Below are 57,671 nucleotides of genomic sequence, written 5' to 3'. Positions count from 1 at the left end.
ATGGTGACTGCGATCGAAAGCACCCGTTTTGCAAATATTTTCTGTGTGGTAAACAATTGGCCAACTACACCACGCCTTTCTTTCTCCCCGCCAAACGGTCAATGGCAATCGCAATGGCTTCCTGCTCTGATTTTCCCTCTCGTTTTAATTCGTCAAACGCTTCCAACAAATGACTTTTCATTTCATCCTTTAATTCTTGTATTTCCTGTTCATTCCTCCCTACATGTTGATACACCGAATCGACAAATGCTTCAATTTGCTTCATGTGGTTTCTCCCCCTCCCAAAAACGAATCCATCATGGTTTTCACAAACTGCCACTCCGCACGTTTTTCTTCGAACGCCTCTTTCCCAAGCGACGTAAGGGTATAATATTTTCGTCTTCCGCCTGGACCTTGCTCGTCTCCCCAGTACGATTCAATCCATTTATGTTTTTCCAGCCGCTTCAACGACAGATACAGTGTTCCCTCCTTTATCTCGAATTGTCCGCCGCTTTTTTTCCGAACGCATTTCGCCTGTTCGGGAATCGTGACGGCTCCGGCACTCCGATTTGTCGAATGAATCGGAATGTTTTACAATCTGGTTAGCCGACACCATGAAAGGAACCCGACCGTCACATTGGCCAACCGGCACCTTCAGGGAGGATGCGCGATGACTTCACCTTTTCTTTCCTACACCATTACCGGGGAACCGTTCCGCCTGTTTTCCGTTCCCCATCTGGCCGCACTGGGACTCTTGTGCTGTGCCGCGCTGATCCTGTACCTTTTCCGAGCCAAATGGAGGAAACGCGTGGCGAACCGCGTTCTCCGTTTGTCGCTCGCGGCCCTTCTCCTGGCGACGGAACTTTCCTTTCAGTGGTGGCACGTGCTGACCGGGAGCTGGTCGGCTGCCTATACCCTGCCGCTGCAGTTGTGCAGCGTGTCGCTCTTGCTGTCGGTGCTGATGCTCGTGAGAAAGAGTTACCGGCTGTACGAAGTCACCTATTTCACGGGGCTGGGCGGAGCCGGGCAGGCGCTTCTTACTCCCGACCTGTTTTATCCCTTTCCCCATTTTCGCTTTTTCCACTTTTTTATCGCCCATGCGGCCATCATCCTGGCGTGTCTTCACATGACCTGGGTGGAACAGTATCGGCCCACCCACCGCTCCCTGTGGAAAGCGATGGGCTTTCTCAACCTGCTCCTGCCCGTCGTTGTGGTGGTCAACCATGTGACGGGAGGCAACTACATGTTTCTCTCCCAAAAACCGGCCAACCCCAGCCTGCTTGACTATTTGGGACCGTATCCGTGGTACATCCTCTCGCTTGAAGCGGTGGCTCTCGTGTTGTTTTACCTTTTTTACCTCCCGTTCCCCCTGGGCAGACGGGTAAAACCATCCGCCGCTGCCGGGCTGACCGACTGAACAAAAGCGCCGCGTACCGCCCCGACGTGATACCCCCATCGGCTCCACACGTATCACCAGGTTCAGCCTTTCAAATGGAAGGAGGAGCGGCTGTGAATGGCTGCTCCGGCAGGACCGGGTGGCCCAAAAGAAAAACCGCCGCGATGTGCAGCGGTCAGGGCTTCTCGGCCAGCAGTTTGCGTACTTCCTGCTCCAGAACGGACGCGTCGATCATGCCGATGATGGTTTTTCGGACGATTCCCTGCCGATCGATCAGATACGTGGTGGGAAACGCCTGAATCCGGTAACGGTTGGCGACTTCGCCGGTCATGTCCATCGGCACGGGAAACGGCAGCTCGTACGTCTGCACAAAGGTTTTCGCGCCGTCCGCGCTGTCGTCACTGGTCACGTTGATGGCGTACAGATCCACCTGCTGTCCGAATTTCTGGTAGAACTTGCGCAGTTCCGGGGCTTCCATCCGGCACGGACCGCACCAGGAGGCCCAGAAATTCAGGATGAGCGGCTTGCTGCGCTTGCCGTTGAGCTGGTACGTCTGCTTGTCCATCCCGGTCAGGGTGAAATGGGGGGCTTCGTAACCCTCTACCGGCTTTTGTTCCGCTTTCGGTTCCGCCATGACCGTCGGGCTTTGTCCCGTTTGCGGCCAGACGACCAGTCCGACAGAGAGGGCTACAAACATTGCGAGCAGCAGTCTTTTCATCTCTTCACCTCGTTTAGAATCCGGTAAAGCCTCCGTACAGTTGAATCAGGACGCGGGTGATTTCCGTCAGCTTATCGGTATACAACAAGATGCCGAACAGGACCATGACTGCACCGCCCAGTTTCATCAGCCGGTCCGAGTACTTGACAATCGCTCCGACCTTGCTGATGAAAAACGTCATGAGGAAGAACGGGATGGCAAACCCCAGGGTGTAGGCCAGCGTGTAGGTCAGCGCACGGGTCGGATCGGTCACGCCCAGCACGATGATGCCGGAGAGGATCGGACCTACACACGGCGTCCACCCCGCCGCATAGGTGATGCCGACCAGTATGGACCCAGTATACCCCAACGGGCGGGATTTTAAATCAACCTTCCACGTCCGCATCATCCAGTCCATTTGGAACACACCGAGCAGGATCAGGCCGATCACCGCCAGGAGAATGCCGCCCAGTTGGCGGATCAGGTCTTTTTTCTCGGCGAACAGACTGCCCAGCCAGGACGTGGACAGTCCCAGCGCGACAAAGACGATGGAAAAACCGAGAATGAAAAACAAGGTATGCAGCAAAGCCTGCCGTTGAAAGACCGCCCTCCCCTTCTTCACCTCGTCCATGGTGATGCCGGTCACATAGGACAAAAACGAAGGGTAGAGCGGCAGACAGCACGGGGAAATGAAGGAAAGAAAACCCGCGCCAAAGGCCAGCAGTACGGAAAGATTTCCACTCATAAATACCTCCGAGGGCAGCGTTTTGTACTATTGTAACGGAAGCGGTCCTTGTCCCAAAAGTGGCTCGGACACTTTGCCTCAAAAACGTTGGAATTTTATTTACATAACATACATTATGGTAACTTTTCTCGACCGATCGTTCCCATGCAAAAGAGACGAATGAAGCAGTCATCCGTCTTTTTCTCGTTGATATGTATCCGTCCCACCGCGGGTCAGTCAGGACGAGGTCTGTGCCTGCTTTCTCTGCCGCCCGTTTTACCGCACGGAAATCGGCAGCCGAACCTCAAACCGCGCCCCGCCCAACTGCGGCGAATTGTCCGCGAAGATCTCGCCGCCGTGATCGACGATGATCCGCTGCGTCGTGGACAGCCCCAGCCCCGTTCCATCCGGTTTGGTCGTGTAAAACGGCACGAACAGATTTTGCTTGACGCTGTCGGACAAGCCCATGCCGTCATCCTCCACGGTGATGACGACCTGATTGATCGACGCGTACGCCGACACCTGAACGACCGACCCTTTGGCAGCCAGTGCCTCCAGTGCATTTTTCAGGATATTCAAAATCGCCTGTTTAATTCGCGCGCGGTAGCCGTAGACATGCCACTGTTCGCCGGACCAGTTCAGTTCCAGCCGGATGCCCCGTCTGTTTGACTCCGGCTCCAGCAGGCGAATCACGCCCAGCACTTCCTCCATCACCAAAAACCGTTCGGCCACGATCTTGTCGTCCCGGTAGCGGGCCAGGACGAGCACGTCGTTCAGCAGCCCGTCGATCCGCTCGATCTCGGTCAGGATGACGGAAAAATACGATCGGTTTCCCTCCGTCTCCATCTGTTCCCGCAGCAGTTGAATAAAGCCTTTGATCGAGGTCAGCGGGTTGCGGATTTCATGAGCCATGCCGGCCGCCAGTTGACCCACGGCGGCGAGCGCTTCCCGCTTGGTCAGCTCCTCATCGTACCGCTTGCTCTCGGTAATGTTGCGCAGCACGGCGATGGCTCCCCACAGCTCCCCCTTGTGATAGATCGGGCTGGTGCTGACCGTTGTCCACTTGCCATTATACTCCGCCACATAGTGGCCGGACTGGCCGCGCTCCACCACCCACTGCAGAAAGCGCTCGCATTCCCGCGGGCGAAACGTCTCGTCGATCTGCTTGCCGATGATTTGCTCCCGCTCCACCTGGAGCAGGTCGGCCAGGGCGTAGTTGGCCTCCACGATCCGCAAGTCCTTGTCGATCATCAGCACGGCGATGTCCGTCGACTTCAAGACGAGCTGGACGAGTTCCTGTTCCGCCACTTCCGTAAACGGTTCACCGGCGGAGAGAGCGTTCTCGGGCCGGTGCTTGTCCTCGCGCTCATTCATTTGACAGGTTTGTACCACTGCGTCCATCAGCTTGTCCACAAAACGAAACACGTCCGTCTGCATGGAAGAAAATGTGGGCCATTCCGCGGGCGTTTGAATCAACTGCTCCGCATCCGCCTGCAACTGCTCCACGATCACGTCACGTCCCAGCCGGATCATTTCCAGGACACTGGCGAGAGGCATGCCCTGCTTGACCCGATTCAACGCGAACTCCCGCATCTGCTGTTCCAGCATGAAACCGTTCCCCGTTTCCAGGAAATCCGCCACTCCCTTGATCAACTGTTCCAGAAGAGACAGGGTGTGCGGGTCGTCTGCCGTGAGCAGATCGGGGATTCGATTGTGGTTCGACAAAAACGAATACGCTTTGGCCGCCAGATCAGGGGCCAGACTGGTTACGCGCATACAGACACGTTTTTTCACTTCCCACTGGCTCCTTCATGCTTGTTTCCATTTTGGATTTCGTCCTTCATTTCCTATTATCGCCAAAAGGTTGTCGCCATGTAAAGCGGCGTGATGATCGGCTCGGACGTTTCACGCCGCTTTTATCGCCGGAGAATCACTTTCCGATCAACAACAGTCCGTTATCGATCAACTGTGCCTGTTCCCCGTCTTTCTCACGCAGCGCTTCCAACGCGCGGCGAAGATGTGCCTGTTTGTCCGGGAGCAGGCAGCGTTCGTGGAGAATTTCCAGGATTTCCAGACGAATCAGCCAGTCGTCCGGAAACGCCTCGTCTGCTTCCCGCACCACCTCCGCCAGTACGCGCTGCGCCGTCTCAGCCGCGGGGGCCTGTTCGCGAATGTCGCGTACCCGTTGATACAACCGGTGCAGCCGTTTTTGCTCCGCACTGTACACGGGGCGTCTGGCGTTGACGGCTGAGGGCTTGTGCGTGCCGGTGGCAAACGCTTCGCGGTCTGCCGCTCCCGCAAAGACGGAGACGATTTTTTCGCCGACCGCCATGTCGTACGTCCCCCACTCGGCCCGGAACAGCGTTTTTCCCCGGTAGGTGACGGTGCAGTTGTCAAATCCGATCAATACGATCTTTCCGTTTTCCCGTCGAATGTACGCCACCCTGCCGACCACCTGTACACCGGAGGCAAAGGTCAGTGTGGCTGTCCGGTCCGCAACGATCCCGTACACGTCAAGCTGCCCGTCGGTAAACGCCTCCAGCGGGGTGGGTTCTCCGGCAAGCAGGCCGATCGGAGAGCCGAAACCTTCCGCGTGACAGGTCTTGCCGTGACCGGGAAGTTCCTTGCCGCCCACGGCCAGCGCAGTCGGTCCCGCCGTCTTCAGGTAGACCGCTTCGCCCCTGTCGTCAAATTCCAGCTCGCTCAGCACACCGCTCACCTGCAGACCGGAACTGTACACCGACGTGGACGTCTGCGGCATTTTGCTCGCCTTGATCAGGCTCTGTGTGCCGCCGACGGACATGGCCATGGTTTTGGCAAATTCCTGCACGGCTTCGATCAGCTCGTCAAAATCCCTGCAGACGAACAACTGCGGCTGCGGTTTGGTGATGTCGTAATCCGTTTCGATGCACGCCTGGAGGGAAAAGGGAATTTTCCGCACGTCGTCTTTCAGGCAGCTCATGCTCTCCCCCACCGATGACAGCAGGCCGGCGCCGTAAATCTGCGGATTCTCCAGGTCGCCGATCAGCCCGTATTCCACCGTCCACCAGTAGAGGCGGGCAAGCTGGTTGGCCTCGGATACTTCCTGTACCGCCTGCGCTTTTTGCTCCAGTTCCAACTCCGCCGCCCGGATCTCCGCTTCGGTGGAATGGGGATCTTCCTTGACGATTGACAGCAGCCGGATCGCCTCGTACAATTCGTAATCCTCGCGGGAGGAAAGCGCGCGGGAGCCGATTTCACCGAAGCATTTGAGGTAAGAACGATACTTTTCGTCTTTGATGATCGGCGCGTGTCCCGCCGCCTCGTGGATGATGTCGGGCGCCGGCGTGTACGCGATGTGCTCGTACTGGCGGATGTCGCAGGCGATGGGCAGGATGCCGTGCGCCTGGAAGTCAAAAAACGCCACGGCCGGAATAAAGCCGTTGATGGTGACGGCCCCCCAGCCGATTTGGGCCAGGCTTTCGTTCATCTCCCGGATGTTGGGGATGCGCTCCACGCTGATACCGGACGTACGCAGCCCGTCCACGTAAGCGGCGTGGGCCGTCTTGCTGAGAAAGCTGAGATTTTGCCGCATCACGTAACGCCAGACGGCATGGTCGACGGGCGTGTACCGCTCGTAATCCTGTTCCACAACAAACTCTCTGAGATGAACGGGCACCTGCACCAGAGAAAAATCGGATTCCACACGATTCATTCTCACTGCCTCCTCAACAGGGTATACATGAAAACGCTTTCTCCTCTCGCTCTATCATATCACGATCCGGACGAAAATTGTGCAAAAAATGTTTATTGTTCAACTTATCTGGATATACACCTGTTGAAAGGAGGAACCCACGCAAGGCACCCGCCTGCTGTTTTGGCTGACGAATGCCTTGTCCGCTGTTATGCTATTGCTGTCATGCTTTTGCCGCGCTACGAATGGGCTTTTACTTGATAGGTGCGCAGGTCGGAGCGCACCGGGCTGTTCGGGTTGCTGTTCGCATGCGCCCGCTTGAAGGCCTCGCTCTGGGTCCAGTTGAGGAAGTCCTGCTCGCTTGTCCATTTGGTAAAGACGATATACTCGTCTCCCTCTGTCGGCGCCAGGAAGAGAAACTCCAGGAAGCCGGGCACGTTTTTCATGCGTTCGCCGCTCTCGCTGAACGCCTTTTCCAAATGGGCCCGGTAATCGTCCGGGACTTTCAGTCGGTTCATCGATACGTACACGATCGTCACGTCCTTTGCCTGTTGTTTTCTTCCATTATACAGCAAAAGCGGGAAACGAAAAAACCGCAGACACGCTCAATCGCGTCTGCGGTTGATCTGCTGTTCCAGCATGATGTCCATCAGCAGCAAATCCTGCAGCGGGTCCTTGGGATCGGTCGTCAACAGCGCCGAGACTGCCGCCATGGCGCAGCGGACGGCATGATACGAGTAAAAGGCGTCCCGCTCCGCGTCGTTGGACAGCGACAGGTCGGACAAATCCTGAACCGGATAGGGAAAGTCGCTCTCCAGTCCGGCCCTGTCCAGCACGATCAAGGCCTGTTTGATGGCGATCAGCGCAGCGCTGACGCTGATCCCGTATTCCTGGCGCAGTTCGTCCCACACCTGAAACGCTGAGCGCTCCACCCGTTCCTGATTGGGCCGGATGATGATCCCCGTCTTTCGCCCTTCTTTCAGGAGCCAGTCGACAAAGATGTCATGGCGGGGCGGAAACGCATACACCTGCAGTTTCAGCTCCAGCTCCGTGGGAAAGTCTTTGGCGAACCGGGCGTGCGCCAGCGACATTTCGTAACGGCGGGACGGGTGGCCGGGAACCGTGACAAACACCGTCTCCTGACGGATGGCCGCGATCTGCAGTTTGGTCCGCGCCGGAATGCGCGCCTGAGGAGCCTTTTCCCGGCGGATGTTGCCCGGAATCAGTTCGGTGCCGAACTGATGGTACTCCAGCGGCGAATCAATCCAGGGGATCGGCTCGCGGGACTGGATTTCGTAGAGTCCGTTGAAGGTGATCCATTCCCCCGGACGGCGCTGGCTGCGGATCAGCACGGCGTGCCGCTCATCCTCCGGGGCCGTCTCCCCCGTCAGGCCGTCAGCCGCGGGGGACAGCTTCCTGTGTTCGATCAACACGCAATCGGTCAACTGCAGCCTTTCCAAAAGCTCCCGCTTGCTGACCCATTCGTACCCGATGCGGTATATGCGATGTTTCATCTTCTCCACCTCCCTCGCCACTTCGGAGGGCACTGTTTTGTTCGTTACCGTACGTTATGCGGTCAGCTTGGCTGCCCGTTCGCCAAATCTTCCGCGATGCGCTTCAGTTCTCTGGCCGCTTCCGCGGGCGATGGGGCCCGGGTGATCGCGCTGATGACGGCGACGCCATCCGCTCCCGCCGCCAGCACGTCCCGCGCATTGTCCAGCGTGATGCCGCCGATGCCGACGATCGGCAGTCCGCTTCCGACCGCCTCCCGGATGGCCCGCAGTCCCGCGGGTCCAATCGGCTCCCCGGCGTCCGGTTTGGATGCGGTCGCGTACATCGCTCCGACCCCCAGGCAGTCGGCTCCGCCTGCCTGGGCAGCCAATGCTTCCTCCACCGTCCCGGCAGATACGCCTATGTACATGTGCTCGCCGACCAGCTCCCGCACCTGGGCGAGCGGCATGTCGTCCTGCCCGACGTGGACGCCGTCCGCTTCCAGCCTCAAGGCCAATTCCACGTCGTCATTGACGACAAACAGCGCCCCGTACTGCCGGCACAGGGCCTTCATCTCCTGGCCCAGACGGAACCGCTCTTCGTCCGTCAGGCGGCTCCCCTTTTCCCGCAGCTGCAGCGTTCCGACGCCCCCGGCCAGCGCCTCCCGGACAATGGCCAGCGTGCGCTCGGCCGAATAGCCGCAATCCTGCGTGCCCACCACAAAATAGACCTGCATGCTTTTCCGCAAGTGTTCACGGTCTCTCATACCTGACTCTCCTTCCATCGATCCAGCGCCTCCCGGTACGCGCGCGCCGCCGCCGCCGGGTCGCTCGCCGCCGTAATGCCGGACAGCACGGCGACCCCCGCGCAGCCCGCCGCCAGCACCTGACCGGCGTTTTCCGGCGTGACCCCGCCGATGCCGATGACGGGAATCCTCACCTGTGCAGCGATCTCCCGCAGTTCGTCCGTTCCGCGCGGCGCCAGGCCGGGTTTGGACGTACTGGGAAAAACGTGACCGTACAAGAGGTAATCCGCTCCCTCCGCAGCCGCCTGCCGCGCTTCGTCCAGCGAATGAACCGACCTGCCGATCCGCTGCCCCGGCTTCAACACCCGGCGGGCTTCCGACGGAGTCAAGCTGTGGTACGCGAGATGGGCCCCCCTGCACCCGGCCGCCGCCGCCACGTCCACCCGGTCGTTGACCAGAATCCGCTCTCGGGGCATGACCCGGGCCAGCGCTTCCACCCACTCCATGCACTCCCGGGCGGTCCGCTGCTTTTCGCGGATGTGCAGGCAGTCCATCCCGCCCACAAAGGCGGCCTCCGCCACCCTCAGCACCTCATCGAGGGACTGCCTGCCGCTGGTGATGACGTGCAGTTCAGGATGCCGGGGTTCCATATGCCCCTGCCCCTTCTGTCAGCGCCGACAAGCACTCCCGCAGCCAGCCCGCCGTTTTGTCCTCCTGGCCCTCCGGCACGCGGGCCAGCATCTCTCCAACCAGCCGACGGAGCAAAAACGATTGCGGCAGCGTCAGCGGAAACGTGACCGTTTTCGGCTTCGTCTCTCGCCCCTCCAGCTTCTGCACCCCGGCCAACAGGATATCGGCAATGGATTCCACCAGATTTCGCATCGGTTCCTGCTGTTTCATATCGTCGTAGCAGCCGTCGAACAGCCGGCACAAAATCAAAAACGCCTGTGTCGACAGCGTCACCGGCTGTACGTCCTGCATCGGTTCGGTCACGGTCGCTCCCTCCACTTGTTGAGAAACTCCCATTATTATATCACTAGCCGATGCGGCTCCGCCAAGCCCGCAAAATCGCATTCGACACCCGGCTGCGGGTCGTACAGGAGTGAAGTGGGAAAGAGTAAAGACATCCGCGCAAGGAAAAACCGCCGGATTCACCGGCGGTTTCGTGTTTCTCCTACTTGTTTCGATCGTTGTGTTGGGACTGCCGCAGGTTGGTGTTCTGATCGTGCTCATCCAGCGTCTTCCCGCGATTCTTCCCGAGATCCTTGCTGTTGTTGTTCTTGCCCATGCGCCCACCTCCCCTGGATTGTCGTCACTGGTTAGCGTCTCCAGAGGTCCGGGCTTTTATCAGCGCGGCGCGGTCCGGCGGCGAATCAGCGCGTGAACGATCCCAAAGGGGATGCGCCAGCCGAGGAGGAAAACGAGCATGATCCCATACGCGACCGCCGCGAACATCAGGGTGATGGGCGTGCCCAGCCACAGCGAGCGGATGATGAGGCCGATCGGCGCTGCCACCGTCCACGCCGCCACTGTGATCAGGATCAGTCTTCCCGGCCGCTCGTACGCGTTGGGGCGGTAGAGCCTCAGCAGCAGCGCGGCGGCCAGCCAGCCGAGCAAAAACGGAGCAGCCGTTTCCAGAATGCCCGGGGCGTCGGCTGGCAGCCCGTGGGCCCGTTTGCCGTAGTAGGTAAAGAGCAGAAAGGCGGCCAGATCGCCGGCAAACAGCGCGTATCCGGCCGAAGCGTGTATCCGTTTCATGTGAACCCTCATTCCCGTTGCAGTGTCGCACACGCTTATTGTACACACCTTTACGGGACGGCCACAATCGGGATGGCCCGTTATTCACCAAACAGCAACATTTGCAGGTTCTTCTTCACCGCCGGCCACTCCCTGTCGAGGATGCTGAAGTAGACGGAATCGCGGATGTACCCGTCTCGGACAATCATGTGATTGCGCAGCACGCCTTCGCGGACGCCGCCGATGCGCTGGATCGCCCGCTGCGAGTTGAGGTTGCGGGCGTCCGTCTTCAACTGGACGCGGATGCAGCCCAAGGTTTCAAAGCAGTGGCGCAGGAGCAGCCACTTGCACTCCGTATTGACCGGCGTCTTCCACACGGACGGCGTCAGCCAGGTAAAGCCGATCTCCAGCCCCCGGTCCTTGCGGGAGATGTTGAGAAAGCGGGTACTTCCGATCACGTTTTCATCCCGGCGATCCACGATCGCAAACGGCAGCTCGGTTCCCGCCTCCTGCGCCAGCAGCGCCTGGTTCACAAATTGTTCCGCGTCGGCCGGCTGCCGGAACACAACCGACATGTACGTCCAAATCTGCTCGTATCGTCCCGCTTCCCACAAGCCGTCCACATGATGGCGGCCGAGCGGTTCCAGCCGCACCCGCTCCCCTTCCAGCGTGACAGGATCAATCTCCAGCATGACTGCAGCACTCCTCCTTCAACTGTTCTGCTCGCTGAAGCAAACAGAACAGATCTGCGGAATTTTTCCAAGGATAGAGTGCCGGGGGCCGCCTGTCAAGCTGTTTTTTCCAACAGGGGGAAACGGCGCGGGTTACGCTTCTTCGTTGACGACTACCTGACGGCCGCGCAGCTTCAGCAGCATCGGCACGACCAGCCACAACAGCGCGCAGGCGAGAAAGACGGCTGACAGCGGCTTTTGCAGGAAAATCAGATAGTCGCCGTTGGATGTCGTGAGGGCGCGCCGCATGTTGTTTTCGATCATCGGCCCCAATACCAGGCCCAGCACCAATGGCGCAAGCGGGAAATCGTTTTTCGCCAGCAGGTACCCCGCCACCCCGCAGGCGATCAGCAGCATCAGGTCAAACGTGCTGATCTGCACCGCGTAGACGCCGAACACGGAAATCGCGATGATCAGCGGGATCAGGTACTGCGGGGGCGTCTCGATGATTTTGGCAAAGACTTTGACCAGCGGCAGGTTGAGCACCAGCAGCATCACGTTGCCGATGAACATGCTGGCGATCAGCCCCCAGGCCACCTGCGGGTGATCGGAAAAGAGCAGCGGACCGGGCTGAACGTTGTACATCAGAAGCGCTCCCATGAGGATCGCCGTCGTCCCGGAGCCGGGAATCCCGAGTGTGAGCAGCGGAATCATCGCTCCGCCGGACGCCGCGTTGTTGGCCGACTCCGGAGCGGCCACGCCTTCGATCGCCCCTTTGCCGAACCGTTCCGGCTGTCTGCTCACCTTTTTCTCCACGATGTAGGAAAAGAACGACGCCAGCGTCGCGCCCGCGCCCGGCAGGACGCCGATGAAAAAGCCCAGCAGGGACCCCCGCGCGATCGGGGCGGCACTCTGCTTCAAATCGGCTTTGGTCGGCAGGATGCGGTCCACCTTGATCATCTCGGCTTCCGTTCCGTCCGACTCGAGAATGGTCTTGAACACTTCGCCGAGCGCGAACAGCCCGACGGCAATCGTCAGGAATTCCAACCCCTGGTACAGGTCGGGGATGTCGTAGGTAAACCGCGCCACGCCGGACACGTTGTCGATTCCGATCGTCGCCAGCAACAGGCCGAAGACGGTCATGATCATCGCCTTGGTCATCGACTTCCCGCCCAGGCCGCTGACGGCGCACAGCCCCAGAATCATCAGCGAAAAGTATTCGGCCGGGCCGAACGTGAGGGCCACTTCGGACAGCGGCTGCGCCAAAAACACCAGTGCCACCAGCGCCACCAGACCGGCGACGAACGAGCCGATCGCCGCAATCGCCAGGGCCGCTCCCGCGCGTCCCTGCCTCGCCATCTGATAGCCGTCCAGCGTCGTGACGACGGAGGACGATTCACCGGGCGTATTGAGCAGGATCGACGTGGTGGATCCGCCGTACATCGCGCCGTAGTAGACTCCCGCCAGGAGGATCAGCGCACTCGCCGCGGCCTGTTCGGGAGTGAGCCCGTTGGTCAGCGACGCGGTGACCGGCAGCAGCAGCGCCACCCCGCTCATCGGGCCGATGCCGGGCAGCACGCCGACCGCCGTCCCGATCAGCACACCGACAAAGGCGTAGACGAGATTGTGCCACTGCAGGGCGATGGTGAAGCCGTCCGCCAGATACTGCAAAGCCTCCATGCGTTCTCCCTCCCTACAAGCCAAGCCAGGACGGAAATCCTGGCAGTGTTCCTTTCAAGATGTGCACGTAGACAGCATAGACCCCGACAGAAAAGGCGAGCGCGACGGCGGCCGACTTCCACCAACTGGCGCTGCCCATCAGACGGAACCCGGCCAGCAAAAAGAAAAACGTGCTGATGACGTATCCGATCTCTTCGAGGAACCAGGCGTACAAAACGGTGGCCAAAAGCATCAGCAAAAAGCGCTTGTGCCGGAGCGGAACGGCGGACGGGACTGCCCCCCGGTAGCGGAACGTCTCCCAAAACAGGCGAAGACTGAGCAGGATCAGGAGGATGCCCAGCCCCATCGGAAACAGGTTGGGGCCCACTTCGCTGCCGTAAGCGCTGGCAGAAATGTTGCGGCTTTCCGCTACAAACAGCGCCCCGATCAAGGCAAAGAGGATGCTGCTTGCGCGGTCAAATGTCTTGTTCATGGTTACCTCCTCGCGATGAATGACAAACGGAAGACCACAGGAAGGAAAGGGGGCCCCTCTCCCTTACTTCGACATGCCCAGAGAGGTCAGCAGTTCCTTGACCAATTTGTCCTGCGCTTCGAGGAAAGCGGTAAAGCTGGCGGAATCCCGGTATTCGCTCTCCCAGCCGTTGGCGGCCAGCTCTTTTTTCCACGCTTCGCTCTCGGACAGCTCCTTCAATTTGGCATCCCAATAGGCCTTGGCGTCAGCCGGCATCTGGGCCGGGCCAAAGACGCCGCGCCAGATGTTAAATTCCGCGTCAATCCCCTGCTCTTTCAACGTCGGCACGTCCTTCAGATCACCGCCCAGCCGTTCCGGGGACGTGACGCCCAGCACGCGGATTTTGCCCGCTTTCAGGTACTCGCCCACGCTGGATGCGTCTGTCGCGATCATGTCCGCGTTGCCGCCGAGCAGCGCCGCCATCGCTTCGCCGCCGCCGTCGTAGGAGACGTATTTGACCGCTTTCGGATCGATGCCGTATTTGGCTGCCGGCAAAACGGCGATCAGGTGGTCCATCGAGCCGGGTGCCGAGCCGCCCGCCACCGTGACGGCGGACGGGTTTTCCTTGATGGCCGCAAGCAAGCTCTTTACGTCCTGATACGGCGAGTCCGCCTTGACCACGAGAGCTCCGTAGTCCTTGGTCAGCTGCGCCAGCGGCGTGACGTCGCGGAAGCCGAACGGACTGTTGCCCTCCTTTTTGTTGTGGTTGATCAAGATCGGCGGCGAGCTGACAAACAGCCGGTATGCGTTCCCTTTTTCCTTGCTGACGTATTCGGCGAGGAACACCACACCGCCGCCGCCCGGCTTGTTTTCCACCGTGATCGCCTGGCTGACCAGCCTGCTCTCGCCCAGCACCTTGGCGACGGAGCGGGCGGTCTTGTCCCAGCCCCCTCCCGCGCCGGACGGAGCGACGACGATGATCGGCTTGTCCGGATAGCCGGAACCGGCCGAGCCCCCCTGCCCGGAGGCGGAGCTTCCTGTGCCGTTCCCCCCGCCGCACGCGGCGAGCGCCAGGCTCATCACCACGGACAGCGCGATCAGACCCATTCGTTTTTTCATACCGCAGCCCCCTTGTCTAACGTTTTTTGTAAGCGCATTCAACCTGAGATAAACGTAGCACGCCGGGGGGAGGCTGAACAGTTTTTGTTCATAAGAAAGATTTTGGATATTGCGTCCATATTGTTCATAATGTGCACCGCTTGTTTCCCGCATCCGGGAAGACTTCTCACAGCAGCCTGTATTTTCGCTCCGGCCGTCCCACTGTACCGTACACCAGATCGGCCTGCGCCTTCCCTTCCGCCACCAGGTATTCCAGGTAGCGCCGCGCCGTGGTGCGGCTTGTGCCGATCTCCCTGCCCACCTCTTCGGCGGAGAGGCCCGACCTGTCCGCCCGTTTGATGGCGCTGACGACCTTGTCCAGCGTGAGCGCGTCGATTCCCTTGGGGATGAGCGAATCGCGCGGCTTTGCTGTCGCAAGCTGCCGGGTCAGCATCCGGTCGATCTCCTCCTGGTCCACCTCGCCCGCTTCCCGGGTGCGCCAGAAGTGCTCCCGGTAGCTCTCCAGCCGCTCGCGGAAGCGCTCAAACACCAGCGGTTTGACGATGTAGTCGTACACCCCGCCGCGCAGGGCGTGCTGCACCATCTCGATTTCCTTGGCGGCGGTGATCATGATGATGTCCACGTCGCGGTGCTGCTGCCGCATCTGCCAGACCAGTTCGGTCCCCAGCGTGTCCGGCAGATAGACGTCCAAGAGGACCAGGTGCGGCTTGGCACTAGCGATCAGCTCCCTGGCTTCCTCCCCGCTGGTCGCGGTGGCGATGACGTGAAATCCCGCGATCTTTTCCACAAACCGCCGATTAATGTCGATGATGCGAATGTCATCTTCCACGATCAATACCTCAACCGGCTTCATGTGTTCCCCTCCGTTCTTTTGCCAGCGACACCGTAAACAGCGCGCCGCCCCACTCGCTTTTTCCGACCAGGATATAGCCGCCCATCTCTTCGACGATGCCTTTCACCTTGGCCAGCCCGATGCCGCGCCGCTCGCCCGGTTTGGTCGAAAAGCCGTGTTCAAAAATCTTCTCGCGAATCGAGTCGTCCACGCCCGGTCCGGAGTCTTCCACTTCAAACAAAATCTCGCTGCCGGCGTCCGACAGATAGCATTCCACCACGTTGGGGCCGGATCTGCTCTCCCCGACCGCTTCCAAGGCGTTTTGAATCAGGTTGCCCAGCATCACGACCACCTGCTGCCGATTGACGTCGGCCGGCAGTTCCTTCAACCGGCTGTCGCGATTGACGGAAAACTGAATCTTCAGTTCCTTGGCCCGATTGTGCATGCCCAAAAGCAGCGCCCCGATCAGCGGGTCGGGCACCTGCTTGGCGAGGAACAGGACCAGTTCCTGCTCCGCCGAAGTCTCACTCGTGATCAGCTCGATCGCCTCCTGAATCGATCCCAACTGCAGCAGGCCGGAGATTGTATACAGAAGATTGTGAAATTCGTGTGTCTGCGCCCGCAGCACGTCCGCATACCGCCGCGCCTGGGACAGCTCGGACGCCAACTGGTCAATCTCGGATTTGGGGCGGAAGCTGCTGACGACGCCGACCACCCTGCCCATCCACTTGATCGGTACGCGGTTGACGAGGATCTCTTTTCCGGCAATCGTGCTCTCCCGGTCCAATTGATGCTCCCCGGACTCCAACACCTCCGGCATCCGGCTGTCCGGCAGCAGCTCCAGGATCGGCCTGTCCCGCAGCTCCTCGTCCGGGAGGCCCAGGATCTGGATCGCCGCCTTGTTGGCCATCGTCACCCTGCCGTGGCGGTTGATGGCGATGATCCCCTCGCGGACCGATTCCAGCACGGCATTTCGCTCCATGTACAACGAGGCGATCTCCTCCGGCTCCAGGCCGAGGATGGCCCGCTTGAAGTACCGGCTCAGCCAGATCGCACCGGCCGTGCCGAAGAGAACACCGAGGGCGAGGATCAGCAGCACCTTCCGCTGATAGCTGTCGATCGCCGCTTCGATATCCTCCAGCAGAAAACCGACCGAGACGATCCCGATCACGTCTCCCGCGTCGTTATGGATCGGCACTTTTCCCCGCAGGGACGGTCCCAAGCTGCCCACGGCTTTGGAAACGTAAGACTGGCCGTGCAGCAGCGCGGGTTCGTTGTCGCCGCCCACCATTTCCCTGCCGATGCGGTCCGGCAGCGGATGGGCGACGCGTATTCCTTTCCGGTCGCCCACCACGACGAACTCGGCGTCCGTCTGAATGCGCACATTCTCGGCGATCGGCTGGATGATCTGCGTGGGATGGCCGGTGGCAAATGCGCCGCGTACCTGCGGCAGATGGGCCATGATCTTGGCCACGCTCAGAGCGCGTTTTCCCACCTGGTCTTCGATCGATGCGGCAATCATCGAAGAAAACACCGCGCCCATCGCCCCGATAATGACGATGATGACAAGCGTCATCAGCAAAATCATCCGCGTTTGCAGCGTCAGGCGAAATCGTGCCGACATCATGGTTGGTTCACCTCCCGTTCATCTTACCATCTCCCGCAGGAAAAAAGGTAGATTCGCCAGCGCCGTTCGTGTACAGTAGAGAGGGAATTGAAGGGGATGTGGAGGTTACGACAGATGCACGCAAACCTGCGTTCGTTTATGGAACAACTGCGGCGCTCCGGCCAGTTGGTGGAAATCGACGCGCCGGTTGACCCGTATTTGGAATTGGCGGAAATTCACCGCCGCGTAATCGAAGACGGAGGACCTGCTCTTCTGTTTACCAATGTAAAAGGCAAGTCGTTTCCCGTCGTCACCAACCTGTTCGGGACCGTGGAGCGGGTCGACATGGCGTTTGGCCCCAAACCGGAGTCGATCATCCGGGAGCTGGTGCACGGCCTGGACAAGCTCCTGCCGCCCAGGCTGTCGGGATTGTGGGAGCTGCGTTCGCCGCTCATGGGGATCATGCGCACCGGGACCAGGACGGTGCCGCAATCGAAGGCACCGGTCATGGAGCTGTCCACGACCGACGTGGACATGACCCAACTGCCGGCGCTCACGAGCTGGCATCTGGACGGCGGTCCGTTCGTCACCCTGCCGCTCGTCTACACGGAGCATCCCGAGACGAAAGAACACAACCTGGGCATGTACCGCATCCAAATCTACGACAAAAACACGACCGGCATGCACTGGCAGATTCACAAAGGCGGCGGTTTCCACTACCACGAGGCGGAAAAACGGAACCAGCCGCTCCCCGTGACGCTCACGATCGGCGGACCGCCGGCGCTGATCATCTCGGCCATCGCGCCGCTGCCGGAGATGGTGCCGGAACTGGTATTCGCTTCCCTGCTGATGGGTGACAAGCTGAAGCTGGCCGAGGTGCCCAACCATCCGCACCGGATCGTGGCGGAAGCGGAATTCGTTTTCGCCGGGGAAGTCCCGCCGCACGTGCGCCGGCCGGAAGGACCGTTCGGCGACCATTTTGGCTACTATTCCTGGACGCACGACTTTCCCGTCTTCCACGTGAAGCAGATGTGGCGGCGCAAAGACGCGATCTACCCGGCCACGGTCGTCGGCAAGCCGCGGCAGGAGGACTTTTTCATCGGCGAGTACCTGCAGCGGCTGCTGTCCCCGCTCTTCCCGATCGTCATGCCCGGCGTCAAGGCGCTGTGGACATACGGCGAGACCGGTTTCCACGCGTTGGCCGGCGCGATCGTCAGGGAGAGCTACTACAAGGAAGCGATGGCCCACGCCTTCCGCATCCTGGGCGAAGGACAGTTGACCCTGACCAAGTTTTTGATGGTGACGGACGTTCCGTGCGACTTGAGCAACTTCAAGCACTTTTTGGAAATCGTCCTCGCCCGCTTCCAGCCGGAGCGCGACCTGTTGATCGTCAACGACACGTCCAACGACACGCTCGACTACACGGGGCGCAAGTTCAACCACGGCTCCAAGGGGGTTATGCTCGGCATCGGCGATCCGGTGCGGGAGCTGCCGCGCGAGTACCGCGGCGAAGGCATCCCCGGCATCGCCAAGATCGAATCGTTCTGCCCGGGCTGCCTGGTCATTTCCGGCCCCGGCTTTGAAGAGCGTCCGGAACTGGGCGAAGATCTCCTGCCCTACGCAAACGAGCATCTGCGCGACTGGCCGATGATATGCATCGTGGATGACGCGTCCATCGCCGAGAGCCAAAGCCGCTTCCTCTGGACCGTCTTTACCCGCTTCGACCCGGCGCACGATCTGTACGCCCGTTCGACGATTGTCCGCAACAAGATCCGTTACGAGGGACCGCTCGTCGTCGACGCCCGGATGAAGCCGTTCTATCCCGATGAAGTGGAGACCCGTCCCGACATCGCCGCTCTGGTGGACCGCCGCTGGAAGGAATATTTCCCCAAATAAACGACTGCGTTCGACAACAACAATCGAGCCCGGAACAGCGCGTTCCGGGCTTTCTTTCTGTCCGAAAATTCTGTAATTAGCAGCCGGACGGCCCAATATAATGTAGCATCCCGCGCCCGAGACAACCGTTTTGGCTTGTCCGCGCGCGGCATTCTTCACAAAAGGAGGGATTGCGATGAAGACACAGGTTGAGTCAGACGGCATCGTCACGCTGACGAAAGATGGCGAAAAACAGATCCGGAACAGTCCGCTGTACAACGACGGCCTCCGTCCCACGAACCGGGAGGAACACAACTGGACCACCTACAACTTCGCCAGTCTCTGGATCGGCATGGCGATCTGTCTGCCCACCTATGCGATGGCAGCCGGACTCATCTCGCTCGGCATGAACTGGTGGCAGGCCATTCTGACGATCATTCTCGGCAATTGTATCGTCCTCATTCCCATTTTGCTCAACTCTCACGCCGGAACGAAATTCGGCATACCGTACCCGGTCTACGCCCGTCTCTGGTTCGGCTCCAAAGGGGCTCACATCCCCGCCGTGGCCCGCGGGTTGATCGGCGCGGGATGGTTCGGCATCAACTGCTGGTTCGGCGGGACCGCCATCGACACACTGCTGCAGTCGTTGGGCGGCTGGGGCAGCATTCCCGGCCACACCTGGATCGCCTTTTTCGGCTTCTGGGCGCTGAACGTCTGGATCTCCTACCGCGGGCCGGAGGCGATCAGGCGGATGGAGTTCTGGGCCGCGCCCACGCTGATCATCATGGGCCTGGCGCTGCTCGTCTGGGCGGTCACCAAGGCGGGCGGCTGGGGACCGATGCTCTCCGCTCCGTCCAAACTCACCACCACCGCCGATTTCCTGAAGGTGTTTTTCCCCGCCTTGACGGGCGCCATCGCCTTCTGGTCGACCATGGCGCTGAACATCCCGGACTTCTGCCGCTACGCCAAGAGCCAGAAAGCGCAGGTGATCGGACAGTCCGTCGCCCTGCCAACCACCATGGGCGGCTTTTCGTTCATCGGGGTGGCCGTCGCCTCCGCCACAGTGGTCATCTACGGGGAAGCCATCTGGGACCCGGCGGCGGTGCTCGCCAAATTCTCCCCGCTGGCGATCTTTTTGGGAACGCTGGGGATTATTTTGGCGACGCTGACGACAAACGTGGCGGCCAACGTCGTGGCACCGGCCCGCGCCGTGGAAAATCTGGCGCCCCGCCGGATGTCGTTTGGCGCCGGGGCGATCATCACCGGAGTCGTCGCCCTGCTGATGCAGCCGTGGTACATCCTGGAGAACTTCGGCAACTACATCTTCCTCTGGCTGGGGACGTACGGCGCCCTGCTCGGTCCCATCGACGGGATCGCCATCGCCGATTACTGGCTGGTGCGCAAACGGCGCATCCATCTGACCGAACTGTACCGGCCGGACGGCATGTACGCGTACGAGAGCGGCTACAACATGCGGGCCATCTGGGCCCTGCTGATCGGCATCGCCGTGCCGTTTGTCTGCAAGCAGATCCCCGGCCTGACCATTGTCTGGGACAACGCCTGGACCTGTGGGCTGTTGATCTCCCTCATTGTCTACACCTGGTTGATGAAGGACAACCCGAGCCTGATGAGCGCGGCGGACTACGAGAACATCACCGCCCGAAGCGCCGGACAGCTAGCTTCCTGAGCGGGGCCCGCGAAAAAAGACTGGCAGAACCAAGCGTTCTGCCAGTCTTTCGCTTTTTTCGATCACATGCGGAAACGGCTGATTGTCTGCTGCAACTGATGGGACAGACGGTTCAGATTTTCGCTCGAACGGGCGATTTCCTGCATGGAGGCGAGCTGCTCCTCGGAGTTGGCCGCCGCGCCCTGGGTGTGGACGGCCGCTTCCTGCGCCAGACGGTTCATTTCGTCCATGGACGAGGCGACCTGCTGGATACCGGCCGTCATCTGCTCGGTTGCCGCCGAGACCTCCTGAATCTGCTCGGCGACCGCCTGCGCCGCGCTGACGATGCGCTGAAACGCCAGGCCCGCTTCCCGGACCGCCACGCTGCCCGCCTCCGTCTCCGCCGTCCCCTGGTTCATCGCGGCCATCACCTGGCCGGTCTCAAGCTGAATATCCCCGATGAGGCGGGCGATCTCCTGCGCCGACTCCTCGGACTGCTCCGCCAGCTTGCGTACCTCATCGGCGACGACGGCAAATCCTCTGCCTTGTTCGCCCGCCCGCGCCGCTTCGATCGCCGCGTTCAGGGCAAGCAGGTTGGTCTGCGACGCAATGCCGGTGATCACCTGGACGATTTCGCCGATCGCTTCCGAGCGAACCCCCAGCAGCGTCACCATCTCGGCGGCGCGATTCACCGCCTCTTGAACGGCAGACATTTGTTCCACAGCCTTGATGATGTATTCGTTGCCCTGTTCCGCTTCCTGCGCCGCCCGCACCGAAGACTCGGAGACGGTGCCGGCAGTCGTGGCGATCCGCTGGATGGCGGTCCCCAATTCCTCCATGACCCGCACGCTCTCCGCCGTCCGCTGCGTCTGCACCTCGGAGCCGGTCGCGATTTCCTGGATGGCGGCGGCTGCCTGTTCGGCCGCCTTGGCCGTCTGATCGGCGCTGGACGTCAGCTGCTCGGACGAAGCCGCCACCTGCTCGCCCGCCAGCTTCACTTCGCCGATCAGCGAGCGAAGCTGGACGACCAGCTTGTTGAAGGCCTGTCCCAGCGTTCCCACCTCGTCCTTGCCGTCGAAGTCGACCGGCTCCACGGTCAAATCGCCCCCGGCCAGCTCATCCAGTTTGGACGCCACTTTCTTCAGCGGATCGGCGATCATCCGGGCGATCACGTACCCGATGGACAGCGCCAGTACGAGGGCCGCCCCGATGGTGATGATCAGCGTCATCTCCGCCGCCCGGGCATCCAGCGCATTTTGGAGGTGAATGTCTTCGGCCGTCTGCGAGTTGTAATCCGCCCACGACTTCAATTCCTGGTTGATGCCGTCCAGCGTGGCTTCCGTCGCGCGAAAATAGTTGTACGCCTCGTCCCGGTTGCCTTCTTCAATCAACTGGATGACCCGTGTGCGGTCGCTCTGGTACTTTTCGTTCAGGTCCTTCAGCGTCTGGACAAACACAGTTTCCCGCTCGTCCAGACTGCTTTGTTCCAACTGCGTCAGAAGCTGGTTGGAATCCCCGATCCGCGTCTCGATCTGCTGTTTGATCTCGGTCAGCTTCGTGGGACTGGTCTCCAGCATCATCTTGTACACGTTGGCTTCAATCGCCCGGGTTTGGGCGCGCAAATCATTGATCCACTTGATCGGCAGCAGTTGATCCTGATACATCGCTCCCATCCGCATTTCCGCTTTCTTCAGGTGCCAGTACCCGGTTCCCCCGACGATCAACAGAAACGTGACCATCAGCATGACCAGATTGAACAGTTTTGTCCGTGTGCTCAGATTGCGAAGCAGCTTCATGTGTTTGGCCATCCCCTTTTACCCTGGTAGAATTGTACGAATGATGTGAAAAAAATGCGCCAGAAGTCCTGCCGAAGAAGACGGTCTTCTGAAAAAAATGTCGGTTGTTGTCTAATTCTACCAAAAGAAGATGGACAAGTCGATACTTTTGGACTATTCTGGTATGTCAAACACCGTCAAGAGCGAGATGCGGCCGATCTGCTCGTGCGGTTTGTAACAGACAAAATAGGTCAGCTCCCGGCTGATGCGGTAGCGGATCCCGGCAAAGCCCCGATCCAGCAGATAGGCCCGGATCTCGTCGCCGGTCCACTCCAGCCACTCCTCATGACGTTTCGCTGCCGACAGACGCGTCAACTGCTCCGGCGTATGACGCCAGCGCAGGGCGTCCGCCCGCAGCTCGTTCTCCCCGTACCGCTCGTCCAGCGCCGCCAGTCCGTCCAGTTCCAATTCCTGGGCCAGGACGGCGGCCTGATCCCAGGTGGTTTCCGCGTGACAGATCGCGTACTGTGCGGCAATCTTCGGGTTGCTGACCAGGTAGACGCCGGAGCCGAACACCGCTTTCGCGCTGGCGCCGTTGACAAACCTGCGCCGTTCCTCCCGTTCGTAACGCTGTGCCGCCACCACGCGCAGCGCTTCCTTGTACTCCACCCCGCGATAGACAATCTGCTTCATGCACGCCTCTCCTTACCTGTTCGATCATGATGACGCCACCGGCAGAAGGAAACACCCTACCCGGCGGGTCTGACGCGATTCGTCCGGCGGCGTCTTGCGCCTGGCCGGACGTACGGCCGACGGAGCCGGGCAGGGCGTGCAGGCCTGCCTGTCAGCGCCTGCAGCGCCGCCCTGCCGTCCGTTTTGTCCGCGTTACGGAAGCAGTTTGACCATGTCCTCGTACGTCTCCGGTCTTCGGTCGCGATAAAACTGCCAGGTGTTGCGCACTTGGTGAATCACGTGTTTGTCCATCTCGGCGATGACCACTTCGTCCTGGTCGCGGCTTCCGATGGCGACAAATTGGCCGCGCGGATCGACGAGGTAGGACTGTCCGTAAAACTCGCCCATGTTCCACGGCGCCTCCACCCCCACCCGGTTGATCGCCGCCACGTAGTATCCGTTGGCGACGGCGTGGGCGGGCTGTTCCAGCTTCCAGAGGTACTCGGAGAGGCCGGCCACCGTCGCCGACGGGTTGAAGACGATCTCCGCGCCGTTTAAGCCGAGCAGCCGCGCCCCTTCGGGAAAATGGCGGTCGTAGCAGATGTAGACGCCCACCTTGGCAAACGCCGTGTCAAACACCGGGTAACCCAGGTTGCCCGGTTTGAAGTAGTACTTTTCCCAGAACCCGCAGCCGTTGCCGCCCGCTGCCACGTGCGGGATGTGCTGCTTGCGGTATTTGCCGAGGTACGTCCCGTCCGCGTCGATCACCGCCGCCGTGTTGTAGTAGGTCCCGATGCCCACCTGTTCGTACACGGGCAGAATGATCACCGCCCCCAGCTCGCGTGCCAGCGACCGGAAGAGCTGCGTCGTCGGGCCGTCCGGCACTTCTTCGGCCGCCTCGTACCACTTGGTGTTTTGTTCGGCGCAGAAATACGGGCCGTAGAAGATTTCCTGCAGGCAGATGATCCGGGCTCCCTTTGCCGCCGCTTCGCGGACCATCCGCACGTGTTTTTCAATCGCCTTTTCCTTGTGGACGTGCACCGGTTCGTCCCCGTGCACGTCGTTTTTCGCCTGGATCAGACCGATCGTCACCTTGTTTCCCATGCCGTCTTCCCCCTTCCCGTTACGGCCGTTCAAACGCGGCGCGCTTGATGAACTGCCCTGCGCCCGCCAGGCCGACAAACTGCTTGTTTCGGACGACAAACGCTCCCCGCGACAGGACGGAGACGACCTCGCCGTATACCTCCATGCCTTCAAACGGGTTGTAATCGACGTTCATGTGGTGGGTCTGCGCGGAGAGCGTCCGTTTGACGCGCGGGTCGAAGATGACGACGTCCGCATCGGAGCCCACCGCGATGGTGCCTTTTCTCGGAAACATCCCGAACAGTTTGGCCGCCTTCGTCGAGCAGACGTCGACGAACTGGTTCAGGCTGATCCGCCCCTGACGGACGCCCTCGGAATAGAGGATGGCCAAACGATCCTCGATCAGCGGTCCGCCGTTGGGAATTCGGGTAAAGTCGTCTTTGCCCAGCTCTTTTTGGCCGAAAAAGTTGAACGCGCAGTGGTCCGAGCCAACCGTCTGCAGAATGCCGTTTTTCAGCGCGTTCCACAGCACGTCCTGGTTCCACTTTTCGCGCAGCGGCGGCGACCAGACGTATTTGGCCCCTTCAAAGTCGGGCTTCTCAAGGGCGGTGATGTCGAGCGCGAGATACTGCGGGCAGGTCTCGCCGTAGACGTTGAGTCCACGTTCCCGCGCTTCCGCGATCCGCTGCACGGCCGCCGCGCAGGAGACGTGGACGACGTACAGTTGGGCATCGGCCAAGGCGGTCAGCGCGATGGCCCGCCCGGTCGCTTCCCCTTCCGCTTCCGGCGGCCTGGTCAGGGCGTGGTAGATGGGGGCGGTATTCCCCTCCGCCAGCGCCTTCTTCGTCAGGTAGTCCAGCACGTCCCCGTTCTCCGCGTGCACCTGCACCAGCGCCCCCAGCTCCCTGGCGCGCACGAGCGTCTTGAACAGCGTCTCGTCGTCCGCCTGAAACACGTTTTTATAGGCCATAAACACTTTCAGCGAGGTGATGCCCTCGGTCGAAACCACGCTCTCCAGTTCATCCAGCACCTGGTCGTTCGCCTCGGCGATCATCAGGTGAAACCCGTAGTCGATGACGGCCTTGCCGCGCGCTTTTTCGTGCCAGGTGGCGATGGCCGAGCGAAGCGTCTCCCCTTTTTTCGTCAGGCAGAAGTCGATGATGCTGGTCGTGCCCCCGAACGCGGCCGCCTTGGTGCCGGTAAAAAAGTCGTCCGCCGTCACGGTCCCGCCGAACGGCATGTCGAGATGCGTGTGCGGATCGATCCCCCCCGGCAGGACATAACAGCCGGCGGCGTCAATTTCCTCCGCGCCGTCTGCTCGCAGTTCACTGCCGATGGCCGTGATCCGTTCCCCTTCAATCAAGACGTCCGCCCGGTAGGTGTCGGCGGCTGTCACCACGGTGCCGCCGCGAATCACTTTTTTCATGCGCGCTTCCTCCCTTTCCCGCTCCATTGGCGTATGGGCACCAACGGCCCGTGCCCCCGTCAGTACAAGCTATGCGAAACGGCCTCCCCACATGACTTACTCGCAGCCGGTGCCGCAGTTCCCTTGGGCGGCCAGAGCGGCCTGCCGCTGGTTCCAGGTAAGCGGCGGCTGTCCCGTCGGCACCTCCACCATTTCGATCGTCCCCTCCACCGGACAGACGATCGAACAGAGGTTGCAGCCGACGCAGTCCTCCTCCCTGACGACCAGCCGCTCCCTGCCGGACGCTTCGTCCCGGACGATGTCGATGCACTGGTGGGAGGTGTCCTCGCAGGCGATGTGGCACTTGTTGCAGTTGATGCACGTCTCTTCGTGGATGCGGGCGACCACTTTGTAGTTGAGGTTGAGATTGCCCCAGTCGGAGTAGGTGTGGACCGCTTTGCCGACGATGTCCATGACCGACTTGATGCCGCGCTGGTCGAGGTAGTTGTTCAGTCCGTCGATCATGTCCTCGACGATGCGGAATCCGTGGTGCATCGCCGCCGTGCACACCTGTACGCCCGTCGCCCCCATCAGCAGAAACTCGACGGCGTCGCGCCAGGTGGAGATTCCGCCGATGCCGGAGATCGGGACGCCCACCTTCGGATCGCGGGCGCACTCCGCCACCATGTTGAGGGCGATCGGCTTCACGGCCGGCCCGCAGTATCCGCCGTGCGCGCCTTTGCCGTCCACGTGCGGGATCGGCAGCCACCTGTCCAGATCGACGCCGATCAGGCTGTTGATCGTGTTGATCATGCTGACGGCGTCCGCTCCGCCTGCCACCGCCGCCCGGGCGGTAAAGCGGATGTCGGTGATATTGGGCGTCAGCTTGACGATGACGGGGGTCTGCGCCACTTCCTTTACCCATTCCACCTGCTGGATGATCAGGTCGGGGTGCTGGCCGACCGCCGAGCCCATGCCCCGCTCCGCCATCCCGTGCGGACAGCCGAAGTTCAGCTCCAGTCCGTCCACGCCGACGGCCTCCACCTTTTTCACGATCTCGTGCCAGGCATCCCGCTTGTGCTCCACCATCAGCGACGCGATCAGCGCGTGTTTGGGAAACTTCTTTTTCGTCTCCTCGATCTCTTTCAGATTCACGTCGAGCGGACGATCCGTAATCAGCTCGATGTTGTTGAAGCCGATCACCCGCTGTCCGCCGACGTGCAGGCCGGCAAACCGGGAGGTGACGTTGACGATCGGCTCGCCCAACGTCTTCCACACCGCTCCGCCCCAGCCCGCTTCAAACGCCCGCTGGACCTGGTAGCCGGAGTTGGTCGGCGGCGCCGATGCCAGCCAAAACGGATTGGGGGATGAAATGCCCGCCAGGTTGATGCTGAGATCTGCCATGGTACTTCGCCTCCTTTTCTCCCTGCTTCACACCGGCTGCGCCTGTCCGCTCAGCGCGGCGTGGATGGCGTACGCGGCCCGCTTGCCGTGATTGGCGGCATCGACCACCATCGCATCCGTCCTGCCGCCTCCGAAGATCACGTCTCCGGCGGCGTACACGCGCGGATCGGACGTGCGGTAGGTGCCTTCCTCCACCTGGACGATCCCGTTCCGGTGCGCCAGCCCGAACGCTTCGATCAGCGGCAGGTGACGCTCCTGACCGATCGCCTTGACCACGTAGTCCGTCCGGATGACGAACTGGCTGCCGGGAACCGGCACGGGCCGCTTCCGCCCCTTTTCGTCCGGCTCGCCCAGCTCCATTCGCATCAGCTCCAGCCCGGTCACCCGGCCGTTTTCGCCCAGAATGCGGGTGGGGGCCACCAGCCAGCGGAATTCCACGCCCTCCTGCTTGGCGAACTCGTATTCAAACGGGTAACAGGTCATCTCCTGCTCCGTCCGCCGGTAGAGAATCCGGACGTTCGCGGCGCCCAGCCGCTTCGAACAGGTGGCCGCGTCGATCGCCGTGTTGCCCGCGCCGATCACCACCACGTTTTTGCCGATCATCGCGTCCGTGAGCGGCCTGGTTTTCGTCTCCTCCACCAGGGAGATGGCGTCCAGCACGCCGTCCAGATCCTCCCCTTCGATGTGGAGCGGGGGGACCGCTCCCATGCCGACGGCGAGCAGGACCGAATCAAACTGCCGCAGGAGCTCCTCGGGCTGTACGTCCACGCCCACCCGGGTGTTGGTGACGAACGTCACGCCCATGGCCGCGATCTGTTCCGCCTCCCAGAGCGCAATCTCCTGGGGGAGCCGAAACGAGACGATGCCGTAGGTGTTGAGGCCGCCCGCTTTTGCCTTCGCCTCGAAAACGGTTACCTCATAACCCAACCGAGCCAGTTCCCGGGCCGCCGACAGCCCTGCCGGCCCCGCGCCGACAACGGCCACCCGCTTGCCGTTTTTCTCTCCGGCCCGAAACAGCACCGCCCCGTTTTTGATCGCCCAGTCAGTGGCGTGACGCTGCAGGAGACCGATCATGATCGGACGGGACGCGTGATTCAACACACAGGCGCCCTCGCACAGCTCTTCGGTGGGACAGACGCGGGCGCAGCTCGCGCCCACCGGATTGGCTTCCATGATCGTTCGGGCCGATCCGTACAAATTGCCGGTCGCGATCTTTTTGATAAAGGACGGAATGTCGATCGAGGTGGGACAGGCCTTGATACAGGGGGCGTCGTAGCAGTACAGGCAGCGGTTGGCTTCGTCGACGGCTTCTTTCGGCTTCAGCGCCGGGACCACTTCCCGGAAATGGTGTTCCAGCCCCGCTCGCGCAGCCGCTGGTTCGCGATGGACGCGCATCTTCCAACAACCTCCTCACACGTTTTCCAACTGGCAGGTGCCTGCTATTAATCAATGTGGAGAACAGCGGTTTTATGATGGTTTCATCGCGGTTTCCGGTAGCTTGCCACTGAAATCAAATCAACCCGGATGGCATGAATGGTTTCATCGGCGAATACGCTGTTACCAAAACGGGGAAAGGAGGCAGCGGGCATGAAGGATTACGACCTTCTGATCGCCCGGCTCCGCCGCCAGATCGAAGAGGCGACCGAACGATTGCAGCAGGTGGAGGCGGAGCGGGCCGCCTACGAAGAACAGCGCCGCCGACGCAGCGCGTACCTGTCCTCGCGGGAAATCCTCGATCTGCTGGCCGCCCGGCACGGACGGACGGGCAGCATGGCGTCGATCAAACGCTGGGCGGATGAAGGACACCTCGGTGCCGTCATCGACGAGCGGGAAGCCTTCCCCCTGCTCACCGGGAAGCAGGGCAACAAGCGGTTTCTCTACCCGCGGGAGGACGTATTCCGCTTTTTGTACCAAAAGGGGCTGTTAACCCCGGCGTACGACGTGCTGGACCGCGTCCGGATCACGCGGGGAACGCGGCAGGAATGGGCGGTGGTCATCTCGGCGGAGCTGGCGGTCGATTGTTTTCGCTATCATGTACAGGTGGAAGGCAGCGGCGAAGTGGTGGTCGGGATCCCGGAAACGGAGCTGCACCCGCCGGAACGTCCCGCGGCCCCCCTGCCCGTCCCGTAAGGAGGAGCTATGGAACTGGCTGTCGTCACGCTGGCCAACACGCTGGAAAATCAGGAGCGCTCGCGGCAAATCCGCGATTTTCACAAAAAAAAGGGGCAGCCCCTCGCCATCCGGTTCAGCGAGGAACTGACCCATATCGTTTTGGAAGCGCCGTGCCTGTATCTGCCCGACCGGAAGCTGCTCGGCGCCGATGCGGTGGTGGACGGCAGCGTCCGGCAGTGCTCCGGCCATTACGAGATCCACCCCCGCAGCAAGGGCAAAACCATCAATCTGCACCTTGATTCCGAACTGGCGGCGGAGCTGGAGCAAATCCGCGCCCGCGTCGGCAGCAAGACACAGCACGACGTGATTCTCGACATGTTTGTCCGCGGGATGAGGGCGTATCTGGCCGAGCAGGACGGAGATCGCGGCGAACACGGCTAGGGTTATTTGTACTCTCCCTTAAGGTACTGGTAAAACGGCTGATCCACCCAGAATTGGTAGGTGGCAATCTGGACGGACGGGTTGATTTTCTTCAGCCCTGCGATTACCTGTGCCGACTGTTCGTTCAAGGAGAACGTCTGGGCCAGGAAGCGGCCGTCTTTCAGCACGTGGTTGGTGATCACCGGATAATCCTCCAGCTTCGTCAGCGAATAGTAGAGCGGCTGCCACCAGGAACCTTTCAACAGGCCGGTCACGTCCTCCTGATTGCGTTTGGCGTATCGGAAAATGAGCGGCTGGAAGCGCTGTTTCTCCTCGACGCTGGCAAATTCGAAGCTCAGGTCGTACTCTTTGGCGTATGCGATGTGGTTGCCGTTGTCGATCGGCACCACCCGGTAATCCTCCGTCTGGACCGGTTCTCCCCACTCTTTCCGATAGACGAAGGCAGACGTTTTCGGCTCCAGCTGGACCTTGGCCTGAATGCCCTCGCTGCGCAGGAGGCCGATGAGCTGGATGGCGTGAACGATGTCGCTGTGGCCGTAGGTGATAGTCCGCTCCGGATCAAAATGGGGATCAAACCGCGTGTCCTTCAGGTTGTAGCCGGTGATCAGGTTTTGCTTGAGGCCTTCGTCCACTACTTTTTGCAGGTCTTCCGCCCGGATGATCTGCGATTCGTTCCAGGCCTGAACCAGTTTGCCAACGATGTCGTCATCGCTCAGATACCCGAGAGCGTTCTGGGTTTGACCGTGAAACTCGGCCACTTTGCCGAGGAGCTGATACGCCAGATCCGCCGTCGTGGCGGCGTCCGCTGTTACGCCCGCCAGCGCGGCGGGTGCAACCAGTCCGCTGTCGAACGCGGCCGCCAGTTCCTGCGCCGCCTGATGCGGGACGACGCCGTTTTTCGTGTAGGTCCACCCCGCCTTCTTCCAGGCAGCGGCCACTTTTTCCTCGGAATAGGTATAGGCCAGTTCCTTCAGTTCGGCCGCCTTCACCGCCGCGCTGAGGGCTTCCCAGACAGGCAGTTTGCCGGAGACGGCGGTGCCTTGTGGAAACAGCGACGGGATCGACGGGGGTGTTTCCGTCAGAATGGAAGCTGTTCCTAAAATCTTACCAAGAGCGGCGGCGAACTGATCGCGCGTGACGGCGCCGGACAGCTTGACGCCGTACCGTTTTTCTATGTAAGCGGCCCACTCTCCGGAAGCGGCCTTGGCCGGTGTCGATTGGACGACTGCGGCGGCCGGTTGGACGGCGGGATCGGCCCATGCGGCCGACGGAATGCCGATCGCGGCGAGCAGGGCGGCCGATGCCGCCACATGAATCAGGTTGCGAGACTTGTACATGGCAGATCCTCCCTTGCGCGTAATGAAATAACCGATAATTCCTACTTGTATACTTCGGATTATAGTTGCGCATAACGTTATATTGATTCTGATTTCTATAGTCCGAATTCATATAATGAAATTTGGGTTGCAATAAAATAAGCAAAGGTGTATTGACAGGTATGGTTAATTGATATAACTTGCCCGTTTGGCCCGTGATGTCTTTCGCTTTCCCGGTGTTGTTGGGCCGAGAGGATTGTCAAGCTGATCATCCAAAACGATTAGGAAGGACGAGGCCCCCCTCCCTGTTCCAGCACCTGCTTGGCGAACGCCAGGCATTCACCGCAGATCGCCACGCCCGGCCCGGGCACCAGCTTCTTGACGGCGCGCTCCCCTTTTCCGCAAAACGAGCAGGACCGTTCCTCGGGTGTCGGCTTTCGCCCTGACTCTACAGTTTCGGATTCCCCCTGCAGAGACTGTTCCCGTGCGGCATGCTCCGGCCTCGTCTGCACAGGGGGCGTTTTGGGTCGAATCGCTTGCCGTTCCGCTTGCGGTCCCTCCACGGCCAGATACCTGGCCATGTGCGGAAGCATTGACATGTGTTCCTGGACGCTGCCCGCTCCGCCTTTGGCTATTTCAGCGACAAAGCGGAACGCCACAGCCATCCCCTGCAGGCACTTTTGTTCCAGTGGTGTCGCCGCCTGTTCGCTCAGCCTGAGGGCGTGCCCTTCCAGGTCTTTCATTTCCGCCATGAGCTGCTCCAGCGACGGTCCGTGCTGTCCGTCCGTCGGGTTTCCCATCAGACGACCCTCCTCTTCTTCCGAGATACTCATCACTTCCACTTTTTCTCCGTTTTTCCTGCAAAAAACGGCACCGTTTTCCCGTTTGCCTGCCTGGCAAGGCCTGGCTGTCCCCGGGAAAAGGTGCCGCTCTGTTCAAGACTTCCGCCTGTTCTAGGCCAATTCCTCAAACGCTTCCCGCAGGACGCGGGCGATGAAATCAAGGTCGTCGCTGGTCGTGGAGAACGGCGGGGAGAGCGTCAGGATGTTGTTGAAGCCGGGAACCGTGTCCCCGTTGCGGCCGATGATCAGGCCGCGCTGCTTACAGGCGGCGATCACCCTGGTCAGCTTGTCGGGGGCGGCCGGTTCCTTGGTGGCGCGGTCTTCCACCATTTCGATGCCCATCAGGAAGCCGAAGCTGCGGATGTCGCCCACATGCGGATGATTCTCCAGGAACGAGAGCTTTTCCCGCAGTTCCGCGCCCAGCCGTTCCGCCTTTTCGATCAGCTTTTCTTCTTCCATGATCTCCAGGTTTTTCAGCGCCAGCGCACAGGCCGCCGGATTGCCGCCGAAGGTGTTGACGTGGCGGAAGTGCAGGTTTACCCCCTGCTCGTTGAACTTGTCGGCGATGTCCGCCCGCACCGCCGTCGCCGACAGCGGCAGATAGGCGCTGGTGATCCCTTTGGCCATCGTCACGATGTCCGGCTTGACGCCGAAGTTCTGGTGGCCGAATTTCCGTCCGGAACGGCCAAAGCCGCAAATCACTTCGTCCACGATCAGCAGGACACCGTATTTGTCGCAGATTTCCCGCACTTTCGGCAGGTATTCCGGCGGAGGAACGATCACGCCGCCGCCGGTGATGACCGGCTCCATGATGACGCCGGCAACAGTTTCTTCCCCTTCCCAGTTGATCACCTCGTCAAAGACCTGCGCGCACTCCAGGCTGCAGCTACCGTACGATTTACCGAACGGACAGCGGTAGCAGTACGGCGGCGAGACGTGCAGAAAGCCGGGCGCCAGCGGCTCGTATTTCTGCTTGCGGATCGATTGGCCGGTCGCCGCCAGCGCTCCCATCGTATTGCCGTGGTAGGCGCGGTGGCGGGAAATGAACTTGTACCGGCCGGGCTGGCCGTTCTGGTGGTGGTACTGGCGGGTGATTTTGAACGCCACTTCGTTCGCTTCCGACCCGCTGTTGGAAAAGAAGACGCGGTACTCGCCGCCCAGCCATTCGCTCACTTTTTCCGAGAGCTTGATCGCCGGCACGTGGCTTTGCGTCAGCGGGAAATAGGCGAGCGATTTCAACTGCTCGTAGGCCGCCTCCGCCAGTTCCTCCCGACCGTACCCGATGTTGACGCACCACAGGCCGGACATCCCGTCCAGATACCGGTTGCCGTCGATGTCGGTCACCCAGGAACCGCTCGCCTCGGTGACGATCATCGGGTTGGGGTTATACGGGGACATGTGGTGCCACATGTGGGCCCGGTCTTTTGCCAACAGCTCTTCCTTGTCATGGATTTGCGTCTGCTGCTCTTGGGACATCTGCCGTTCCTCCTCTCGCTACTTCACGAACACTTTCTGCGACCCGATGGCGGTATCGCCGTCGTCAAACCAGCGGGACGTCACCGTCTTTTTCTTGGTGTAAAACTCGACGCCGTCCTTGCCGTTGGCGTGCAGGTCGCCGTAGAACGAATGCTTCCAGCCGGAGAAGGCGAAGAAGCCCATCGGCGCGGGAACGCCCACGTTGACGCCGACCATGCCGGCCTCGACGCGCTGGACGAACTCCCGTCCCCATTTGCCGTTGTTGGTGTAAATGGTGGCGCCGTTGCCGAAGCGCGACCTGCTGATGACCGCGAGCCCCTCTTCAAAATCGCTGACCCGCATCACGCTTAACACCGGCGCAAAAATCTCGTCGCGGACGATGACCATCTCCGCGTCCGCCTGGTCGAAGATGGTCGGGCCGAGGAAAAAGCCCTCCGGTTTGGCCTTGGCGTCTTCCCGGCCGTCCCGGACCAGACGGGCACCGGCGGCGATCCCCTTCTCGATGTAGCCGTGCACTTTTTCCAGATGAGCCGGCCGGATCACCGGCCCCAGATCGACGCCGGGCTCCAGTCCGTTGCCCATCTTCAGCGCATCGGACTCTTCGACCAGGTATTGAATCAGTTCGTCGGCGATCTCCTCCACCGCCACGACGGCGCTGGCCGCCATGCAGCGTTCCCCCGCACAGCCGAACGCGGAGCTGACAATCGTTTTGGCCGCGCGGCGCAGGTCGGTGTCAGGCATGACGAGATGGTGGTTTTTCGCGCCGGCCAGCGCCTGCACCCGTTTGCCGTGGGCGGCGGCCGTTTTGTAGACGTACTCGGCGACCGGTTGGGAGCCGACGAACGAAACCGCTTTCACATCCGGATGCTCCAACAGGCCGTTGACGACGTCGTGAGCGCCGTTGACCACGTTGAACACGCCGTCCGGCAGGCCCGCTTCCTTCAGCAGTTCGGCAATCCGGATGCAGGAGAGCGGCGTGCGCTCGGACGGTTTGAGCACAAACGTGTTGCCCGCCGTGATGGCGATCGGGTACATCCACATCGGCACCATCAGCGGGAAGTTGAAAGGCGTGATACCGGCCACGACGCCGAGCGGAAAGCGGATCACCTGACAGTCGATGCTTCTGGCGATATTGGGCAGCGTCTCGCCCATCAACAGCGTCGGCATCCCGGCGGCAAACTCCACCATTTCAATCCCGCGCAGCAGTTCGGCTTGCGCCTCGGGCAGGTTCTTCCCGTTTTCCAGCGTGATCATCCGCGCCAGTTCGTCCTGGTTTTCCCACAGCAGATGCTGGAAGCGGAACATGACGCGCGCCCGCTCCACCGCCGGGGTCTCGCTCCACGCGGGAAACGCCGCCTTGGCCGCCTGGACGGCCATGTCCACGTCGTCTCTGGTCGACAGCGGGACGCGCGACAAAAGCTCGCCCGTAGCCGGATTGGGGATGTCCTCGTAGCGGTCGGACTGGGATTCCACCCACTCGCCGGCGATGTAGTTCTTCAGTTTGGGTCCAACGGTCGTCGTGCTCATTACATCAACTCCTTGCCATTCGTTTGATAGTTCCATCTTATCTGAATATTTTACGCAGCATCACTAGACAAACTGCCAGTAGTTGGGTAGTATTCATCATACAGACTGTCAAGAGGAGGGGAAGCATGAACAACGACTGGCGTCTCACCGTGGCCGATGCCGTCAGACGGCCGCTGTTTCGCGACGCGGAGGTGGTGGCCGGCAGCCGCGGATTGTCCCGTCCCATCCGCTGGGTCCACGTGCTGGAAGCCGCCGACACCTGTCAGTTCCTCAACGGCGGCGAACTGATCCTGTCCACCGGTCTCGGCTTCGGCGAGGCCAAAGAGAAACGGCTGGCCTACCTGTCCGAGCTGATCCGCCGCAAAGCGGTCGGCCTCTGTATCGAGCTGGGCGCCTACATCCCGCACGTGCCCGATGACATGCTGGAACTGGCCGACCATCACGACTTTCCCCTGATCGTGTTTCACCAGCCCGTCCGCTTCGTCGACATCACGCTCGATCTCCACGAACATCTGATCAATCGGCAGATGCAGGCGCTGCGCAACCTGGAGTCCTACTCGCGCGGCCTGCAGCAGTTGAGCCTGCAGGCGCAGGGCATTTCCAAGCTGCTGCAGCATTTTCAGGCGGCCGTGGGGACCCAGGTGTTTTTCTACTCACCGGAAGCGCCCCCACAATTTGTGCCGCCGCTCCCGCAGACCGTCCAGAGCGAGCTGGCGTCCCTGATGCGCTCCGCCTTTCCGGCGATTCCCTCGGCGGAAGCGGGCAACGGCGTCCTCGCCCTGTCCGACAAAAAGCGCATCATCTACCAGCCGGTGACCGCGATGGGCCACCTCCTGGCGTACCTCGGCCTGATTTTGTACGAACGGGAAGCGGACGAGTACCTGCTGCTCACGCTGGATTACACCGTCAGCGCCCTGGCCCAGGTCCTGATGCGCCGGATGTTTGCCGAAGAGCAGGCGCTGGCGACGGAGAACCGGCTGTTTGACGACCTGATCGCCAACCGTACGCTGACGGAAGAACAGATTCGCGCGCTGCTCGGACTGGCCGGCACAGGCAAAACGCCCGTCTACCACACCCTGCTCATGTCCCTGCGGCGTGACGGCGACGAGCACGCCTCTCCCCTGCCGCCGCACGAACTGACCGGCGTGTTCCGTTCGCTCCTCGCGCGGCTGGGCTTTCGCCCGTTTATCCGCTGCAAGGGCAGCCGCTTTTACCTGCTTGCGATCGGCCCGTACGGAGCAGCAGACGCCCGCCGCTCCCTCGACAAGGCGATGGCCGAGATGAGACGGGTCTGCCGGCAGGTGATGGGCGCCGACACGGAAGTGCTGTTCGGCGTCAGCCGTCCCGGCGTTCGGCTGGCGGAAGCGGGCAGGCACCTGGCCGAGGCGGAACAGGCGCTCGCCTTTCAGCACGATTCCCCCAGCCCCTACTTCGCCGATCTCGGCCTGTTCCGTCTGCTCTTTCACGTCCCCCACGATTCGGTGTTGAAACCGTTCATCAACGACTACCTGGGAGCGCTGATCCGCTACGACGAAGAGCACGGCACACAGCTCGTCCACACGCTGCGCGTCTACCTTGATTCCAACCTCTCCAAGCAGGAGACCGCCACCAAGCTCTACATTCACCGCCAAACCTTGTATCACCGTCTGGAAAAGATCGAAGAGTGCCTTCCGCCCGACTATGCTCTCCCGCACTACCGGCTTTGTCTCGAAATTGCCCTCCGTGCCCACGAGTGGCTGAACGGGGAACGACCGCTGCCCCCTTCCCGTCCGGACGAACAAACGGCGCGTCCGTCACGCTGACGTGACGGTACGCGCCGTTTGCTGGGGTGTCTGTTTGGTTATCCGTATCGACATCAACGGGAGCGGGACGGGTAGGTCATTTGCAAGCGATACCGCGCCAATTTGCCTTCTTCCAGTTGAATGACGATTCGATACGGTCCGGGTTCGGCCATCTCCACCGTCAGCGTTTCGGGGTTTTCCTCGTCGTCGGTGGAGCCGATCAGATTGCCGTCACCATCGTAGACGTACAGATCGAGATCGGCATCGCCGTCCCATTCCGCGGTCACGTTCAATTCACCCGCCTTCTTGGCCTGAATCCAATAGGTGTGGTCCCTGTTTTTTCGTGACTTTTCGATCAGTCTCCCCGTTTTGACGACCGTTTGCCAATTGTCGGACACCAGTTCGCCGTTGGCCGCCAGGGCGTACGGCTGCGGCCCCATGGGCACGTTGTAGCCCTCCACCGTCACCGTGTAGACGCCTTCCTCGGGATGCTTGATCCAGACCTGCTCCACGTTGTTGAGGTTGTCCACTTCGTCGTCGTAGGGGTAGTGGAAAAAGTCGTTGCCGTTCAAGGTCTCGCCGCTTGGCGTGACCACTCGCAGGTTCAGGTTGTTGACCAGGGTGCGCTCGGCCGCCAGGGAAGCCGGATAATCCGTCCAGGCCAGGGTGATGGCCAACGGTTGGGAATCGTCCGTCACGTTGAGGCGGTACGTGGCCACGTCCCCTGTTTTCAGCCCCTTTTTCTCATCCACAAAGCCCGTCTCGATCGCACGCCGCAGGTTGGCTCGTCCGAACCCCTGCACGCGCATGTCTTCGTTCAAATCGTCGGCGCCGCTGATGAGCATCGCCTTGATCAATGCCCCGCTCGGATTGTCGACTCCGTTTTCCTGCAGGAACTGACGGACTTGGGCCACGCCGCCGGCCAACACCGGCGTCGCCATGCTTGTCCCGCTGAGATAGGCGTAGAAGGCGTTGAACAGCCCGTGAAAGTTCTCGTCGGGGGCCAAAGAGGAACGCGTGGACAGGATGTAGCTTCCCGGCGCGACCAGATCGGGCTTGAGGCGGCCGTCCGCCGTCGTCCCCCGGCTGCTGAACGCGGCTACCTCGTCCGGGTCGTCCGCCTCGTCTTCATCCAGCTCCGGCCGGTCGTTTTCGGAGGCGCCCACGGCGATCACGTTTTTGGCCGTGGCCGGCGTGCCGATGGTCTCATACCCGTATATCCCCGCGTTGCCGGCCGCCACCAGCGCCGTCATGTCCGGATGTTCCCAGAGAAACTGGTCGAACAAAAACGAGTCCAGGCCGTATTCGCCATCGTCGTCGACGCCCCAGGAATCGGAGTGGATGCGCGCGCCGTCCGCGTAAGCCTCCTCCAGGATGTCACTGACGTCTCCGGCCAGGTATCCGTATTCGTCCAGCATGGAATGGAAGACGAGCTTCGCGTCGGGAGCCATCCCTTTGTACTGGCCGTCTGACGCTTTGCCGGTGCCCACGATCGACCCCGCCACGTGGGTGCCGTGGCCGTCGGGGTCGCTCGCGTCCCCCTTGCGCCCGATGGCGTAGAGCTCTTTCACCCGGCCCTCGAAATCCGGGTGGATTCGGTCAAGATCGCCGGTGTCCAGGCCGCTGTCCGCCACGCCGACAATTTGCCCTTCGCCGGTGTAGCCGGTGGAGGCCAGGTCGTCGGCACGGATGATCGCCGCCGCCCTGTCGTTGCGCTGTTTTCGTTCCGGAACGGGGACCACGGCGATGACCTCGTCGGATTGAATCACCTCTTCCAGACTGCGGCCGCTCAGCCGCGCCATCGAGATGTGGGGGGCCTCTTCCAGGCTTTTCACTTGTTCGGCGTCCCCTTCTTCCACGATCCGCCTCAAGGTGCGCCCCATGTCTACGCCGCGGTCAAACCCGATGACCGCCACGTCCACGTCCGCCCGCTTGCCGAGGGTGGAGCGCAGCGTCGGAGACACCTTGGAGACGGGGTGAAACGGGAGCACGTTCCTGACGAACGACAGCTTTTTCAGCGCCCGCTGCGCTTTCTCCCCGTCCACCCTGGCAATGAACGCGTAATCGGGTATGTAGTCCCCCAGGGTCACGCCCAGGTCCTCTACCTGTTCCTTCCACTCTTCTTCCACCGGACCGTCAAACTGCACCACGACCAGCTCCGTGCTTCGTTTCTGCGACGTTTGGGAAGCGAGCGAAAGTCCCTCCTTCGCCTCGATCGCCAGACTGCCCTTGCGCCCTGTTTCCCGCTTGGCGCTGGCCGGCAGTTGACCGATCATCAGAGATACGACCAGTGTCGCGGACAGTGCCGCATGCCATTTCAACCGCAAAGAATAAGCACCCTCTTCCCATCACTCCATAATGTTTCCATTATACGGCAAAATCCGACCATGAAAAAGAGTCTGAATTTCACGTTGAGACAAAGTGAAAAGGATCGAGGCACCCGTTTTCGGCCTCGACCCTCCTGTGACGTGATTGACATCCCCGCACCGACTCGTCATCCTTCGTGGATGGACGTTCCCGACGCCGGTGCGCCATCCGCAAACAACGGCTGAAAATCAACCCATTCCAGACGGCTCAACTGCTCTTTGTCCGGGATGTCCGCGCCCGCCTGCGTCAGCCGGAGCGCCTGGTTTTGCATGGCCTCCTGCAGCAGGTTGTGCACCAGGCGTCCGTTGCCCGCCAGCATCCCCGCCTGGGCCGCTTGGTCCAACTGCTGCCGGATGCGCTTCTCCACATCGCTGTCAAGCCGGTATCCCGCCTGCGCGACCGCCTGCAGCAGCATGCGGGTGAGCTCGTCTGGGGTGTAATCGGGGAAGTGGAGGTATTTTTTGAAGCGGGAGAACAGGCCCGGGTTGCTCGCCAGCAAACGCTGCATCTCCGCCGGATAGCCGGCCAGCACGACCACCAGGTTTTCGCCGTGGCGGGACATTTCCTCCACCAGCGTGTGAATCGCCTCCCGGCCGTAGTCCCGTTCGCCGCCCTCCAAGAGCGCGTACGCCTCGTCGATAAACAAGACGCCGCCCAGCGCTTCGCGGATTTTGCGCCGGGTCAGCGCCGCCGTCTGCCCGACGTAGCCGGCTACCAGATCGGCCCGGCTCGCCGTGACCAGATGGCCCCGTTTCAGGCAGCCGATCTCCTGCAGCATCTCCGCGTACAGGCGGGCGACCGTCGTTTTCCCCGTACCCGGGCTGCCGGTGAAGACGGCGTGCAGTTCGACGGGAACGGTCGGCAGTCCGCAGGCGGCTCGCTGCCGCTGCACCGAGGCAAACGCGGCGATTTTGTTCAGTTCCGCCTTTACCTCGTCCAGGCCGATCAAGGCCGCCAGCTTTTCTCTCGCCGGCTGGTCATCCGGCAAAGTCTCCAGACCGCCGACGTCTTCCGGGTAGAGAATCGTGAAGTCGTCCCACTGCAGCTCGTCCGGTTCGTCGAGACGGCGCCCCTTTGCAAAAATCGCTTCCATCACGATATTGGTCACCGTACGGGCATTGCCGAAGGTGTGGTCCACACGCGCCTGCTCGATTCGCTGCCGCAGCGCCCGCCGCGCTTCCGGCGTGAAGGAAAAATCGTTGCGGCCGGCCACCTGCTCGGCGATCGCCAACAGCTCATCGGTCGTGTAGTCGGGCAAAAGAAAATGACCCGTCTCCGGAAAACGGCTGCGCAGCCCCGGATTCGCGTACAAAAACTGCCGCATCTCTTCCGGATAACCGGCGAGCATCACCACAAACCGGCCGGCGTATTCACCGCCGGTCATCGCGGCCACCAGCGTGTCGATCGCGGCCTGGCCGTAATCGCTGCCGGAGCTGTCAGCCCGCTTCAGGCTGTAGGCCTCGTCGATAAACAGCACGCCGCCGACCGCCCGTTTAACCGCCTCCATCACCCGCTGTTCCGTCTGTCCCACATACGCCCCGACCAGGTGGGAGCGGTCCACTTCCACCACGTCGCCGCGCTCCAGAAGCCCCAGTTCATGATACAGGCGGCCGATCAGGCGGGCCAGCGTGGTCTTCCCCGTCCCCGGATTGCCCATCAGCACCAGATGCAGGGGCAGTTGATCGGCGAGGTGCCAGCCTTTTTCCTCGCGCAGCTTCCGATACCGCAAAAAGCGGGCCAGCTTGCGGACGCGCTCTTTGATTTCGTCCAGCCCGATCAGCCCTTCCAGTTCCTCCAGGGCCGAATGCCCGCCCCCCGGCTTCTCCGCTTTGGCGGATTCCCCGCCGATGGACAGCAGCCGTTCATGTTCTTCCTCTTGGGCCGTCAAGCGTTTGACGCTCTCCTGCAGGGCCGCCAGCAGTTCCGCCGAGTAAAACATGCCCTGCAGCGAGGCCGCATAGGCTTGGGTCCTCTCCAGCATGTCGCCGAGCAGGCGCTCCCGCTCCGCGTACAACCGCTCCACTCCGGCTGCCGCTTGCGCCGCCGTTTCGTCCCCGGCCGCTTCGGCCGCCTCGCGCGCGGCAGCGGCCAGCGCCTGCCATGACGGCAGGGCTTGCAGTTCGGCCTCGGCAGCTTCTTTCAGTTGTTCCGCATGCCGCCTGCGGGTGGCGGCGTTATCCGTTTCGCGGATCAGCGGATAGCTGCCGCCGAGGCGGTGTTCCTGCAGACGGGCCAGGTACAGGCGCACCCGCAGCTCGGCGGACGGCCGGTAGGAAGGGTCCAGGCGGACGGCGCGGGACAGCCATTCCTCGGCCAACCCGTAGCCTCCCCGCTTGTCCAGGCGGAGGGCGGCCAGCCAGGTGAGCACGACCGCTTCCGCCTGGTCGAGCCGTTTGTCCTCCTCCGTTCCGCGACGCTCCTCGATGAGGCGGAGGAGCGGGATCAGCTCTCCTTCCGAGAGCTGGCGAATGTCCGGGGGATGCTCCCGCCACCTCCAAACGGCTTCCAACTGGTCCGATTCTCGCTGCTGCATCGTCGCCCTCTCCTTTTCGTGCTTCTGTGTGTACTCCAGTTGTACCATATTTCAACCTTGGCTGAAAAGGCAAAGGCAGGAGGCACGCCTCTGGCCCACGGCCAAAAAAAGCAGCCTCCCGTCCAAGGAGGCTGCTTGTGTCTGTCGTTGCGTTCCCTACACCTTTACGTTGCCCAATTCCACATCGGCCTTGAAGCGAGCCAGGGCGGCGTCAAACACGTCCTGTTCCGATTCGGCGGCGACCTTGAACATGGTAATCAGTTTGTCGCCGTTGTGCACCTGCACGTTGTACTGCGAATCGCCGTCGTACGTGGCGGCAAACTGGTATGCGCTGCCGTTCACGCTCATGGTTCGTTCCATTTCGGACACACCTCCCGCCATAGTGTATCCGCCGGCGGCCGGCTTCATCCCCGGTGCGGTGCGGTTCGACCGCTCGGGATGTTGGCCCGGCTCGCCACGGGCACAGCGAAGATGGTGGTGCGCTCCGCACGCAGCAGGCGGTCAGGGGCAAGGGCGTCGCCGAGCGTCATGCTGCGCAGGTCGACGATGCAGGCCGGCACGTCGGTGACGCTCACGTATTTGACCGGATGGCGTCGCGCAGGAACCTCACACCGGCGAAAACGCCTGGTAGTCGGTCGGCTGTCGGACGGTGGTGCCATCAGGAAGTTCGACCAGCAGCAGATCGCTCTCCCCCTGGCTGCCCTCCTGCCAGTCAAAGACAAACGCCTGTTTGTCCATCGGCTGGTTTTCATCCAGAACGGCCAGGATCGCGCGCAGCGTGTCGGCCGTCATCGGCACCGGGATGCTATTACCCTGCCGGTCGGGGATGGAGAGCAGCTTCGGCGCCTCTTCAAAATACTGGACGGTATCCAGCAAAAGCGACACCTGCTGCCAGTTCAGCTCGGAGGCAAATCGTTCAAACGGCTTGGCCATGTGCATCATTCCTTTTCATCCGCAGAGTCGTCGAACAGGCTGTACTGGGCCACGGAATTCCCGTCCCGGGGCGTTTCGGCCGGCTCCGCCTCGGCCGACCCTTTCGGGGGTTCCGCCGCTTTTTCGCCTTCGGCCGGCAGGACGGCTTCATAGGCGACGGCTTCCACGCCGCCGGCCACCACGCTGCGGCCCATACCGCCCTGTTCCGTCACGGCCGCCTGTTCGGTCGGCACCAGTACCCACTCATGTTTGTCCGTCAAAGCGTAGAGCGTGTTTTCCACGGTCACCGCCACCACCCGGTGCGGGTTGGTCTTCCGCTTGCGAATCACCTGAACCCCTTTGCCCGCCCGGCCCTGCAGCGGGATGGCGGAGATCAAGGTGCGCTTCACTGTCCCTTCCGCCGTCAGCAGGCTGAACGGCCGCGCATCCTCCGTGTCCGTCGGCAGCAGGGCGACCACCTCGTCGCCGGCCGCGAGCGAAATCGCCTTGACGCCGCTGGACGCGCGGCCGGTCGCGCTCACCTCGCTGCGCAGGAAACGGATGCCCATGCCGTCTTTGGTCACTGCGAGGAAGGCCCCTTCTTCTCCTGCCACGAACGCGGTGACGTACTCGTCTCCCTCCGCTTTCAGCTTGGCCGCCACCAGCGCACCGGAACGGTTTGTCTCGTACTCGGCCAGCGCCGTCCGCTTGATCAAGCCGGAGCGGCTGACGTGATAGACGTAGAGCGGCTGCCTGAAATCTTCCACGATGGCAAACCCGACGATGCGCTGCTGCTTGTCCAGCGGGATGACGTTCACCAGCGCAGTCCCGATCTCTTTCCACTTGTCGTCGGGAATGGCGTTGACCAGCGCGGCAAAATACTTGCCGTCCTGGGTGAAGAACAAGGCCGTGTGGGAGGTGTTGGCCTCCGCAAAATAGCGGACCTTGTCTCCCTCCTTGACGCCGCAGGTCTCGATCGTCCCGCCCATCGACTTGAACGAGCGGGGGCTGGTGCGCTTGATGTACCCTTCGTTGGTCAGCGTCACGACGCAGTCTTCCGCGTTGATCTGCATCGCGATGTCCACCTTGACCTCCTCGATCTCCCCCTGGATCTCGGTCAGGCGCGGCTCCGCGTACTTTTTCTTGATCTCGTTCAGCTCGGCGGTAATCACCTGGATCAGCTTTTTCTCGCTGCCGAGGATCGCCTTCAATTCCTCGATCTCTTTGGCCAGCGCCGCCAGCTCCTTTTCCAGCTTGACGATGTCGAGCCGGGTGAGCGACGCCAACTGGATGGACAGGATCGCGTCCGCCTGTTCCTCCGTGAAGCCGTACTGCTCCATGATGTTCTTCTTGGCGTCGGCCCGGTCCTCGGAATTCATGATTGTCTCCACGATCTGCCGCAGGATCGACTTGGCCCGGATCAGCCCCTGCACGACGTGCTCCCGTCTTTGCTTTTTGTCCAGATCGTACTGGGAACGGCGCGTCACCACGTCTTTCTGGTGGTCGATGTAGGCGGCCAGGAGCTCCTTCAGCCCCATCTGCCGGATCGTGCCTTCGTGGATGACGTTCATGTTGTAGTTGTAATAAATCTGCAGGTCGGTGTTTTTGTACAGGTAGTTGAGGATCGCGTTCTCGTCCGCGTCTTTTCGGATGTCGATGACGATCCGCACCTTCTTCTGCTCCGCCTCTTTGCGGCCGGTCTCGTCGCGGACGGCCAGCGCCCCCTCGATTTTGCGCTCCATCACCAGTTCGTCAATCTGGGCGACCAGCTTCGATTTGATCACATCGTAAGGGATCTCCGAGATGACGATCTTTTTCACCTTGGCGCCTTTTGGCTCCTCCACGTGGCTGCGGCCGCGAATGACAAACTGGCCGCGCCCGGTCTCGAACGCCTTGCGGATGCCGGATGTGCCCTGGACGATGCCGCCGGTGGGAAAGTCCGGCCCTTTGACATGCTGCATCAGCTCGTCCAGCGTGATCTCCGGCTTTTTCATCTGGGCAATCGCCGCGTCGATCACTTCTCCCAGGTTGTGCGTCGGAATATCCGTCGCAAACCCGACCGCGATCCCGGACGCCCCGTTGACCAACAGGTTGGGAAAGCGGGACGGCAGCACGGCCGGCTGCTGTGCCGAGTTGTCGTAGTTGGGGATGAAGGTGACCGTGTCTTTTTCGATGTCGCGCAGCATTTCGTTGGCCAGCGCGGACAGGCGGGACTCGGTGTAACGCATCGCCGCCGGCGGGTCGGCGTCCAGGCTCCCGAAGTTGCCGTGCCCCTGAATCAGCACCTGACGCATTTTCCACCACTGCGCCATCCGCACCATCGTCTCGTAAATGGCGCTGTCCCCGTGCGGATGGTAGGTCCCCATCACGTACCCGACGGTCTTGGCCGATTTGCGGTACGGCTTGTCATGCGTATTGCCCTCCTGGTACATCGCGTACAAGATGCGGCGCTGCACCGGTTTGAGCCCGTCGCGGGCATCGGGGATGGCGCGGGACAGGATGACCAGGTTGGCGTAGTCGCTGAAGCGCTTCCCCATGATTTCCGCGAAGCTCTGTTCGATAATCTGATTGGACAGCATGCTTATTCATCCTCTCCCACTTCAAAGGTGACGTGGTTCTCGATCCACTCGCGCCGGGGCGGCACCTTGTCGCCCATCAGGACGGTGACCAGTTTTTCGCAATGGGCGAGGTCTTCCAACTGCACCTTGATCAGCTTGCGCGTCTCCGGATTCATCGTCGTCTCCCAGAGCTGGTCGGCGTTCATTTCGCCCAATCCCTTGTAGCGCTGCACTTCCGCACCGCGCCCCAGCCGCTTGAGCGCCTGCTCCAGCTCGTCATCGTTCCAGCAGTAGACCACGTCCGCCGGCTTGCCTCGGTTTTCCTTACGCACCTGATACAGCGGCGGCTGCGCGATGTACAGCTTGCCCGCGGCGATCAGCGGCTGCATGTAGCGGAAGAAAAACGTCAGGAGCAGCGTCTGGATATGCGACCCGTCCACGTCGGCGTCGGACATGATGATGATCTTGTCAAACGCGCAGTTCTCGATGGAGAAGTCTTCCCCGATATCGGTCTCCAGCACCTCCAGAATGGTGCGGAACTCCTCGTTGGCGAGAATGTCGGACAGCTTCGCCTTTTCCGTGTTGAGCGGTTTTCCCTTCAGGCCGAAAATCGCCTGAAACTCGGAGTTGCGCGCCTGCTTGGCCGAACCGCCGGCGGAATCCCCCTCGACGAGGAACAGCTCGTTGCGCTTCGGGTCCTTGTACTGCGGCGGCGCGAATTTGTCGGAGATGGATTTCCGCTTTTTCGCGTTTTTGCCCTTTTTGTCGCCGCGCAGCGCTTCCCGCTGTTTGCGCAGTTCCTCGCGGATTTCCGCGGAACGGATCGCCTTTTCGATCAACAGCTTGCCGATCTCCGGGTTTTCCTCCAGGAAAAAGCCCAGTTTTTCCGAAACGATCTGCTCCACGATCGTCCGCGCCTCTTCGTTGCCCAGCTTGTCCTTGGTCTGGGACTCGAACTGAACGTCGGCCATCTGCAGCGAGAGCACGCCGAGAAAGCCTTCGCGCAGGTCGTTGCCCGACAAGTTGGGGTCCTTCTCCTTGAGGTAGCCTTTTTTGCGGGCAAATTCGTTGAACACCCGGGTGGTCCCGTTGCGGAAGCCGGTTACGTGCGTGCCGCCGTCCGTCGTCGGAATGGAGTTGACGTACGAGACGAGCGTCTCCGTGTAGCCGTCGTTGTACTGGAACGCCAGCTCGACGTAAACGTTTTCCTTTTCCCCCTCGAAATAGACGACCGGGTGGAGCGTTTGCTTGCCTTCGTTGAGGTACTCCACGTAGGATTTGAGCCCGTCCTCGAAGTAAAACTCCTCCCGTTTGATCTCGGGTCCGCGCTCGTCGATCAGCACCATGCGCAGCTTTTTCAGCAGAAACGCCGTCTCGCGAAAACGGTCGCGGATCGTCTCGTATTCAAATCGGGCACTGCCAAACACCGCGTCGTCCGGCAGAAAGCGGACCGTTGTGCCGGTTCGCTTGGTGGTGCCGACCACTTCCAGGTCGGTCACCGGCTTGCCTACGTGTTCGTTGCCTTCTTCGTCCACCACGTAGGCATACCGCTGCTTGTGAATCTTGCCGTCGCGGTGGATCTCCACCTCCAGCCATTTGGAGAGGGCCACCACCACGCTGGAACCGACGCCGTGCAGTCCCCCGCTCTTTTTGTATCCACCGCCGCCAAACTTGCCGCCGGCGTGCAGCGTGGTAAAAATCACTTCCGGCACCGGGCGGCCCGTCTTGTGCATGCCGGTGGGGATTCCCCGACCGTGGTCCTCCACGCTGACGCTGCCGTCCTTGTGCAGGGTGACGATGATCGTATCGTTAAAACCGGCCAGCGTTTCGTCTTTGGCGTTGTCCACGATCTCCCACAGGAGATGGTGAAGTCCGCGGCTGCCGGTGGAACCTATGTACATGCCCGGCCGTTTGCGCACGGCAATCAGGCCTTCCAGCACCTGAATGTCTTCTTCGGTATACGTAAGCGTATCTGTTTCCTTCAATCGCGTTCTCCCCTCTGCTTCTTCAACTTGCGCAAGGAAACGCGGCGCCGGCCGCGCCCTGGGCGAAAAGCGGAGCCGTGGTCGCCCTTGTGCGGAACGGACGTGACATTCCGTTCTCCGTCCGGGTAAAAAGCGAACACTTAATCGCTATTGTACCGTATGGAATTGATTGTATACAACGCCCGCTGTCGGTGGACGGCGAGAAAATGCGATTCCGCGGGCAAAAAAACCTCCCGGCCGTCGCTCGCGCTGTGACGGGTGAGGCCCGAAAAAAGGCCACCTCGCCCTAGCGAGATGGCCGAATGCGCCGCGTTATTTTTCGTTCAGCAGGCGTTCCATTTCCTCGTCGTCAATTTCGTAGTTGGCGTAGACGTTTTGGACGTCGTCGTTCTCTTCGAAAGCCTCCATCATCTTGAGCATTTTCGCTGCATCCTCGCCGCTGATCTTGACGGTGTTCTGCGGAATCCACTGAACGGACGCGTTTGCAAACGTGTAGCCTTCCGCTTCCAGTCCGCTTTTGACCTGTTCCAGCTCGTGCGGGTGGGTCAAAATCTCGTAGGAGTCCTCGTTGGTCACCATGTCCTCGGCACCGGCTTCAAGCGCCTGCATCAGGATGGTGTCCTCGTCGACGGGAAACGCTTCGCGGTCGATGGTGATGACGCCTTTCTTGTCAAACATGAAGCTGACGGAACCGGTCTCCCCCAGGTTGCCGCCGCGCTTGTTGAAGATGGCGCGCACGTCGGCCGCGGTCCGGTTGCGGTTGTCCGTCAGGCATTCGACGATGACGGCCACGCCGCCCGGTCCGTATCCTTCGTAGCGGATTTCTTCGTAGTTGTCGGCGTTTCCGGTGTCCGTCGCCTTTTTGATCGCGCGTTCGATATTTTCCACCGGCATATTGATGGCTCGCGCGTTGGCGATGATCGCTTTCAGCTTCAGATTGGCGTTCGGGTCGGGCCCGCCTTTCTTCGCCTCCACGTAAATCTGCCGGGCAAATTTGACAAATTGGTTGTTCCTTTTCTGGTCGGCTGCGCCTTTTTTGGCGGCAAACAGTTTGAACTTCGGCATAACCAACTCTCCTCATCACATACAGAAATACCATGTCTAAGTGTAGCACTAGAGGGGAAGATCGGTCAAAGCCAAACCTCAGACAACCAGGCAGTTCCCGTCGGCGATCAACTGTTCCAGATCGACGTAATATCGGCCGGAAGCGCGAAACTGCCCGAGCGCGATCCGGCGGCAGACGTCGGTGCCCACGGCCGCTCCCAGCGTGACGGACGAGGCCAACTGCGGCCAGGTGCAGACGGTTTTGCCCACCTCCGCCAGCGACGCTCGCAAGCGCTCCGAGATGGCGCCGTCCCCGACGATCCGCAGCACATGGGGGATTTTCTCCTGGTTGGACAGCCCCTTCAGGGTGTCGTAGTCCAATCCGTCGACCAGCCCGTGTAAAATCGGCCGGTCCGGTTCAAGGTCGAACCGTTCCACGTCCACAAGTCCCCTGTCGCTGGTGTCCATCACGACGGGAATGCCCAGCGCCCTGGCTTTGAGCCGGCTCAGAATCTTCATGTTCAGGCTGTCGCATTCGTCCACCAGGATGTCCAGCCGTCCGCCTTCCAACAGAAAGCGGTCCAGATTCTCCTCGTTGGCCCCGTCGGCAAAGCAGACCACTTTCAAAAAGGGATCGATCTCCGCAATCTCCCGCGCCGTGACGATGATTTTCGGCATGCCCAGGTGGTGAACGCCGGTCCGGATGCGGTTTAGATTGGAGAGTTCCAGCGTGTCGAAATCGGCCAGGCGAATCTCGCCGCACACCCGTTCCATCGCCAGCGTGAGCGCGAGGGACTGGCCGACGGAAAGGCCGATCACCCCGATCGCCTTCCGGGATAACACTTCTTGTTCCTGCTGCGTGATCTTGTTTCGGTTCCGGTTCGTCCGCACAAACACGAACTCCTCCTCGTCCAGCAGGTGCACGAGGGTCCTGCGCCAGGGGTAGTACACCCACACGCCTTTCTCCTCGGGGGCCTCCCCCAGATAGTCTTCGACCGCCTCGGACAGCTCTTCCCGGCTGAACCGGCGGTCCGGATGCTTCGCCTTGATCAGTTCCTCCACCTGTCCGCGAAACGGATTGAGAATCACGACATCGTCTTGCCTGCGGCACAGGTCCTGCAAGCGGCGGCGGTCATCCTCCCGCTGGAGGCGGAAAAACAGCGGGGCAAACAGCCAGTCCTCCCTTCTCATCTCTGTTCGTTCGGCCAGCAGCGAACGCAGGTCCGTCATGGCAAACCTCCCCTTTCTTGCGTGAGTTGTCACTCCTGATCGATCACGATGCCTTGTCCATCCACGGTCCGCACCAGCGGCGACATGCGGAAGTCAACCGTGTACAGAGCCGGCTGCCGGCTGGTTTCCGCGCCCGGCCGCCAGTACTTTTGAAAGGCCTGCCTCATGAACGCGTGCTTGTCCGAGGTGTCGGGAACGGCAGTAGGCACACCGGTCAGCCGAATGCCCGTCTGTTCCAGAAACACTTTGACATGTAGCGGCAGGATGGCAAATACCGTGCGGATTCCCCGCTCTTCCATGAACGCGAACATGCGGCGCAGCAGGAGGCGAAACAGATAGCGCTTGTGCAGGTCGAGGAGCGGTCGATACGGTTTCGCCCGTTCGTCCTTGCCGGCAGCGTCCAGCAGCGGATGAAAGGCGAATCGGACGAATTCCGCCGCTTTCGCCGGCTTTTCCACGCCCGCAAACAGTTCGTAACAGTCCAGCTCGTCGTCCACCACGGCCCGCGCGGTCGCCAGCACCAGCGGATGGCTGCCCACCTGCTGGCCGATGGCGAACACGTGCGACTGTTTCTCCGTGCGGAAGCCGACGTCTTCAAATTCCAGCCGGTCGTTCAGATAGCGGAGGTTGTAGCTGAAATTGACGATGTCGTTCACCTGCTCGTGCAGGAGCGTTTCCTGGTCGTCCAGCGCCCTGCAGACGTACCGGACGGCGTCGAGACATGCGTCCCGCTGTTCGAGGACGGGATAGACCAGCTTTTCGTATAAACGGGTCAGCCTGGTGTTTTTGATACCCGCTGAGGAGGGCTGCGCCAGCCAATCGATCGGCAGCACGCAGAAGGGACTTGAACAAAAAGGGACGAGTTCCGTAGCCGTTTGGAAAGAGCGGGAGTACACCATTCCGTTTGTTCCTCCAATCTCCCATGCAGGACGTCGGGTCTGTCCGACAGCGGATTCCGTGGATGGGATGAGATTTTTGAAACAGGAAAAAAGTTCTACAAATTGAATCGTTTTCCTCCAAAAATATACAACGTTTTCCAATTTTTTCGGACGAAAGACCGTGTAGACGGCGCCATGTTTTCCGGCTAATTGCTTGAAGATCGGGCAAGCTATGGAGGAGTTGAAAACCCGAGGCAGACAAAGGGGGAAGTTCCTTGATCAGCGCAGCAAAACCGTTTGTGAAATTTCACCGCTATGACCAGGAGCTGGTCTCCGACATCCAGGCGCTCAATTCCTCCGGCTACCACAAGGACGACATCTGGGTCCTCAGGTGGAATCCGGACAAAAACCACTCCAACCAGCGCGGCAACTACTACAAATACAGCACCCATTTCGAGGATGCCGTCGGCGACATCGACAGCAAGGCGCATGTTTTCGACAACGGCGGCGAAGAACTGCGGACGCGGCTGGAGAAACTGGGGCTGACCAAGGACGAAGCCTCCGCTCTCTTTCGCGAGCTGCAGGAGTCGGACTACACCTGCCTGCTGGTCGTGCGGGACCTGAAAGACAACATCTTGAAGATGAACGACTGACCACTCGCAAAGGAGGCGTCTTTCGCGCAGGAAAAAAGCCGCTGCTTTTGCCGCAGCGGCTTTTTTGCTTGTTTATCTGCCATGCTTACTTTGCGTCGTCGATCAGTTCGATGCCTTCCAGCACCTCGTTGAGCTTGACGTAGACAGCTTCTTCCTCGCTTTCCTCCAGCGGCACCATTTCGCCGCCGTCGACCTGGAATACGAAAATGTCCACTTCCTCATCCACGTCGTCTTCGTTCGCCTCGTCTTCGATCGCGTCGGTCAAGGCGACGTATTCCTTCCCATTTAGTTCAAACAAGGCGATGACTTCAAAATCGCCAAGCGGTTCGCCGTTTTCGTCATCCAGCGTGATGATGTCGCCCAGTTCCAGGTCTTTGTTTTCTGCGGTCAATGTGTTCACGTCCTTACTGAAAGTTTCATGGTACGTTCCCATCATACCGGTTTTTTCCGCAAGACGCAATCAGGCATGGGCTTTCAGCCGACAGGCAGTCTCACTTCGAAGGTGGAACCCTGCTGTTCCCGGCTCGTGACGGAAATGGTTCCGCCGTGGTTGTGAATAATCCGGTAGCTGACCATCAACCCCAGGCCCGTCCCGTTCTCCTTGGTCGTGTAGAACGGCTCTCCCAGTCTCGCGAGGCGGTCTTCGGGGATGCCGCAGCCTTGGTCGCGGAAGCTGATTACCACCGTGTCTCCCTCCCGCCGCACGCCCACGTGCACTTCTCCTCCGTTCGGCATGGCCTCGATGGCGTTTTTCAGAAGATTGAGAAACACCTGTTTGAGCTGGTTCTCTTCGCACATGACCGAAGGCGGATCGGGTTCGTAACGGGTGACGATGCGGACGTTGTGCATGACGGCGTGGGTCTCCGCCAGCACGATGATATGCTCCAGCATCGGAACGACGTCCCTCTCCTTGAAGGCGATGTCCTGCGGTTTGGCCAGCACGAGAAATTCGCTGATGATCTTCTCGATCCGGTTCAACTCCGACACCATGATGTGAAAGTACTGCTGCTTCTCCTGCTGTTGGGAGTACATCAGCTGCAAAAAGCCCTTGAGCGAGGTCAAGGGGTTGCGAATCTCGTGCGCCACCCCTGCCGCCAACTGGCCGATGACGGAGAGCAGTTCCGACTTGCGGACCATCTCCTCCGCCCGTTTGCGCTCCGTGATGTCCTGCAGAATGCCGATCACCGCCGGCTTCCCCTTGTACGACGTGGTCTTCTGCAGCACTTCGAGATGGACGATGTTGCCGTCACTGCGCAGGCCGTGAAACTGATAGCGGATGGGCGAGCGGTCTCCCTTGCAGCGGCGGCTCTGGTTTTTCAGCACAATCTCCCGCTCCTCTGGCACGACCAGATCGACCGCTCCCAGGCGCATCATGTCCTCCTGAGTGTAGCCGAACATCTCGGCCATGCGGGGATTGACGTAGACGAAGCTGTGTTCGTTCACGTACGCGATGTACACGCCGACCAACGTGTCCTCGACCAGGCTGCGGTACAATTCCTCCGTTTCCTGCAGTTCACGCTCCATGCGCTTGCGCTCCGTAATCTCCGTCGAGGAGCCGACCACTTCTACGACCCGCCCCTGTTCGACGATCGGGGAGAGCGTCGTCGTGAAGATTCGTTCCCCCATGGCCGACTCGTACTCCAGCACATGGCCTTCATATGCCTTTTCGTACATGGTCATGATGTCCTCGCTGCACAGCTGCAAAACTTCCTGCAGCCGCTTGCCGCTGATGCGATCCGTCGTCAATCCGAACTCTCTCGCCAGCTTTCCTTCCGAGAGGGTGAAGACGAACTGGCCGTCTTCGTCCCGCTTGTACTTGAAAATGTGATTGTGCAGATTTTCCACTGTTCGCCGCAGTTCGTCCTTGTACCAATCGATCGACGGTTTTCCGCCGTAGATCCCTGCTTGCAACAGGCGAGCACTCCTTTACCCTGAGAATGAGATGCAACAAGAATTCGCTGCGCCTCCCGAGTTTCCTCTTTTTTCCTGAAAAAACGTACGCGCTGCAGCGTTATGCCAACACGGTTTCGTCACCATTCTCCTATTTTTGGCATAGCTGGTCCGCTACAACCTGGGAGGAACGGTCGGGTCGGGCAACCAGTACATCAGTTGGCTGCATATCGACGATCTGAACGAGATCTTCCTCGCGGCTGTCGAAGACGACACGATGAACGGCATCTACAACGCGACTGGGCCGCATCCGGTCACGAACAAGGAATTCATGGCAGCGCTGCGAAAGGTGCTGAACAAGGGATGGGCACCCCCGGCCCCCGCTCCCCTGGTGTGGCTGGGAGCGTACGTGTTCATGCGGACGGAACCAAGTCTTGCGCTGACCGGGAGAAATTGTGTGCCCAGGCGGTTGGCGGACCACGGTTTTCGCTTTCGCCATCCCGATTTGGAAGCAGCGCTGTACGACTTGCTTGGGAAGCCGTAAGCCCCGCCGAAAAGAAACAGCCTGCGGTCCCCCGCAGGCTGCCCTCTTGCCTACTCTTTCACTTCTTGCAGCACGCCTTTTTCCAACAGGAACGCCTCTTCCGCCTGCAAGATGGCAATGATGGCATCTCGCTGGACGTACTTGCCGGATTCGGCGAGGCGGCGTTCGATAAACCGAAGCAGTTCTTCAAAGTCGAGAATCTGGATCTCCTGGTCGCTCACGACGTTCCCCCCCTTATACACACCTTCCTATTGTACACGAACCGGGTGCTTCTTCCAACTCCACCACCTGCGCCGCACCGGCCGCAGCAGATATCCGCTCCACAGCACGAAAAGCACGCTCAACGCCAGGTAACAGCAGGCAAAAAACAGCCAGGGGGTAAAGGCAAACTCCACCGACGGCATCAGCGATTCGTCGAGGATGGCGAAGAGCACGATCACCGGGTTGAGACCGGCCAGAATCTGCAGTTCCGGAAGATTCCACACCACCAGATGGGAATACCGATCCGGATCGACCTGCTGCAGGATCTCGCCAAGGAAAAAAAACAGCAGGCCGGTCCCGACGACAAAGCAAAAGGCGATGCCGTAAGCGGTGATCGTACTGACGGCGGTTCGCTTGATCCAGGTGGAACAGAACAAGCCGAGCGACCCCAGGAACAGGATGTTGACCGCGAAAAACAGGACCAGCTTCACCACCTGTTCCGGCGACACGCTTCCGTACAGCATGACCAGGCTGTACAGGGGCATGGACGCGGCCAGCAGCAGGCTGGTAAAGGCAAGCGACGTGACCAGCTTGCTCCAGACGATCGTGCGGGGCGACAGTTGGGTGGTGAGCAGAATGTTGAGCGTCTGCCGCTCCCTCTCGCCGCTGATGGCGCCCGCCGTCAGTGCGGGTGCGACAAAGCAGATCATGGCGTAATGGATCGCCGCCGAGATGAGGAACAATTCGCTGTTTTCCCCCAGCGTTCCCGCTCTGAGCGGGTTGATAAGCAGAAAGCCGAGCGGGATGCCCCCCATGATCAGCAGATACAGCGCGAGAATCCACACGGTCCGCTTCGTGCGGAACCGTTCCCGCAGTTCCTTGACAAGGATTGGATTGGACAGAAATTCCCTCATCAGCCTCCCACTCCTTCCGTGATGGCCAAAAAGACTGCTTCCAGGTTTTCGCTGGACTCGCCAAAGTACGTGACGGCTGCTCCCGCGTCCACCAGCTCCTGCAGCAATCCCGCCTTTTCCGCTTCGCCCCCGACGAACCGGAAGCGAAATCCATCTTCCTGCTCCTCCAGATCCTTTACCAAGGGGCACTGTGACAGCACGCGGCCCGCCTGATGGCGGTTGGTCAGCGTCCGCACCAGCATCAGCGTAATGCCGCGGGCCCGGACGCTCACGTCATCCAGCGCTCCGCAGGCGATGAGCCTGCCCTGCTCGATCACGCCGATTTCGTCGCACAGCTCCGCCAGCTCCGGCAGGATGTGGGAGCTGATCAGGATCGTCTTGCCCATCGCGCGGAGCTGTTTCAGGATTTCCCGCAGCTCGATGCGGGCGCGCGGGTCGAGTCCGGAAGCGGGCTCGTCCAAAATCAGCACCTCGGGATCGTGAACCAGGCACCGCGCCAGTCCCAGGCGCTGCTGCATGCCCCGGGAGAGCGAATCGACGTAGGCATCCGCCTTGTTGGACAGGTTGACCAGTTCCAGCAGATCGGCGATCAGCGCGGTCCGTTTGGACGCCGGAATCTTGTAGGCTCCGGCGTAAAAGTCCAGGTACTCCCGCGCCGTCAGGTTGTCATAGACGCCGAAAAAATCGGGCATGTACCCGATCGACTGACGGACGGCCGCAGGCTCCTTCATCACGTCGTAGCCGCAGACAAACGCCTGTCCCTCCGTCGGCTCCAGCAAGGTGGCCAAAATCAGCATGGTCGTCGACTTTCCCGCGCCGTTGGGACCGATGAAGCCGAACACCTTTCCCTGCTCAATCCGCAGGTTGAGGTCGCTAAGCGCCCGCAGGCTGCCGTATCGCTTGCTCAGATGGACCGTTTCAATCATGGCGGACAGGTTCCCTCCCTTCTACCTGGAAGAACGGCATCGGCAGCGAGAGACGCTGTACGCCTGGGTGGGAGAAGCGGAGCAGGACGGTGCCGTCGGGCGTCAGGTACTCGCTCAAGTCCGCTTCCAGGACCAATCGCTTGTCTCTTGGCAGCGGCTTCCACTGTCCGCTCTTCTGGTGGAAAATCGCTTTCTGGAACGGGCGGAACGAACTGTGGTCGAGCGGTACGATGAGCCGCTCCGCGTGGTTCCGCGCCTGACCGAGCTTCAGCGAAAACGTAACGCTGCCTTTCGCCAATTCCCACAGGTAGGGCGATTTCGACTCCAATTCCCCGGTCGACTCGTGCATGTCCACGCCCAGCAGGCCGTACGGATAGGTGATCACGCCTCGCTGATCCGGCTGAAGCCGCACCGTTTGGCTGATCACGTTCCAGCAGCGGGAACGATGCTCCTGCTGAAAGGTGATGAGCGGGAGGGGCTGGCGGTTGACGCCCAGGATACGCACCCGATCACCGCCCTCGAACGACAGCACGTCGTCCTGCAGTCGACGGATACGCTCTTCCACGGAAGTTTCCGTTTCATCGTAGGCGTTTCGGCTGGGCAGGTAGAGCGGCTCCAGTTTGGCGTCGACCCGCTTCGTTTCTCCCGGCCGCATGCTGCCGAGTGGAATCCGCTGCGGTCCCACTTCAACATAGGCCGTCTCCAGCGGGAACGCCGTGTTGTTGGTCACCGTCCCCCGCAGCCTGTCTTTCTGCACGTAAAGGCTGGCCTCAAACTCGCCCGCTTCGCGCATCAGTCCGAATCCGACCGCCTGCCGCGGCGTCAGATACGGCACGCCCTGAAACTCCAAGGAATATCCCGAGTCCGCCCCCCTTTCCGACGTCAACCCGTCCGGTTCGTAATTGTTTCCGTTGTAGGCAAGCGGCAGGGCGACCATCCCCGGCTGGACCTCCGCCTTGAAACGATCTCCGCTGACCGCAAGAAACGTGGACGCGGTCTCCACATCGGCGAGCTGCCCATCGAGAATGCGCACCCGGGTGACGGCGTGGCTGCTGTTTTCCCGTACGACCATCGGCTTGCCGATGAAAAAGACCCCGACCATCAGCAGCACCGCCATTCCCGGAATGACGCCCCACGCCCACTGCCGCCGGTCCAACCGCTTCAGAATCAAATAGGTGCCGGGTGCCACCGCCGCCACGTACAGCACCCACAGAACGGCGATCCAGACGGGGGCGGGCGGATGCACGTCCGGAATGTAGCGGCTCAGCTCCAGCAAGGGGCGGTTGAACTGGTCGATGCGCCGTCCGCGTTCGAGCACATCCTGCACGCCGTGCCGGCTCAGGACGTTTTGCCACAGCTCGGCGCCGTGCTGCCAGGACGCGAGCGGTTCCGCCGTCACGTCATAGTTGACAAACAGCAGCAGCCCTTCGCCCGCCTCTCGGGCGACGAACAGCGGCAGCGTGTTGTTAAAAACGGGGATGCTTCCGGCGGGCAGCGTCTTCGCCGCCGTATAGCCGGAAAGCGCCCGCCTCGGATCGACGCGTCCGCTTTTGGGCTCGACCGGCAAAATATCGGCAAACCGCCGGACCGCTTCCTCCTGACCGGGTCCCGCGGACAGAATGACGACTCCGCCGCTCTTGATCCAGTCTGTAATCGCTTCTACCTGCCGATCCCGCAGCTTCTTCACCTGTTCGCCCCTCAGCGCGAGAATATCCAGGTTGCGGTACAGCCAGGACTCGTCCGGCAGCATCTCGGCCGTCAGGTTTTGTACGAGGACGTGGCCGCCGTTCATCTGCCGCTGCGTCATTGTCAATACATGAAAAGCGCCGCTGCCGGAATCCAGCACGCCAATGATTCGTCCGTCTTTCGGATAAGGCAGCCGCAGCTTCTCCGACGCGACCACCTTTTCGCCCTGGGTCAGCCAAAGCCGCCATTCTTCCAGGAACATTTCCGCCGGCATGTCAAAGGCGATCGTCCTGCTTTCGCCTGCCGCCAGCTTCACTTCCTGCAGAAGCGCGGCATGCCGGATCTGCCGAGGCGCCTTGTCCCTGGACAGCTCAACCAAACCGGAAAACGGCTGATCCCGTGTGTGCACCGTCACCTCCAGCCGTACCCAGGCATCGTACTTGAACACCCCGCCGAACGGGATGTTTACCTTCATCTCCACGCTGCCTTCGGCGGCAGCCGGCTGAGCCGCGAAACCCAACCACGCGACCGCGAAGACGAGCAGCCAACTCCTGTTCATCTCTTTCTCCTCCGCTCGTTATCGTGACGCCAGTGAGACGACCAACGTGTTCTCCGTCTCGTCGCCAGCCTGGACAAGCAGCAGGTGCTCGTGGTCAGCCGACCAGTGGGCGCGCACCAGACGTCCGCCCTCCCATGATCGGATCGGCATGTCCCGCAGCACGGGCGGCTGTACGTCCACTTCCGCTTCCGCAAGGGTGCCTTCCGGCGTGGTGAACGTCAGGCTCGCCTCACCGTTCCAGGACGGCCAGCCGCCTCTGCCAACGAGGGTGGTCCGACCGGAGCGCATTTCCATCACGAACACGCTGCCCTGTTTTGTAAAGGCAAGCAGGCGTCCGTCGGGCGACCACTCCGGCTGACTGCCTTCCGCCACCTTCCAATCCCGCATGGAGACGATGCTGCTTACCCATATTTCCTCCACGCCGTCGCTTGTGCGCGTATAGACGATGCTGTCGTCGGCGGGCGACCAACTGGGCGAGTGAAACGCAGCGCCCTCTTCCTCCTTGATCAAGCGGCTGCTGCCCGGCCGTTTGTCGTCGGGCACGTCCACGATCCAGAGGCGGGACGTCTCTCCCTGCTGCTCCACCACGGCCAGCCGGGCGGCCCGGTTGCTCCA

51 protein-coding genes and 1 pseudogene (1 of these 52 only partly in view) are annotated in these 57,671 nt (G+C 60.9%); 8 read left to right on the top strand and 44 right to left on the bottom strand.

Annotated elements, in window-relative coordinates; all coding sequences use genetic code 11:
- Positions 1-64: 64 nt before the first annotated feature.
- Together A6764_RS11795 and A6764_RS11790 are read right to left on the bottom strand one after the other, a co-directional pair.
- The gene (locus A6764_RS11795) at positions 65-265 is read right to left on the bottom strand and encodes a permease prefix domain 1-containing protein (RefSeq protein ID WP_083989725.1); all 201 of its coding nucleotides are present in this window, start codon (positions 263-265) and stop codon (positions 65-67) included.
- Positions 262-519: pseudogene (locus A6764_RS11790) on the bottom strand (PadR family transcriptional regulator); the annotation flags it as partial. The pseudogene A6764_RS11790 and the gene A6764_RS11795, both read right to left, overlap by 4 nt.
- A 130-nt stretch (positions 520-649) precedes the next feature.
- On the opposite strand from A6764_RS11790, the gene A6764_RS11785 reads away from it, so the two are divergent.
- Positions 650-1,396, top strand: a complete 747-nt coding sequence (locus A6764_RS11785) for a YwaF family protein (RefSeq protein WP_065066438.1) — start codon at positions 650-652, stop codon at positions 1,394-1,396.
- A 154-nt stretch (positions 1,397-1,550) separates the two neighbouring features.
- Here A6764_RS11785 and A6764_RS11780 read toward each other — a convergent pair whose 3' ends face one another.
- From A6764_RS11780 to A6764_RS11705, 16 genes are all read right to left on the bottom strand, one after another.
- Positions 1,551-2,093, bottom strand: coding sequence for a TlpA family protein disulfide reductase (locus tag A6764_RS11780; protein ID WP_065066439.1), 543 nt, complete (start codon positions 2,091-2,093; stop codon positions 1,551-1,553).
- Positions 2,094-2,106: 13 nt separating this feature from the next.
- Positions 2,107-2,817, bottom strand: a complete 711-nt coding sequence (locus tag A6764_RS11775) for a cytochrome c biogenesis CcdA family protein (protein WP_029099137.1) — start codon at positions 2,815-2,817, stop codon at positions 2,107-2,109.
- Positions 2,818-3,072: 255 nt separating this feature from the next.
- Positions 3,073-4,590 (bottom strand): two-component system sensor histidine kinase NtrB, encoded by a 1,518-nt coding sequence (locus tag A6764_RS11770; protein ID WP_065066440.1) that lies wholly within the window; start codon positions 4,588-4,590, stop codon positions 3,073-3,075.
- Positions 4,591-4,726: 136 nt separating this feature from the next.
- A complete protein-coding gene (locus A6764_RS11765) occupies positions 4,727-6,490 on the bottom strand; it encodes an aromatic amino acid hydroxylase (protein WP_065066441.1) in 1,764 nt (587 codons plus the stop codon).
- A gap of 218 nt (positions 6,491-6,708) precedes the next feature.
- Positions 6,709-6,999, bottom strand: coding sequence for an antibiotic biosynthesis monooxygenase family protein (locus A6764_RS11760; RefSeq protein WP_029099134.1), 291 nt, complete (start codon positions 6,997-6,999; stop codon positions 6,709-6,711).
- A gap of 75 nt (positions 7,000-7,074) precedes the next feature.
- Positions 7,075-7,983 carry a hypothetical protein gene (locus A6764_RS11755; RefSeq protein ID WP_029099133.1) on the bottom strand — a complete coding sequence of 303 codons (909 nt, stop codon included), beginning with the start codon at positions 7,981-7,983 and terminating at the stop codon, positions 7,075-7,077.
- Between the two features lie 62 nt (positions 7,984-8,045).
- Positions 8,046-8,726, bottom strand: coding sequence for a thiamine phosphate synthase (gene thiE, locus A6764_RS11750; RefSeq protein WP_065066442.1), 681 nt, complete (start codon positions 8,724-8,726; stop codon positions 8,046-8,048).
- A complete protein-coding gene (gene thiE / locus A6764_RS11745; protein ID WP_264622239.1) occupies positions 8,723-9,355 on the bottom strand; it encodes a thiamine phosphate synthase in 633 nt (210 codons plus the stop codon). The genes thiE (A6764_RS11750) and thiE (A6764_RS11745) overlap by 4 nt, the downstream gene beginning before the upstream one ends.
- Positions 9,336-9,698, bottom strand: coding sequence for a hypothetical protein (locus tag A6764_RS11740; RefSeq protein ID WP_029099130.1), 363 nt, complete (start codon positions 9,696-9,698; stop codon positions 9,336-9,338). Before A6764_RS11740 ends, thiE (A6764_RS11745) begins: the two co-directional genes overlap by 20 nt.
- Before the next feature lie 354 nt (positions 9,699-10,052).
- The gene (locus A6764_RS11735; protein WP_065066445.1) at positions 10,053-10,463 is read right to left on the bottom strand and encodes a DUF3054 domain-containing protein; all 411 of its coding nucleotides are present in this window, start codon (positions 10,461-10,463) and stop codon (positions 10,053-10,055) included.
- 80 nt (positions 10,464-10,543) lie between these two features.
- On the bottom strand, positions 10,544-11,134 hold the full coding sequence (locus A6764_RS11730) for a GNAT family N-acetyltransferase (protein ID WP_029099128.1): 591 nt from the start codon (positions 11,132-11,134) through the stop codon (positions 10,544-10,546).
- A 132-nt stretch (positions 11,135-11,266) separates the two neighbouring features.
- Positions 11,267-12,793, bottom strand: a complete 1,527-nt coding sequence (locus A6764_RS11725) for a tripartite tricarboxylate transporter permease (protein WP_065066446.1) — start codon at positions 12,791-12,793, stop codon at positions 11,267-11,269.
- A gap of 13 nt (positions 12,794-12,806) precedes the next feature.
- A complete protein-coding gene (locus A6764_RS11720) occupies positions 12,807-13,265 on the bottom strand; it encodes a tripartite tricarboxylate transporter TctB family protein (RefSeq protein WP_065066447.1) in 459 nt (152 codons plus the stop codon).
- A gap of 63 nt (positions 13,266-13,328) precedes the next feature.
- Positions 13,329-14,363, bottom strand: coding sequence for a tripartite tricarboxylate transporter substrate binding protein (locus A6764_RS11715; RefSeq protein WP_029099125.1), 1,035 nt, complete (start codon positions 14,361-14,363; stop codon positions 13,329-13,331).
- A gap of 166 nt (positions 14,364-14,529) precedes the next feature.
- Positions 14,530-15,216, bottom strand: a complete 687-nt coding sequence (locus A6764_RS11710; RefSeq protein ID WP_065066448.1) for a response regulator — start codon at positions 15,214-15,216, stop codon at positions 14,530-14,532.
- Positions 15,203-16,822 carry an ATP-binding protein gene (locus A6764_RS11705; protein WP_065066449.1) on the bottom strand — a complete coding sequence of 540 codons (1,620 nt, stop codon included), beginning with the start codon at positions 16,820-16,822 and terminating at the stop codon, positions 15,203-15,205. Before A6764_RS11705 ends, A6764_RS11710 begins: the two co-directional genes overlap by 14 nt.
- Positions 16,823-16,936: 114 nt before the next feature.
- On the opposite strand from A6764_RS11705, the gene A6764_RS11700 reads away from it, so the two are divergent.
- Positions 16,937-18,697 (top strand): menaquinone biosynthesis decarboxylase, encoded by a 1,761-nt coding sequence (locus A6764_RS11700; RefSeq protein ID WP_065066450.1) that lies wholly within the window; start codon positions 16,937-16,939, stop codon positions 18,695-18,697.
- Between the two features lie 175 nt (positions 18,698-18,872).
- Positions 18,873-20,363, top strand: coding sequence for an NCS1 family nucleobase:cation symporter-1 (locus A6764_RS11695; protein ID WP_065066451.1), 1,491 nt, complete (start codon positions 18,873-18,875; stop codon positions 20,361-20,363).
- 62 nt (positions 20,364-20,425) lie between these two features.
- On the opposite strand, the gene A6764_RS11690 is transcribed toward A6764_RS11695, so the two are convergent.
- From A6764_RS11690 to A6764_RS11665, 6 genes are all read right to left on the bottom strand, one after another.
- Positions 20,426-22,150: a methyl-accepting chemotaxis protein gene (locus A6764_RS11690; protein ID WP_264622238.1), complete on the bottom strand. Its 1,725-nt coding sequence runs from the start codon at positions 22,148-22,150 to the stop codon at positions 20,426-20,428.
- A gap of 141 nt (positions 22,151-22,291) precedes the next feature.
- Positions 22,292-22,810, bottom strand: a complete 519-nt coding sequence (locus A6764_RS11685; protein WP_065066452.1) for a hypothetical protein — start codon at positions 22,808-22,810, stop codon at positions 22,292-22,294.
- A gap of 192 nt (positions 22,811-23,002) precedes the next feature.
- On the bottom strand, positions 23,003-23,893 hold the full coding sequence (locus tag A6764_RS11680; RefSeq protein WP_065066453.1) for a nitrilase-related carbon-nitrogen hydrolase: 891 nt from the start codon (positions 23,891-23,893) through the stop codon (positions 23,003-23,005).
- Between the two features lie 19 nt (positions 23,894-23,912).
- The gene (gene hydA, locus A6764_RS11675) at positions 23,913-25,298 is read right to left on the bottom strand and encodes a dihydropyrimidinase (protein ID WP_029099117.1); all 1,386 of its coding nucleotides are present in this window, start codon (positions 25,296-25,298) and stop codon (positions 23,913-23,915) included.
- A 96-nt stretch (positions 25,299-25,394) separates the two neighbouring features.
- Positions 25,395-26,681 (bottom strand): NAD-dependent dihydropyrimidine dehydrogenase subunit PreA, encoded by a 1,287-nt coding sequence (gene preA, locus A6764_RS11670; protein ID WP_264622237.1) that lies wholly within the window; start codon positions 26,679-26,681, stop codon positions 25,395-25,397.
- 27 nt (positions 26,682-26,708) lie between these two features.
- Positions 26,709-28,076, bottom strand: a complete 1,368-nt coding sequence (locus A6764_RS11665) for an NAD(P)-dependent oxidoreductase (protein ID WP_065066454.1) — start codon at positions 28,074-28,076, stop codon at positions 26,709-26,711.
- A 192-nt stretch (positions 28,077-28,268) separates the two neighbouring features.
- On the opposite strand from A6764_RS11665, the gene A6764_RS11660 reads away from it, so the two are divergent.
- Together A6764_RS11660 and A6764_RS11655 are read left to right on the top strand one after the other, a co-directional pair.
- Positions 28,269-28,811 (top strand): hypothetical protein, encoded by a 543-nt coding sequence (locus A6764_RS11660; protein ID WP_051967907.1) that lies wholly within the window; start codon positions 28,269-28,271, stop codon positions 28,809-28,811.
- A gap of 9 nt (positions 28,812-28,820) precedes the next feature.
- On the top strand, positions 28,821-29,234 hold the full coding sequence (locus A6764_RS11655; protein WP_044898070.1) for a hypothetical protein: 414 nt from the start codon (positions 28,821-28,823) through the stop codon (positions 29,232-29,234).
- 2 nt (positions 29,235-29,236) lie between these two features.
- Here A6764_RS11655 and A6764_RS11650 read toward each other — a convergent pair whose 3' ends face one another.
- The 4 genes from A6764_RS11650 to A6764_RS11635 form a co-directional block, all read right to left on the bottom strand.
- Positions 29,237-30,571 (bottom strand): hypothetical protein, encoded by a 1,335-nt coding sequence (locus A6764_RS11650; protein ID WP_264622236.1) that lies wholly within the window; start codon positions 30,569-30,571, stop codon positions 29,237-29,239.
- A 260-nt stretch (positions 30,572-30,831) separates the two neighbouring features.
- Positions 30,832-31,350: a ClpX C4-type zinc finger protein gene (locus A6764_RS11645; protein WP_044898067.1), complete on the bottom strand. Its 519-nt coding sequence runs from the start codon at positions 31,348-31,350 to the stop codon at positions 30,832-30,834.
- 153 nt (positions 31,351-31,503) lie between these two features.
- Positions 31,504-32,868, bottom strand: a complete 1,365-nt coding sequence (locus A6764_RS11640; RefSeq protein WP_065066455.1) for an aspartate aminotransferase family protein — start codon at positions 32,866-32,868, stop codon at positions 31,504-31,506.
- 18 nt (positions 32,869-32,886) lie between these two features.
- Positions 32,887-34,395: a CoA-acylating methylmalonate-semialdehyde dehydrogenase gene (locus tag A6764_RS11635; protein ID WP_044898065.1), complete on the bottom strand. Its 1,509-nt coding sequence runs from the start codon at positions 34,393-34,395 to the stop codon at positions 32,887-32,889.
- 125 nt (positions 34,396-34,520) lie between these two features.
- Between A6764_RS11635 and A6764_RS11630 the strand changes: the two genes are divergently transcribed.
- Positions 34,521-36,197: a PucR family transcriptional regulator gene (locus tag A6764_RS11630; RefSeq protein WP_029099109.1), complete on the top strand. Its 1,677-nt coding sequence runs from the start codon at positions 34,521-34,523 to the stop codon at positions 36,195-36,197.
- Between the two features lie 53 nt (positions 36,198-36,250).
- On the opposite strand, the gene A6764_RS11625 is transcribed toward A6764_RS11630, so the two are convergent.
- From A6764_RS11625 to A6764_RS11585, 9 genes are all read right to left on the bottom strand, one after another.
- Entirely contained in the window at positions 36,251-38,503 is a 2,253-nt protein-coding gene (locus A6764_RS11625) for a S8 family serine peptidase (RefSeq protein WP_065066456.1), read from the bottom strand.
- A 167-nt stretch (positions 38,504-38,670) separates the two neighbouring features.
- Positions 38,671-41,076: an AAA family ATPase gene (locus A6764_RS11620; protein WP_264622235.1), complete on the bottom strand. Its 2,406-nt coding sequence runs from the start codon at positions 41,074-41,076 to the stop codon at positions 38,671-38,673.
- A gap of 156 nt (positions 41,077-41,232) precedes the next feature.
- Positions 41,233-41,436 carry a hypothetical protein gene (locus A6764_RS11615; protein ID WP_176703218.1) on the bottom strand — a complete coding sequence of 68 codons (204 nt, stop codon included), beginning with the start codon at positions 41,434-41,436 and terminating at the stop codon, positions 41,233-41,235.
- A gap of 246 nt (positions 41,437-41,682) precedes the next feature.
- A complete protein-coding gene (locus tag A6764_RS11610) occupies positions 41,683-42,009 on the bottom strand; it encodes a hypothetical protein (protein ID WP_035297470.1) in 327 nt (108 codons plus the stop codon).
- 5 nt (positions 42,010-42,014) lie between these two features.
- The gene (parC, locus tag A6764_RS11605; RefSeq protein ID WP_065066458.1) at positions 42,015-44,567 is read right to left on the bottom strand and encodes a DNA topoisomerase IV subunit A; all 2,553 of its coding nucleotides are present in this window, start codon (positions 44,565-44,567) and stop codon (positions 42,015-42,017) included.
- 2 nt (positions 44,568-44,569) lie between these two features.
- Positions 44,570-46,531: a DNA gyrase/topoisomerase IV subunit B gene (locus A6764_RS11600; RefSeq protein WP_029099104.1), complete on the bottom strand. Its 1,962-nt coding sequence runs from the start codon at positions 46,529-46,531 to the stop codon at positions 44,570-44,572.
- A gap of 312 nt (positions 46,532-46,843) precedes the next feature.
- A complete protein-coding gene (locus A6764_RS11595) occupies positions 46,844-47,596 on the bottom strand; it encodes a YebC/PmpR family DNA-binding transcriptional regulator (RefSeq protein ID WP_029099103.1) in 753 nt (250 codons plus the stop codon).
- 78 nt (positions 47,597-47,674) lie between these two features.
- A complete protein-coding gene (locus tag A6764_RS11590; RefSeq protein WP_065066459.1) occupies positions 47,675-48,805 on the bottom strand; it encodes an Rv1355c family protein in 1,131 nt (376 codons plus the stop codon).
- A 29-nt stretch (positions 48,806-48,834) separates the two neighbouring features.
- Positions 48,835-49,704 (bottom strand): hypothetical protein, encoded by an 870-nt coding sequence (locus A6764_RS11585; RefSeq protein ID WP_065066460.1) that lies wholly within the window; start codon positions 49,702-49,704, stop codon positions 48,835-48,837.
- A 254-nt stretch (positions 49,705-49,958) separates the two neighbouring features.
- Here A6764_RS11585 and A6764_RS11580 point away from each other — a divergent pair, with 254 nt between their 5' ends.
- Positions 49,959-50,336 (top strand): YflT domain-containing protein, encoded by a 378-nt coding sequence (locus A6764_RS11580; protein ID WP_065066461.1) that lies wholly within the window; start codon positions 49,959-49,961, stop codon positions 50,334-50,336.
- An 85-nt stretch (positions 50,337-50,421) separates the two neighbouring features.
- Here the strand turns inward: A6764_RS11580 and A6764_RS11575 are convergent, their stop codons facing one another.
- Both A6764_RS11575 and A6764_RS11570 read right to left on the bottom strand, forming a co-directional pair.
- Complete coding sequence (locus A6764_RS11575; protein WP_065066467.1) at positions 50,422-50,727, bottom strand: DUF1292 domain-containing protein; 306 nt, start codon at positions 50,725-50,727, stop codon at positions 50,422-50,424.
- A gap of 83 nt (positions 50,728-50,810) precedes the next feature.
- Complete coding sequence (locus A6764_RS11570) at positions 50,811-52,247, bottom strand: PAS domain-containing sensor histidine kinase (protein ID WP_044898055.1); 1,437 nt, start codon at positions 52,245-52,247, stop codon at positions 50,811-50,813.
- Between the two features lie 256 nt (positions 52,248-52,503).
- Here A6764_RS11570 and A6764_RS11565 point away from each other — a divergent pair, with 256 nt between their 5' ends.
- Positions 52,504-52,770 (top strand): DUF1731 domain-containing protein, encoded by a 267-nt coding sequence (locus tag A6764_RS11565; protein WP_255309601.1) that lies wholly within the window; start codon positions 52,504-52,506, stop codon positions 52,768-52,770.
- Between the two features lie 50 nt (positions 52,771-52,820).
- On the opposite strand, the gene A6764_RS11560 is transcribed toward A6764_RS11565, so the two are convergent.
- The 5 genes in view from A6764_RS11560 to A6764_RS11540 are tightly spaced (at most 27 nt apart) and all read right to left on the bottom strand, a layout consistent with a single transcriptional unit that may run on beyond the window.
- The gene (locus A6764_RS11560) at positions 52,821-52,991 is read right to left on the bottom strand and encodes a hypothetical protein (RefSeq protein ID WP_162836721.1); all 171 of its coding nucleotides are present in this window, start codon (positions 52,989-52,991) and stop codon (positions 52,821-52,823) included.
- Between the two features lie 27 nt (positions 52,992-53,018).
- Entirely contained in the window at positions 53,019-53,885 is an 867-nt protein-coding gene (locus tag A6764_RS11555; protein ID WP_065066462.1) for an ABC transporter permease, read from the bottom strand.
- Positions 53,885-54,811: an ABC transporter ATP-binding protein gene (locus A6764_RS11550; RefSeq protein ID WP_065066463.1), complete on the bottom strand. Its 927-nt coding sequence runs from the start codon at positions 54,809-54,811 to the stop codon at positions 53,885-53,887. Before A6764_RS11550 ends, A6764_RS11555 begins: the two co-directional genes overlap by 1 nt.
- Entirely contained in the window at positions 54,804-57,056 is a 2,253-nt protein-coding gene (locus A6764_RS11545) for a hypothetical protein (RefSeq protein ID WP_065066464.1), read from the bottom strand. The genes A6764_RS11550 and A6764_RS11545 overlap by 8 nt, the downstream gene beginning before the upstream one ends.
- An 18-nt stretch (positions 57,057-57,074) precedes the next feature.
- Positions 57,075-57,671, bottom strand: the 3' portion of a protein-coding gene (locus A6764_RS11540) for a PD40 domain-containing protein (RefSeq protein ID WP_065066465.1). The gene runs 477 nt beyond the window's last position; 597 of the gene's 1,074 nt are visible here — the last part of the coding sequence; the start codon falls outside the window, past its right edge; the stop codon is at positions 57,075-57,077.

It is taken from the genome of Brevibacillus sp. WF146 (genome assembly GCF_001673705.2).
GTDB classification, from domain to species: Bacteria; Bacillota; Bacilli; order Brevibacillales; family Brevibacillaceae; genus Brevibacillus; species Brevibacillus thermoruber.
This window is presented reverse-complemented; position numbering and strand designations above follow the sequence as displayed.

Bases quoted from the DNA above. Each gene is read 5' to 3' on its own strand.
- preA (WP_264622237.1), bottom strand. From the start codon at position 26,681: ATGGCAGATCTCAGCATCAACCTGGCGGGCATTTCATCCCCCAATCCG.
- A6764_RS11635 (WP_044898065.1), bottom strand. From the start codon at position 34,395: ATGAGCACGACGACCGTTGGACCCAAACTGAAGAACTACATCGCCGGC.
- A6764_RS11735 (WP_065066445.1), bottom strand. From the start codon at position 10,463: ATGAAACGGATACACGCTTCGGCCGGATACGCGCTGTTTGCCGGCGAT.
- A6764_RS11595 (WP_029099103.1), bottom strand. From the start codon at position 47,596: ATGCCGAAGTTCAAACTGTTTGCCGCCAAAAAAGGCGCAGCCGACCAG.
- A6764_RS11660 (WP_051967907.1), top strand. From the start codon at position 28,269: ATGAAGGATTACGACCTTCTGATCGCCCGGCTCCGCCGCCAGATCGAA.
- A6764_RS11700 (WP_065066450.1), top strand. From the start codon at position 16,937: ATGCACGCAAACCTGCGTTCGTTTATGGAACAACTGCGGCGCTCCGGC.
- A6764_RS11665 (WP_065066454.1), bottom strand. From the start codon at position 28,076: ATGCGCGTCCATCGCGAACCAGCGGCTGCGCGAGCGGGGCTGGAACAC.
- parC (WP_065066458.1), bottom strand. From the start codon at position 44,567: ATGCTGTCCAATCAGATTATCGAACAGAGCTTCGCGGAAATCATGGGG.
- A6764_RS11645 (WP_044898067.1), bottom strand. From the start codon at position 31,350: ATGGGAAACCCGACGGACGGACAGCACGGACCGTCGCTGGAGCAGCTC.
- A6764_RS11765 (WP_065066441.1), bottom strand. From the start codon at position 6,490: ATGAATCGTGTGGAATCCGATTTTTCTCTGGTGCAGGTGCCCGTTCAT.
- A6764_RS11795 (WP_083989725.1), bottom strand. From the start codon at position 265: ATGAAGCAAATTGAAGCATTTGTCGATTCGGTGTATCAACATGTAGGG.
- A6764_RS11725 (WP_065066446.1), bottom strand. From the start codon at position 12,793: ATGGAGGCTTTGCAGTATCTGGCGGACGGCTTCACCATCGCCCTGCAG.
- thiE (WP_264622239.1), bottom strand. From the start codon at position 9,355: ATGGAACCCCGGCATCCTGAACTGCACGTCATCACCAGCGGCAGGCAG.
- A6764_RS11715 (WP_029099125.1), bottom strand. From the start codon at position 14,363: ATGAAAAAACGAATGGGTCTGATCGCGCTGTCCGTGGTGATGAGCCTG.
- A6764_RS11545 (WP_065066464.1), bottom strand. From the start codon at position 57,056: ATGAACAGGAGTTGGCTGCTCGTCTTCGCGGTCGCGTGGTTGGGTTTC.
- A6764_RS11585 (WP_065066460.1), bottom strand. From the start codon at position 49,704: ATGGTGTACTCCCGCTCTTTCCAAACGGCTACGGAACTCGTCCCTTTT.
- A6764_RS11695 (WP_065066451.1), top strand. From the start codon at position 18,873: ATGAAGACACAGGTTGAGTCAGACGGCATCGTCACGCTGACGAAAGAT.
- A6764_RS11780 (WP_065066439.1), bottom strand. From the start codon at position 2,093: ATGAAAAGACTGCTGCTCGCAATGTTTGTAGCCCTCTCTGTCGGACTG.
- A6764_RS11655 (WP_044898070.1), top strand. From the start codon at position 28,821: ATGGAACTGGCTGTCGTCACGCTGGCCAACACGCTGGAAAATCAGGAG.
- A6764_RS11555 (WP_065066462.1), bottom strand. From the start codon at position 53,885: ATGAGGGAATTTCTGTCCAATCCAATCCTTGTCAAGGAACTGCGGGAA.
- A6764_RS11650 (WP_264622236.1), bottom strand. From the start codon at position 30,571: ATGTACAAGTCTCGCAACCTGATTCATGTGGCGGCATCGGCCGCCCTG.
- A6764_RS11630 (WP_029099109.1), top strand. From the start codon at position 34,521: ATGAACAACGACTGGCGTCTCACCGTGGCCGATGCCGTCAGACGGCCG.
- A6764_RS11775 (WP_029099137.1), bottom strand. From the start codon at position 2,817: ATGAGTGGAAATCTTTCCGTACTGCTGGCCTTTGGCGCGGGTTTTCTT.
- thiE (WP_065066442.1), bottom strand. From the start codon at position 8,726: ATGAGAGACCGTGAACACTTGCGGAAAAGCATGCAGGTCTATTTTGTG.
- hydA (WP_029099117.1), bottom strand. From the start codon at position 25,298: ATGAAAAAAGTGATTCGCGGCGGCACCGTGGTGACAGCCGCCGACACC.
- A6764_RS11690 (WP_264622238.1), bottom strand. From the start codon at position 22,150: ATGGCCAAACACATGAAGCTGCTTCGCAATCTGAGCACACGGACAAAA.
- A6764_RS11685 (WP_065066452.1), bottom strand. From the start codon at position 22,810: ATGAAGCAGATTGTCTATCGCGGGGTGGAGTACAAGGAAGCGCTGCGC.
- A6764_RS11785 (WP_065066438.1), top strand. From the start codon at position 650: ATGACTTCACCTTTTCTTTCCTACACCATTACCGGGGAACCGTTCCGC.
- A6764_RS11730 (WP_029099128.1), bottom strand. From the start codon at position 11,134: ATGCTGGAGATTGATCCTGTCACGCTGGAAGGGGAGCGGGTGCGGCTG.
- A6764_RS11610 (WP_035297470.1), bottom strand. From the start codon at position 42,009: ATGGCCAAGCCGTTTGAACGATTTGCCTCCGAGCTGAACTGGCAGCAG.
- A6764_RS11615 (WP_176703218.1), bottom strand. From the start codon at position 41,436: ATGGAACGAACCATGAGCGTGAACGGCAGCGCATACCAGTTTGCCGCC.
- A6764_RS11565 (WP_255309601.1), top strand. From the start codon at position 52,504: ATGAACGGCATCTACAACGCGACTGGGCCGCATCCGGTCACGAACAAG.
- A6764_RS11620 (WP_264622235.1), bottom strand. From the start codon at position 41,076: ATGCAGCAGCGAGAATCGGACCAGTTGGAAGCCGTTTGGAGGTGGCGG.
- A6764_RS11755 (WP_029099133.1), bottom strand. From the start codon at position 7,983: ATGAAACATCGCATATACCGCATCGGGTACGAATGGGTCAGCAAGCGG.
- A6764_RS11590 (WP_065066459.1), bottom strand. From the start codon at position 48,805: ATGACGGACCTGCGTTCGCTGCTGGCCGAACGAACAGAGATGAGAAGG.
- A6764_RS11550 (WP_065066463.1), bottom strand. From the start codon at position 54,811: ATGATTGAAACGGTCCATCTGAGCAAGCGATACGGCAGCCTGCGGGCG.
- A6764_RS11720 (WP_065066447.1), bottom strand. From the start codon at position 13,265: ATGAACAAGACATTTGACCGCGCAAGCAGCATCCTCTTTGCCTTGATC.
- A6764_RS11680 (WP_065066453.1), bottom strand. From the start codon at position 23,893: ATGGGAAACAAGGTGACGATCGGTCTGATCCAGGCGAAAAACGACGTG.
- A6764_RS11640 (WP_065066455.1), bottom strand. From the start codon at position 32,868: ATGTCCCAAGAGCAGCAGACGCAAATCCATGACAAGGAAGAGCTGTTG.
- A6764_RS11710 (WP_065066448.1), bottom strand. From the start codon at position 15,216: ATGAAGCCGGTTGAGGTATTGATCGTGGAAGATGACATTCGCATCATC.
- A6764_RS11705 (WP_065066449.1), bottom strand. From the start codon at position 16,822: ATGATGTCGGCACGATTTCGCCTGACGCTGCAAACGCGGATGATTTTG.